Consider the following 49448-nt stretch of genomic DNA (forward strand, 5'->3'; position numbering starts at 1 on the left):
AAGAAGTACTGCTGGTTGTTGAATCGGTATCCAACGAGAAAGGTGTACCGCCAGGCGTCATTTTCGAAGCGCTGGAAGTGGCCCTGGCCACTGCAACCAAAAAACGTTTTGAGGACGAAGTCGACCTGCGTGTGGAAATCAACCGCCACACCGGTAGCTACGAGACCTTCCGCCGCTGGACCGTGGTCGACGAAAACGACCTGGACGATCCGGCGATCGAGACCTGGCTGGAAAAGATCCAGGACACGCACCCGGATGCCAAGATCGGTGACGTGATCGAAGAGAAGATCGAGTCGATCGAGTTCGGTCGCATCGCCGCGCAGACCGCCAAGCAGGTCATCGTGCAGAAGGTCCGTGAGGCCGAGCGCGCCCAGGTGGTCGATGCCTACCGCGAGCGCGTGGGCGAGATCATCTCCGGTACCGTCAAGAAGGTCACCCGCGACAACGTCATCGTCGACCTGGGCAACAATGCCGAGGCGCTGCTGGCGCGCGAAGACATCATTCCCCGTGAGACCTTCCGTGTCGGCGTGCGCCTGCGTGCGCTGCTCAAGGAAATCCGCACCGAGAACCGCGGCCCACAGCTGATCCTGTCGCGCACTGCGCCGCAGATGCTGATCGAGCTGTTCCGCATCGAAGTGCCGGAAATCGCCGAAGGCCTCATCGAAGTCATGGCCGCGTCCCGTGATCCGGGTTCGCGTGCCAAGATCGCCGTCCGCTCCAAGGACAAGCGCATCGACCCGCAGGGTGCCTGTATCGGCATGCGTGGTTCGCGCGTCCAGGCCGTATCCGGCGAGTTGGGTGGCGAGCGTGTGGATATCGTCCTCTGGGACGAGAACCCGGCGCAGTTCGTCATCAACGCCATGTCGCCGGCAGAGGTTGCCGCGATCATCGTTGACGAGGACGCCCATGCGATGGATATCGCCGTTGCCGAGGACAACCTGGCCCAGGCGATTGGCCGTGGTGGCCAGAACGTCCGCCTGGCCAGCCAGCTGACCGCCTGGACCCTGAACGTGATGACCGAGAAGGACATCCAGGCCAAGCAGCAAGCTGAAACCGGCGACATCCTGCGTAATTTTGTCGAGGAACTGGAAGTCGACGAGGAGCTGGCGCAAGTGCTGGTCGACGAAGGCTTTACCAGTCTCGAAGAAATTGCCTACGTACCGTTGGAAGAAATGCTCAACATCGATGGCTTTGACGAGGAAATCGTCAATGAGCTCCGCGCTCGAGCCAAGGACCGTTTGTTGACCAAGGCCATCGCTACCGAAGAAAAACTGGCAGACGCCCATCCGGCCGAAGACCTGCTCTCCCTCGAGGGCATGGACAAGGACCTGGCGGCGGAACTGGCGGTGCGCGGCGTGGTTAACCGCGAAGACCTGGCCGAGCAGTCGATCGACGACCTGCTCGACATCGACGGCATCGACGAAGAGCGTGCCGGCAAGTTGATCATGGCCGCCCGAGCCCACTGGTTCGAGTAATTAGGCGCGGCCTGAGGAGAGAAGTGCATGACGCAAGTCACGGTGAAAGAACTGGCCCAAGAGGTCGAGGCACCGGTAGAGCGCCTGCTGCAGCAGATGCGTGAGGCAGGTCTGCCGCACACCGACGCCGGTCAGGTAGTGACCGACAATGAGAAGCAGACCCTGCTGACTCATTTGAAGAGCAGCCACAAGAGCAAGGCGGAAGAGCCGCGCAAGATTACCTTGCAGCGCAAGACCACCAGCACTCTGCGTGTCGCCGGTAGCAAGAGCATCAGCGTAGAAGTACGCAAGAAGAAAGTATTCGTGCAGCGCAGCCCGGAAGAGATCCAGGCTGAGCAGAAGCGCGAACAGGAAGAGCGCCGTGCGGCTGAGAACGCAGCCCGCGAGAAAGTCGAAGCCGAAGTCCGCCAGCGCAACGAGGAGCAGGCACGCCGTCAGGCCGCTGAAGCTCCGACCGCCGCGCCAGCGGCCAAGGCTGAGCCTGTTGCCGTTGCCGCTCCGGTAGTGGCCAACGCGCCGGTATCCGAAGACGCCGCTGCGCGTGCTGCCGAACGCAAGAAAGACGAGACTCGTCGCAACGAGAGCCGTAGCCGTGATGACGATCGTCGCGGTGGTGGCCAGGCTACCGCCGGCCGCGGCGAAGCGCCGCGCATGTCGGTCAAGGTCAAGGTCAAGGAGAAGGAAAAGGCTCCGACTCCGCGCGCCGCGCCGCGTACCACCGATGAAGAAAGCGATGGCTTCCGTCGCCGCGGTGGCAAGGGTAAAGGCAAGAAGCGCAATGCCCATGGCTTCCAGAGCCCGACTGGCCCGGTTATCCGTGACGTGGCGATTGGCGAGACCATCACTGTGTCCGATCTGGCCAACCAGATGTCCGTCAAGGGCGCTGAAGTGGTCAAGTTCATGTTCAAGATGGGTACTCCGGTCACCATCAACCAGGTGCTCGACCAGGAAACCGCTCAGCTGGTAGCAGAAGAGCTGGGCCACAAGGTCACCCTGATCAGCGACACCGCCCTGGAAGATTCCCTGGCCGAATCGCTGAAGTTCGAAGGCGAAACCACTTCGCGTGCGCCGGTCGTGACCGTCATGGGCCACGTCGACCACGGCAAGACCTCGCTGCTCGACTACATCCGTCGTGCCAAGGTTGCTGCTGGCGAGGCCGGTGGTATCACCCAGCACATTGGTGCCTATCACGTCGAAACCGACCGTGGCATGGTTACTTTCCTCGACACCCCTGGCCACGCTGCGTTCACGCAGATGCGCGCCCGTGGTGCCAAGGCGACCGACATCGTCATCCTGGTGGTGGCGGCGGACGACGGCGTGATGCCGCAGACCCGCGAAGCCGTGCAGCATGCCAAGGCAGCTGGCGTACCGCTGGTCGTTGCAGTGAACAAGATCGACAAGCCAGGCGCAGACCTCGACCGCATTCGCAACGAGCTGTCCGTCGAAGGCGTGACCTCCGAGGAATGGGGTGGTGACACGCCGTTCGTCAAGGTTTCGGCGAAGATGGGTACCGGCGTCGACGAACTGCTCGAAGCGGTACTGCTGCAGGCCGAGATCCTCGAACTCAAGGCCACCCCGACCGCACCTGGTCGTGGTGTCGTGGTCGAGTCGCGTCTGGACAAGGGCCGTGGCCCGGTGGCGACCATCCTGGTTCAGGACGGTACCCTGCGTCAGGGCGACATGGTCCTGGTCGGCTCCAACTATGGCCGCGTGCGTGCCATGCTCGACGAGAACGGCAAGCCTGTGAAGGAAGCCGGCCCGTCGATCCCGGTCGAGATCCTCGGCCTGGATGGTACGCCGGACGCCGGTGAAGAGATGTCGGTGGTTGCCGACGAGAAGAAAGCGCGTGAAGTTGCGCTGTTCCGTCAAGGCAAGTTCCGCGAGGTCAAGCTGGCCCGTGCTCACGCCGGCAAGCTGGAAAACATCTTCGAGACCATGGGTCAGGAAGAGAAGAAGACCCTCAACATCGTCCTCAAGACCGACGTGCGCGGTTCCCTCGAGGCGCTGCAAGGTTCGCTCGGCGGCCTGGGCAACGACGAGGTTCAGGTTCGCGTCATCGGTGGCGGCGTCGGTGGTATCACCGAAAGCGATGCCAACCTGGCGCTGGCGTCCAACGCTGTACTGTTCGGCTTCAACGTGCGTGCCGATGCCGGCGCGCGCAAGATCGTCGAGCAGGAAGGTCTGGATATGCGTTACTACAACGTGATCTACGACATCATCGAAGACGTCAAGAAGGCCCTGACCGGCATGCTCGGCAGCGATGTTCGCGAGAACATCCTGGGTGTCGCCGAAGTCCGTGACGTGTTCCGTTCGCCGAAGTTCGGCGCCATCGCTGGCTGTATGGTCATCGAGGGTACCGTGTACCGCAACCGTCCGATCCGCGTTCTGCGCGACGACGTGGTGATCTTCGAAGGCGAGCTGGAATCGCTGCGTCGCTTCAAGGACGATGCGTCCGAAGTACGCAACGGCATGGAGTGCGGTATTGGCGTCAAGAGCTACAACGACGTCAAGGTCGGCGACAAGATCGAAGTGTTCGAGAAAGTCCAGGTGGCTCGTACCCTGTAAGGGCCGAGCGTGGTGCAGGCCCCGCCCCAGGGCGGTTGCCTGAACCTCTGAAGGTAGCGCCCGGTCAGGCTTCGAGCTTGACCGGGCGTTTGCCGCTTTAAGATACAGGTAGCAAGAATGGCAAAAGAATATAGCCGTACCCAACGTATCGGTGATCAGATGCAGCGTGAGCTGGCAGAGCTGATCCGCCGTGAAGTCAAAGACCCGCGTGTCGGCCTGGTGACCATCACCGCCGTCGACGTCAGCCGTGACCTGGGCCATGCCAAGGTTTTCATCACTGTCATGGGTGAAGAAACCCCGGACGCTGTCAAGCAGTCGCTCAAGGCCTTGAACAGCGCCGCCAGCTTCCTGCGACTGCACCTGGGCCGCTCGATGCAGCTGCGCAGCGTGCCGCAGCTGCATTTCCACTTCGATGAAAGCGTGAGCCGCGGTGTGCATCTGTCAGCGCTGATCGAGCGTGCGGTGGCCGAAGACCGCCAGCACCAGGATGCCGACGCGCCGGACACCAAGGAGTAAGTGGTGGCCCAGGTCAAACGTATCCGCCGCAACGTCAGCGGCATCATCCTGCTCGACAAGCCGCTGGGGTTCACCTCCAACGCTGCCCTGCAGAAGGTCCGCTGGCTGCTCAACGCCGAGAAGGCTGGCCACACCGGCAGCCTCGACCCGCTGGCCACCGGCGTGCTGCCGTTGTGCTTCGGGGAGGCCACCAAGTTCTCGCAGTACCTGCTCGATTCCGACAAGGGCTACGAGACGGTTATGCAGATGGGCCAGACCACCACCACCGGGGACGCCGAAGGCGAAGTGCTGAAGACCCGCGACGTGACCGTTGGTCGCGCCGACATCGAAGCGGTGATCCCGCGTTTTCGCGGTGAAATCCAGCAGGTGCCGCCGATGTACTCGGCCCTCAAGCGCGATGGCCAGCCCCTGTACAAGCTGGCGCGCGCAGGAGAGGTAGTGGAGCGTGAGGCGCGTTCTGTTACTATTGGCCGGTTGGACTTGCTGGAGTGCGAAGGCACCCGGGCACGTCTGTCGGTTGGCTGTAGCAAGGGCACCTATATCCGCACCCTGGTGGAGGATATGGGCGAGGCGTTGGGCTGTGGTGCCTACGTCGCCGAGTTGCGCCGCACCCAGGCCGGCCCTTTCGAGCTGGCCCAGACCGTCACGCTCGAAGAGCTGGAACAGGCTCACGCCGAAGGTGGCAACGAAGCGCTCGATCGCTTCCTGATGCCCTCGGACAGCGGCTTGCAGGACTGGCCATTGGTGGTATTGTCCGAGCACAGCGCGTTCTATTGGCTGCATGGCCAGGCAGTACGTGCGCCGGACGCACCGCAATTCGGCATGGTCCGCGTACAGGATCACAATGCCCGCTTCATCGGTATCGGTGAGGTGAGCGAAGACGGGCGCATTGCGCCGCGTCGACTGATTCGGTCGGAATGACCGATACCACAGGGCGAGGTCAACGCTTTGCCCTGCGGATTCGAGGATGGCTGTCAGTAGGCACGGTCATTACTCTTTTTATTAATACAGGGATCCAGTCCCTGGCCTATTGGACCCCGCTTGCGGGATCCGTTTATCAGGAGAAGCCAAATGGCCCTCAGCGTCGAAGAAAAAGCGCAGATCGTTGCAGACTATCAGCAAGCCGCCGGCGACACCGGTAGCCCGGAAGTACAGGTTGCCCTGCTGACCTTCAACATCAACAAGCTGCAAGGCCACTTCAAGGCCAACGAAAAAGACCACCACTCCCGTCGTGGTCTGATCCGTATGGTCAACCAGCGTCGTAAGCTGCTGGATTACCTGAAGGGTAAAGACACCACTCGTTACAGCGCCCTGATCGGTCGCCTGGGCCTGCGTCGCTAATAGCGGCCTGGCCAGTGGTGTTGCATGGTGTGTCGCATTCTTCGGCAACGCTGTCTATCAGCGCTGCCGTTGGACACGCCGCGCGATCTGCGAGGTTGGCAGCCTGGTGTGCCGAGCGGTTTATCCGCCCGGCGCCAGGCTCCCAGCCTCGTGTTGTATCTGGACGGTCAATGGGGCCGATTCCCCGTTCTGCCCAAGAATTCGCAAGAACCAGTTCCCCCAAGAGCCACTGAAAAAGGTAGGAAACCGTGAACCCGGTAATCAAGCAATTCCAGTTCGGTCAATCGACCGTTACCCTCGAAACGGGCCGCATTGCCCGTCAGGCCACCGGCGCCGTGCTGGTCACCGTCGACAACGATGTCACTGTGCTGGTGACCGTGGTCGGTGCCAAGCATGCCGATCCGAGCAAGGGCTTCTTCCCGCTGTCCGTGCACTACCAGGAAAAGACCTACGCCGCTGGTAAGATCCCAGGTGGTTTCTTCAAGCGTGAAGGCCGCCCATCCGAAAAAGAAACCCTGACTTCGCGCCTGATCGACCGCCCGATCCGCCCGCTGTTTCCTGAAGGTTTCATGAACGAAGTGCAGGTTGTCTGCACCGTGGTTTCCACCAGCAAGAAGACCGATCCGGACATCGCTGCGATGATCGGTACCTCGGCTGCCCTGGCCATCTCGGGCATTCCGTTCGAAGGCCCGATCGGCGCCGCCCGCGTTGCCTTCCACGAAAGCACCGGCTACCTGCTGAACCCGACCTACGAGCAGCAGGCCGCTTCGAGCCTGGACATGGTCGTTGCCGGTACCGAGTCGGCCGTACTGATGGTTGAATCGGAAGCCAAAGAGCTGACCGAAGACCAGATGCTGGGCGCCGTGCTGTTCGCCCACGATGAATTCCAGGCCGTGATCAAGGCTGTCAAAGAGCTGGCTGCCGAAGCCGCCAAGCCGACCTGGGACTGGAAACCTGCCGTTGCCAACACCGAACTGTTCAACGCCATCCGCGCCGAGTTCGGCGAAGCGGTGTCGCAAGGCTACACCATCACCGTCAAGGCCGACCGCTACGCGCGCCTGGGCGAGCTGCGCGATCAGGCGATCGCCAAGTTCTCCGGTGAAGAAGGCCAGCCATCGGCCGGTGAAGTCAAAGACATCTTCGGCGAGATCGAATACCGTACCGTTCGCGAAAACATCGTCAACGGCAAGCCACGTATCGACGGTCGCGACACCAAGACCGTGCGCCCGCTGAACATCGAAGTCGGCGTTCTGCCGAAGACCCACGGTTCGGCCCTGTTCACCCGTGGCGAAACCCAGGCCCTGGTCGTCGCGACCCTGGGTACCGCCCGTGACGCCCAGCTGCTGGACACCCTCGAAGGCGAGAAGAAAGACCCCTTCATGCTGCACTACAACTTCCCGCCGTTCTCGGTAGGTGAGTGTGGTCGCATGGGCGGTGCTGGCCGTCGTGAAATCGGCCACGGCCGTTTGGCCCGTCGTTCGGTACAGGCCATGCTGCCGGCCGCTGACGTGTTCCCGTACACTATCCGCGTAGTATCGGAAATCACCGAGTCCAACGGCTCCAGCTCCATGGCTTCGGTCTGCGGTGCCTCCCTGGCGCTGATGGACGCGGGCGTGCCGATGAAGGCGCCGGTTGCCGGTATCGCCATGGGCCTGGTCAAGGAAGGCGAGAAGTTCGCCGTACTGACCGACATCCTGGGTGACGAAGACCACCTCGGCGACATGGACTTCAAGGTAGCCGGTACCGCCAAAGGCGTCACCGCGCTGCAGATGGACATCAAGATCAACGGCATCACCGAAGAGATTATGGAAATCGCCCTGGGCCAGGCCCTGGAAGCGCGCCTGAACATCCTCGGCCAGATGAACCAGATCATCGGCGAGTCGCGTACCGAGCTGTCGGCCAACGCGCCGACCATGATCGCGATGAAGATCGACACCGACAAGATCCGTGACGTCATCGGTAAAGGCGGCGCCACCATTCGCGCCATCTGCGAAGAGACCAAGGCTTCGATCGACATCGAAGACGACGGCTCGATCAAGATCTTCGGCGAAACCAAGGAAGCCGCGGACGCTGCCAAGCAGCGCATCCTGGGCATCACCGCCGAGGCCGAGATCGGCAAGATCTACGTCGGCAAGGTCGAGCGCATCGTCGACTTCGGTGCCTTCGTCAACATCCTGCCGGGCAAGGACGGCCTGGTGCACATCTCCATGCTGAGCGATGCTCGCGTCGAGAAGGTCACCGACGTGCTGAAGGAAGGCCAGGAAGTCGAAGTACTGGTACTGGACGTGGACAACCGCGGCCGTATCAAGCTGTCGATCAAGGACGTTGCCGCTGCCAAGGCATCGGGCGTCTAAGCCTTTCAAGGCTAAAGGAAGGACCCTCCGGGGTCCTTTTTTTATGCCCGCCGCAAAATAGTTGAGAGCATGCATCTTGCACGTGGCTTTTTTACCGGGATTGCAAAATGCACGGTAACGGCTTCCTCTATCTTTGCTTAACTCATTGATTTCAAAGGTTTTATAGGGCGTGCAAAAACTGGCACAGCCCCTGCAACTACCTTACTACCTGACGCCAGGACCCAAGGCGCAGACCTTTCGAAAAAACAGGAGTGACCCATATGAAGAAGTTCGCCATTGCTGCCGCTACTGCTACCGCTCTGACCCTGACCATGGCTAACGCGGCATTTGCTGCCCAGTCCACCCAGGCCCCGATGACGCTTGCGGCCGGTGAGGTGACCAAAGCCAAGGAAGCCACTTCCGACACCTGGATCACCACCAAGGTGAAGGCTGACCTGATGACCGAGAAAGGCGTGCCAGGCAGTGACATCAAGGTCGAAACCAACAAAGGCGTAGTGTCCCTGTCTTCGGACGTGGCCATTACCGATGCACAGAAAGACATGGCGGTTGCCATCGCCAAGAAGATCAAGGGCGTACAGGCCGTCTCGGCTGATGGCCTGAAAGCCGAATAAGGATTGTCCCGTCGGCCAAAAGGATTTGGCCACCCCTTCAAGCAAAAGCCCCGGCCATCGCCGGGGCTTTCTATTGGCATTCAGGAAGGCCGCTTCAGCTCACCGGGTTGCGGGCGATCACATCGCTCTCGAAGCACACCTGCTCTTCGATCAGCGGCTCCACCAGGGGGCGGCTGTCGCGAAAATGTGCGGTCCGGGTATGCGCCTCGTACGCCTCATCGTCCTGGTAGATCTCGTACAGGTAGATGACTTCGGCATCATCCCGGTCCTGCGAGACATCGAATACCAGGCAACCCGGCTCGGTGGCGACCGACGCCGCTGCGTTGGCATTGATGGCTGCCAGGAAGGCATCGGCGGTACCGGGTTTCACCCGCGTCTTGATAAATAGGCAGTACACATGACGCTCCTTTTGTTTTAAATTCTATTATAAATAGTATACAAAAAAGGAGCCGCGCTCATGTCCGATCTACCTGCCCGCCCAGGCCGTCTCAATGGCCTGCGGCACATCGCCCTGCTGGTGCCCAACCTGGAGGAGTGCGAGCGCTTCTACGTGGATGTGCTGGGCATGGAGGTGCTCAACCGTGCCAACGAAGACCTGGTCTACCTCACTTGCGGCAACGACAACCTGTCGCTCGGGCGCGGCGCAGGCGCGGCCAACGGCCTACAGACCTTGGATCACTATGGTTTCATCGTCGACAGCGTGGAGGAACTGGAAGCCTGGTACCAGTACTTCAAGGCCCATGGCGTGACGCTGCTGGACCGCCCGTTCAATCACGGCGATGGCGCGCGCAGCTTCCATTTGCTGGACCCGGCGGGGAACAAGGTGCAGCCGCTGTATCACCCGGCGGTGTCGGGACAACGGCTGGCCTGACCGTATCTATCACTTGCGCTGCCCTTATCGCCGGCAAGCCGGCTCCCACAGAGGTACAGTGTGTATCTGTGGGAGCCGGCTTGCCGGCGATAAGGGCTACTCGGTCGAGAGCTACTCGGCATCCAGGTGCATCGGCGTCACCACGCGGCCATCGCTCTCGGCCTGGCCGAGGTTGGTGTCGATGAAGTACACGCGGTCATCTTCCAGCTGGCCCTTGTCCACCAGGTAGTCCTTGATGCTGCTGGCCCGCTCCTGGCCCAGGTTGCGCAGCAACACGGCGCTTTCCGCCCAGGACTTGATGACCGCTTCACGCAGCTTGGCGCTGCGCTCGTCACGGCCCAGGTTCTGCCAATCAGCTGGAGGCTGCTGTTTCAGGCGTGCACGATAGATGCCCTCGAGCATCGCCGGTTTGTCGCTGTCGTCCACCACCAGCAACGAGGCATTGGCTGGGACCTTGTCGCCCCGACGCTGTAGGATTTTGTACCAGGTGGCCTGGTACTCGCGCTCCAGGCGCTGCTGGGCGATCAGCGGGCCGTCACTGCTCTGGGCCGCCGTGCCTTCGATTTCCAGGCGCAATTCAGGGCGTTCCTTGAGGGCAGAGGCGAGCTTGTCCAGAGAGGCTTGCACATCCGGCGTGAGGTCGCTCGAGCCTGCGGCGAAAGACACGTTGCCGAGATCTTCCGCGCCACCCCCCGAGACCAACCCGCCAAGCAGTTTGAACGGCGCCTGCGCCGCGCGCAGCACCAGGTTGCGCAGGGTCTGCCAGACGATCGGCATCACGCTGAACTGAGGGTTGTTCAGGTCGCCCGAAACCGGCAGTTCGATGGAAATCTTGCCTTCGGTATCCTTGAGCAAGGCCACCGCCAGGCGGATGGGCAGATCCACCGCGTCAGGGCTGTCGACTTTCTCACCCAGCTGCAGTTGCTCGACCACCACTTTGTTTTCGGCCTTGAGCTGGCCATTGGTGATCAGGTAGTGAAGGTCCAGGTTCAACCGCCCCTTGCGGATGCGAAACCCTGCGAACTTGCCCGAGTAGGGCGTCAGGGTGGTCAGCTCGACGCGTTTGAAGCTGGTGGCGATATCGAGACTGGCCAGCGGGCTGAACGGGTTTAGTGCCCCCTTGATGGTCACAGGCGCGTAACGGTCGACCTTGCCCTTGATGTCCACCTTGGCGGGCGTGGGCTTGCGGTTGTCGATGGTTCCGATCTGGCCGTTGAGCTGCTGTACCGCAGTGGCGAAGTTAGGCGTCAGGGTCAGGTCGGCGAAGTTGGCCGAGCCATCGTTGATGCCGATCTGGCCGATGCGGATGCCCAGCTCCTTGCCGCTACCGGCAGCAGCGGGCTTGCTCGGGGCCGAGGCAGGCTTGTCGGCGGGTTGCGGGATCAGCAGGTCGTCGACGTTGGTGGTGCGGTCTTCGTTGATGATGAAGCGCGCGTAGGGTTGCAGCAGGGTGACCTTGTCGATCGACAGGGCATCGCCATGCACGTACGACAGGCCATCGACGTTGACCTGTTGCCATTTGACGAAGTCGCGGTTCTTGATGGTGTCCAGGGTGTGCAGTTGGTTGGCCTGGGCCTTGCCGGTGATGGTGAAGGCCAGCGGGTCGGTGCTCTTGAGGTCGACCTTGAGGTCGCTGGAGAGCATGCCACTGCGCAGCTCCAGGCGGATGAACGGGCTGATGTAGGCCTGGGCCACCCGTAGGTCGATATCGCGGGTGGCAACGTCGAGCTTGGCCGAGACCGGGGCCAGGTTGACCTGGCCTGCGGCCTGTAGCTTGCCCTGCCTGCCCACGCCGGTGTCGAGCTTGAGGGTGAAGGGCGACTGGTTGAGGCTGTCGAAATTCTGCACGTCGAGGTTGAGCGGGCCGACATCCAGGGCCACGGGCTCTTTCTGGCTGCGATCGGCCAGATGGACCATGTAGTTGCGCGCCTGCACGTCCTTGAGCAGGACCTGCCAGGGCTTGCTCGGCTCTTTGGCAGCCTGTTCTTGCGGGGTGGGTTCGGCGGCGGCGGGCTCGGCCTTTTCCTTTGGCGTGGCCTTGGCCGGCTGGCTGGCGAACAGCTTCTGCCAGTCGAGCTGGCCGTCCTTCTCCAGGGCTGCCCAGGTTTCCAGCTTGTCGCTGCGGATCTTGCCGACGGTGACCAACTGCTTGGCCAGGTCGATGGAGGTTTCACTGACCTCCAGGCTGGCCAGGCGCGCCAGTGGGCGGCCATCCGGTGCCTTGATGGCAAAGGGCGCGACCCGCACCGAGGTGTTGTCGAGCAGCAGCTCGGTTTCCTTGGAAAGGTTGAGCTTGTAGTGGGTGTCGAGGCTGACCATTCCGTCTTCCAGCACCAGCGGCACGGCGTCGCGCACGTAAGGCCAGAACAGCTTCATCTTGCCGTCGGTGACTTTCAGCGTGCCCTCGGAAGCGATCGGCGTCAGGCTGAGCGTGCCGCTCCAGTCGATACGCCCACCCGCCGGGCCGTTGGCCACCAGGGTCATGTCGGCGTTGTCGTCGGGGAGGGTGCTGAGGTTCTTCAGCTCCAGGTTCATCGAGTCGTAGAGAAACTCGATCGGCTCGCTCGGGCGTAGGTCCTGGAAGTGCAGGTAACCCTCGCTCAGCTTGATGCTGGCAATGCGCAGCGGGAACGGGTCGCTTGGCGGTTCCTCGGCCTTGGGCTCGCTGGGCGGGAGCTTGAACAGCTGGGCCAGGTTGAGGCTGCCGTCCTTGGCGAACAGCAACTCGGTACGCGGCTTGTCCAGCTCCACCGCGTCGAGGCGCAGGGCCTTGGTCCACAGGCTGTCGAGGGACAGGTTGGCGTAGAGACGCTCGAAGCCGACCTGCTCCTTGCCGGGCTCGCCGATCTGCAGGCCCCACAGGGTCAGTTCGAGGCTGAACGGATTGAGTTCGATGCGCTGCAGATGCGCCGGCACCGTGGCGTACTGCGCCAGTTGCTGGTTGGCGATGCGCAGGGCGATGCCGGGGAGAATGAAAAAGCCGAGCAGGCTGTACAGGGCCACGAGGGCCACGAGTGCGCCGAGGGCGCGGGTCAATCCTTTGGGCATGTGTCGCTTCGTCTGTATCAGGCTGGAGTGCTTGGAGTATGGCACGTTAAATCGGTTCCGATGAACGGACCAAAATACCTCATTCGACGCCCATGCGCCGCCTGGCGCGCTGCGCCGAGCCATTGCGCATGGCCCAGCGCAGCACTGGCGCGGTATTGCTCAGGCCCAGGCGGATCATGCGCCGCTCGACCGCGCCCTGGTGCAGGCCGAGCATTGCGCTGGCCCAGTCCGGCAGCAGGTCGATGCCGGCCTTGAGCATCAGCTTGCCCACCGGCTCGGCGAGGCGGCTGGGGGCCGGGGCCTTGAGCAGGATATCGACCACCTCGAGGCTGCGCGCATCGCACTGCAACTGCGGGCGCATGCGCTGCAGGTAGGCATCCACCTCGGCACAGGAGCGGGGCACGTCGCGCGCGCCCAGGCGCTCGGCGATCAGGGCGATCTCGTGGTAGTAGGCGTCCTGCGCGCTACGCGGCAGACCAGGATTGCGGTAGCGCAGGTGGGCGGCAAGGAAGCTGCTGACTTCGGCCACATGCACCCAGGTCAGCAGGTCGGGGTCGCTGGCGGCGTAGGGGCGGCCATCGGCCGCGGTGCCGACCACCTTGAGGTGGATGGTGCGAACCTTGTCGATCAGCCACTCGGCGTCACGGGTCGAACCGAAGGTGGTGCCGGAAATGAACTGGCTGGTGCGGCGCAGGCGGCCGAGCAGGTCCTGGCGAAAGTTCGAATGGTCCCAGACCCCGGCCAGGGCCAGCGGATGCAGTAGTTGCAGCATCAGCGCACTGATCCCGCCCACCAGCATGCTGGGGAAGTCGCCGTGTACCTGCCAGCTGATGCTCTGCGGGCCGAACAGGCCGGGATCGCCCTTGGGCGACTCCAGGTCGAGCTGGCCGAGGGCCAGCCCGGTGAGGCTCATGACTTGGGTTTCGATGCGGCGACGCAAGGCTTCCATGGCGACCTGTGCTGGCCGCCATGGCGGCCGTCTAGGGGATTGGGCGATTGTCGTCCAGTCGGGCACCGCCCGGGCTGGTGGGCGCGTGCGTTTCGAACGCGCTGCCCTGCACATGATAAACCGTGGGCTCCTCGGAAAAATATGGTGTCAGGTGGGCCATGAAGACCTGGTGGTCTTCACTGGCCTCGAAATCCGGCGCGTGGTCCTCGAGTGTTTGCCATTGCACGATCAGGTTGAATTGATGGGGGCTCTCGATCCCTTGCGCGAGCACATGGCTGACGTGACCCTTGGCTCGGCTGAGCAACGGGGCGACCTCGGCGAATGCGTGCGTGAAGGTATCGACGTGGGTCGGACGAATGGGAAGCAGGGCAATTTCGTAGATCATGGCGGTCCTTGAAGTCGAAAAGGGTGGCAGGTGCTTCAAGCGCTGGCGGGGTCGGCCAAGGGCACGACCGCAATGGCGATCTTCCCCTGCAGGCCATTGTTGGCGCTTTGCAGCCGGGCATGGGCGAGGGGAACCTCAGCGAGGGAGTAGACGGCGCCCACGTGTGGCTTCAGTTGCCCGCGTTCGACCAGCGCGCTCAACTCGTCGAGCTTGCCGCGGTGCTGCCGGGTGAAGACGAAGTGGTAACTCGCGTTGCGGCCCCAGGCCTGGATCAGGTTCTGCGGTTGCGCGATGTCCACGATCGACACCACGCGCCCCAGTTGCGCCAGGACGTCCGGGCTGCGTGCCAGGGTATCGCCACCGATGGTGTCGAAGACCACGTCGACGCCTTGGCCCCCGGTTTCCCGCTGGACGACATCGACATAATCCTGATGCTCATAGTCGATGACCACGTCCGCGCCCATTTGCCGCACGAATTCGGCATTGGCCTCGCGCACGGTGGTGAACACCCTTGCGCCCATGGCCTTGGCCAGCTGGATCGCCACGTGGCCGACACCACCTGCGCCGCCGTGAATCAGGATGCGCTCGCCCACCCTGAGCGCCGCACGCACTACCAGGGCCTCCCAGGCCGTGCCGCCGACCAGGCTCAGGCTGGCTGCCTCCAGGTGGCTCAGCGAAGGCGGCTTCAGGCCGATGATGTCTTCGGCGGCGACGTGGTACTCGGCATAGCTGCCCGCCCCGTCGAAGATCTGCGGCGTGTACCACACCTCGTCGCCCGGCCTGAACGCGGTCACACCCGGCCCGACGGCTTCGACGACGCCGGAAACGTCGTGCCCGGTAATGGCCGGGAGGGGCACCAGGTCGGGGTAGTCGCCACGCCGAACCTGGTAATCCAGGGGGTTGATGGAGGTGGCGTGCACCCGGACCAGCACCTGTCCGGCCTGCGGCACCGGTTTGGCGACATCGCGATAGGCGAATGCGTCCGGGCCGCCAAAGGAATCCAGTATCAACGCTTTCATGGTGTTTCCTCGCTTCGATAAAAAGGGATATCGGGAAATATCGATGTATAAAGTAGAGTGAAGTTGCTGTTCTATGCCTTGGCACCTGCCAGGTGCCGCAGTTGTTGCCTCCTTGGGTTAGATAAAAGGGTTCGATAAAACGGGATATCGGGAAAAGTCGATGTATAGAGATAAAAGTAAAACCTACAACTCACTCCCGATCAGCTCGGCGAGGGCGCTGATGGCTGCTTCGTTACGCTTGTAATAGGTCCACTGGCCAATGCGCCGGACTTCGACCAGGCCTGCGCGCTGCAGGGTGGCCAGGTAGTCGGACACCGTCGACTGCGACAGCCCGACGCCTTCCTGGATGCTGCTCACACAGACGCCCACCGTATGAACGTCACCTTCGTCCTGGGGAGGAAAGTGTTTCACCGGGTCTTTCAGGCCTTTGAGGATCTCGAGACGGGTACGGTTCGAGAGTGCCTTGAATATGTCGAGTAGTTCCATGGCGCGATAATATCGGGATTTACCGATATGTCAATGCGGTAAAGGATGATCGGGGCGGCGGTGGCGGCCGCCCCAAGGGTTCTACTGGTTGAGACGTTTGTCGATCAGGCCCTGGACCACGCTGGGGTCGGCGAGGGTGGATGTATCCCCCAGGTTGTCCAGCTCGTTGCAGGCGATCTTGCGCAGGATGCGCCGCATGATCTTGCCCGAGCGGGTCTTGGGCAGGGCGGGCGCCCACTGGATCAGCTCGGGCTTGGCGAAGCTGCCGATTTCCTTGCTGACCAGGGCCAGCAGTTCGGCCTTGAGCGCATCATCCGGTTCTATACCGTTCATGGGGGTGACGAAGGCATAGACGCCCTGGCCCTTGAGGTCATGGGGATAACCGACCACCGCGGCTTCGGCGACGCTGTCGTGCACCACCAGCGCGCTCTCCACCTCGGCGGTGCCGATGCGGTGGCCGGAGACGTTGATTACGTCGTCGATGCGCCCGGTGATCCAGTAGTCGCCATCGGCGTCGCGGCGGGCGCCGTCGCCGGTGAAGTAATAGCCGGGCATGGGCTTGAAGTAGGTGTCGACCATGCGCTGGTGATCGCCGTAGACGCTGCGGATCTGCCCGGGCCAGCTGGCCCTGATCGCCAGCAGGCCGGCGCCTGGCCCCTCGATGAGCTTGCCCTTTTCATCCAGCAGCACAGGCTGCACGCCGAACATCGGTTGGGTGGCGCAACCGGGCTTGAGCCTTTGTGTGCCGGGAAGGGGCGTGAGCATGATGCCGCCGGTCTCGGTCTGCCACCAGGTGTCGACGATGGGGCAGCGTTTCTGCCCGACCGCCTCGAAGTACCATTCCCAGGCCTCCGGGTTGATCGGCTCGCCGACGCTGCCGAGCAGGCGCAGGCTCTGGCGCGAGGTGCCCTGCAGCGGGCCGGAGCCTTCACGCATCAGGGCCCGCAACGCGGTGGGCGCGGTGTAGAAGATGTTCACCTTATGCTTGTCCACCACCTCCCAGAAACGCGAGGTGTCGGGGTAGTTGGGCACGCCTTCGAACATCAGCGAGATCGCGCCGTTGGCCAGCGGACCATAGACGATATAGCTGTGGCCGGTGACCCAGCCGACGTCGGCGGTGCACCAGAACACTTCGCCGTCGCGGTAATCGAATACCACTTTGAAGGTCATCGTGGCCTGCAGCAGGTAGCCGGCGGTGCTGTGCAGCACGCCCTTGGGTTTGCCGGTGCTGCCGGAGGTGTAGAGGATGAACAGCGGGTCCTCGGCGTTCATCGGTTCGGGCGGGCAGTCGTCACCGGCCTTTGCCGTTGCCTCGTGGTACCAAAGGTCACGGCCTTCGCTCCAGCTGACGTCGCCGCCGGTGCGCTTGACCACGAGCACACTGCTGACGGCCGGGCAGCTGGCCAGCGCCTTGTCGACATTCTGCTTGAGCGGTATGCGCTTGCCGCCGCGCACCCCTTCGTCGGCAGTGATCACGGTGCGGCAATCGGCGTCGAGGATACGGTCGCGCAGGGCATCGGGGGAGAAGCCGCCAAACACCACCGAGTGAATGGCGCCGATGCGGGTGCAGGCGAGCATCGCATAGGCGGCCTCGGGGATCATCGGCATGTAGATGCACACCCGGTCGCCTTTGTTCACACCCCGGGCTTTCAGGGCATTGGCCAGCCGGCACACCTGGCGGTGCAGCTCGCGGTAGCTGATGGCCTTGCTGTCCTTGGGGTCGTCGCCCTCCCAGAGCAGCGCGGTCTGTTCGCCGCGCGTGGCCAGGTGGCGATCGATACAGTTCTGGCTGACATTCAGCTGGGCGCCATCGAACCAGCGCGCCGTGCCGGTCTTCAGGTCGCATTGCTGCACGCTCGACCAGGGCTTGATCCAGTCCAGGCGCTTGGCCTGCTCGGTCCAGAAGGTGTCGGGGTCGTCCACCGACTGGCGATAGAGGCGGCGGTAGTCGTCGTCGGAGAGTGTGGCGGCCTGGCTGACGGCCAGTGCCTCGGGATAGTCGCGGATATCGAACATGGCGGGTGGTCCTGCTCTTGTTAGGGGCGAGGGACTGCAACGGCTATTCGATGGACAGTGTAGAAGGTGGGGGTGTTCCCGGGCCGAAAGCATCGCGGGGCAAGCCGCATCGGCGCACCGATGCGATTTGCCCCGCGATTGACGGCTACAGGTCGATCAGCCGCGGTGACGGCCGCGGAAGTAGTTGATCAGGCCTTGGGTCGAGCCATCCTCGGCGCTGTCTTCCTGGGCCCCGACCAGGCGCTGGTACACGCCCTTGCCCAGTTCCTTGCCCAGCTCCACGCCCCACTGGTCGAAGGCGTTGATGCCCCAGACCACGCTCTGCACGAACACCTTGTGCTCGTACATTGCCACCAGCGCGCCAAGGCGGCGCGGGCTGATGCGCTCGACCACCAGGGTGTTGCTCGGGCGGTTGCCTGGGATCACCTTGTGCGGCGCCAGCTTGGCGATGTCGTCTTGGTTCAGGCCCTTGGCGCGCAGTTCGGCCTCGGCTTCCTCGCGGGTCTTGCCGAGCATCAGTGCCTGGCTCTGCGACAGGCAGTTGGCGTACAGCCACTGATGATGGTCGGCCACCGGGTTGAAGCTCACCACCGGCACGATGAAGTCGGCCGGGATCAGCTGGGTGCCCTGGTGCAGCAGTTGGTGGTAGGCGTGTTGGCCGTTGCAGCCGACGCCGCCCCAGATTACCGGGCCGGTTTCGGTCTGCACCGGCGTGCCATCGGTCAGCACGCTCTTGCCGTTGGACTCCATGTCCAGCTGCTGCAGGTGCTTGGTGATGTTGCGCAGGTAGTGGTCGTACGGCAGGATCGCGTGGCTGCGGGCGCCCCAGAAGTTGCCGTACCATACGCCCAGCAAGGCCAGCAGCACCGGCATGTTCTTCTCGAACGGCGCGGTCTGGAAGTGCTGGTCCATGGTGTAGGCGCCGGACAGCAGCTCCTTGAAGTTGGCGGTGCCGATGGCCAGGGCGATCGGCAGGCCGATGGCCGACCACAGCGAGTAACGCCCGCCCACCCAGTCCCACATCGGGAAGATGTTCTCTTCGCGGATGCCGAAGGCCACGGCCGCAGCCTTGTTGCTCGACACGGCGATGAAGTGGCGGTACAGCTCGGCTTCCGAGCCGCCCTGGGCCAGGTACCAGGTACGCGCGGCCATGGCGTTCTTCAGGGTCTCGAGGGTGTTGAACGACTTCGACGACACGATGAACAGGGTGGTCTCGGCGCGCAGGTTGGCCGACAGTTCATGGAACTCGCTGCCGTCGATGTTCGCCAGGTAGTGGCAGCGCACGCCGCGCTGGGCGTAGGGCAGCAGAGCCTCGGAGACCAGCTCCGGGCCCAGGAACGAGCCGCCGATGCCGATGTTGACCACGTCGGTGATCGGCTTCTCGCTGTAGCCGCGCCACAGGCCATCGTGGATGCGCCCGACCAGTTCGGTGATCTGGTTGAGCACCTTGTGCACTTCGGGCATCACGTTGACGCCGTTCACGCTGAGCTTGTCGCCGACCGGGCGGCGCAGGGCGGTGTGCAGCACCGGGCGGCCTTCGGAGGCGTTGATGATCTCGCCGCTGAACATCGACTTGATGGCTGCTTCCAGGTCGACTTCCTTGGCCAGGTTGACCAGCAGGTCTCGGGTCTGCTCGGTGATCAGGTTCTTCGAGTAGTCGAGAAACAGGCCGCAGCTGCTCAAGGAGAATTGGTCGAAGCGCTTGCCGTCGGCGGCGAAGGCTTCGCGCATGCTGAAGCCCTGCATGGCGTCGCGGTGTTGCTGGAGCGCCTGCCAGGCGGGCAGCGCCGTCACATCGTGGGGGGTACGGTAATACGCCATTGCGGGTGGTTTCCTTGTTGCATGGTCAGGCTTGGACAGCGGCAGTCATTGCCGGTTGCAAGCTGGACATTATAGGCATTGGCGCCAAGGCGGGAATGGGGGGAGGCGGGCGGCGCGGATTAAAAATTGTCACCGGCCTGATACCCAAGGTACGCGTGGGGCGGCGTTGAGCCGCTCCCACGCGTCGAGCTCAGGCGGTCTGCTCTTCCAGGTGCAGATAAAGATTGTCGATCAGCCGAGTGTTACCCAGGTAAGCTGCGGCGATCACCACCAGGTCACGGTCATCGACCTGCGCCGGGCGCAGGGTGACGGCGTGGCGCACTTCCAGGTAATCCTTACGGAACCCGGCGGCTTCGAGTTGCGCCTGGCCCTCGGCGATCAGCGCCGCGTAGTCGCGCTGGCCACGGCGCAAGGCCTCGACCATGCCGCCCAGCACACGGTACAGCGCCGGCGCGGCGGCACGCTGCTCCGGCGTCAGGTAGCCATTGCGCGAGGACAGCGCCAGGCCATCCTCGGCGCGCACGGTCGGCTCGCCGATGATCTGGATCGGCATGTTCAGGTCGCGGACCATGGCGCGGATCACCGCCAGTTGCTGGAAATCCTTCTCGCCGAACACGGCCAGGTCTGGCTGGACCATGTTGAACAGCTTGCTGACCACGGTCGCCACGCCCTCGAAGTGGCCAGGACGGCTGGCGCCGCACAGCCCTTCGGACAGTTGCGGCACGCTGACGCGGGTCTGCACGGTCATGCCGTCGGGGTACATCTCCTCGACGGTAGGGGCGAACAGCAGGTGGCAGCCGGCCTGGAGCAGTTTCTCCTGGTCGGCGGCGAGGGTGCGTGGATACTTGTCCAGGTCTTCGCCGGCGCCGAACTGCAACGGGTTGACGAAGATGCTGGCGACCACGAAGTCGGCGCGCTGTGCGGCCTTGGTCACCAGGGCGGCGTGGCCGCTGTGCAGGTTGCCCATGGTCGGCACGAAGGCGATGCGCTTGCCCTCGCCACGGGCGCGGGCCACGGCGGCGCGCAGCTCACGGACGGTCTTGACGGTATTCATGCGCTGAACCCATGTTCGCTGCCGGGGAAGCTGACGTCCTTGACCGCGCGGACATAGGCGGCCAGGGCACTCTTGATGTCCGGTTGGCCGACCATGAAGTTCTTCACGAACTTCGGCACGCGGCCGCTCAACGACAGCCCGAGCATGTCGTGCAGCACCAGCACCTGGCCATCGGTGGCGCTGCCGGCACCGATGCCGATCACCGGAATGCTCACGGCCTGGGAGATTTCTGCGGCCAGCTCGCTGGGCACGCACTCGAGCAGCAGCATGGCCGCGCCGGACTGTTCCAGGGCGATGGCGTCGGCGCGCATCTGACGCGCCTGGGCTTCCTGGCGACCCTGGACCTTGTAGCCGCCCAGCACGTTGACCGTCTGCGGGGTCAGGCCCATGTGCGCGCACACCGGCACGCCGCGTTCGGCCAGCAGGCGGATGGTTTCGCCCAGCCAGGCGGCGCCTTCGATCTTGAGCATGTGGGCGCCGGCACGCATCAGTTCGGCGGCGTTGGCGAAGGCTTGCTCGGGGGTGGCATGGGCCATGAACGGCAGGTCGGCGAGGATCAGCGCCCCCTCGTTGCCGCGCTTGACGCAGGCGGTGTGGTAGGCCATGTCGCGATTGGTGACGGGCAAGGTGCTGTCATGGCCCTGCAGGACCATGCCCAGGGAGTCGCCCACCAGCAGCACCTCCACGCCGGCCTGGCTGGCTGCCTTGGCGAAGGTCGCGTCATAGCAGGTCAGCATGGTGATTTTTTCACCCTTGGCCTTCAGGCCGTGCAGGGTAGTCAGGGTTACTTCAGGCATGTAGGGGAGTCCTCGTTCAGGCGCTGTGAACAACAACTGCGTACAACGCGTGTATTCATCTTCCGGAGCGGCACATCATCGGTCGTGATGTTCGGGCACAGATCCGTCCGAGCCTAAATGGGTGATAGCGGCACAGTGGCGCCGCGGGACGCCTATAGTCGTGAGCGAGGTGGGGGAAGTCAACCAGCCGTGTTACCGCATTGTTACGGCGTGGGTGTTACTGGCGTTACCGCCGTCTGAAACGCCCGATTTACAGGCGTTCCAGGCCGACGAACGGGCAGCCCTCGAGCAATTGCGCGAGGGGGCGGCCGTCGGCAAGGCAGAAGCTTTCGGGAACCAGCTCGGCGAGCGGGTAGAGCACGAAGGGACGGGCCTGCATATGGTAGTGCGGGACTTTCAGGCGTGGTACGTCGATGACCTGGTCGCCGAACAGCAGCATGTCCAGGTCGAGGGTGCGTGGGCCCCAGCGTTCCTTGCGTACGCGGCCCTGGTCGTTCTCGATGGCCTGCAGGGCGTCCAGCAGGTCCAGCGGTGCCAGTGCCGTGTCGATGGCCGCCACGGCGTTGGTGTAGCGTGGCTGGCCCGGCAGCAGCGAATCGCTGGTGTAGAGCGCCGAGGCCGCCGCCAGGCGGGTCTCGGCGATCAGGTCCAGCGCCTGCAGGGCGCTGCGCAGCTGCTCGGCGGGCTCATCCAGGTTGCTGCCCAGGCCGATGTACGCACGGGTGGTCATGCTCAGTCCCAGGCCTGCTCGTCGTCACGCTTGCGCTTGCCGCCACTGCGCTTGCGCTTGCGTGGGCCGGCACCGGCGCCAGCGGCGTCGTCACGGTTGCCCAGCTCGCGGATCATGTCGCGGCGCTGGCTGTCGTTGGCATCCTGGTAGTCGGTCCACCATTGGCCCAGCCCATCGGTTTCCTCGCCGGCGCTTTCACGCAGCAGCAGGAAGTCGTAGCCGGCGCGGAAACGCGGGTTGTCCAGCAGCATGTCGGCGCGCTTGCCGCTGCGCCGTGGCAGGCGCTCCTGCATGTCCCAGATCTCGCGGATCGGCAGGGTGAAGCGCTTGGGGATGGCGATGCGTGCGCACTGTTCGGCGATCAGGTCGTGGGCCGCGCCGTTCATGGCCGGAATCGGCGGCACGCCCTGGCTCTGCAGGTACAGTACGCGGCTTGGCAGGGCAGGCCAGAGCAGCGCGGCGAACAGGAAGGCGGGCGTCACCGGCTTGCCCTGCTTGACGCGCAGGTCGGTGTTGGCCAATGCCTGGCTGATCAAGCTGTGGGTGTAACTCGGGCGTTCTTCCAGGGCATGGCTGCTGGCCGGGAACAACGGCTCGAACAATTGCAGGTCGACCAGCATCTCGAAGGTGATCGCCCCCTGGCCGTTGAGGAACAGCTTGAGGCTTTCCTCGAACAGGCGCGCGGGTGGGATGTCGCGCAGCATCGGCGCCAGCTCGCGGATCGGCTGCACGGTGTGCTTCTCGATGCCGAAGTCCAGCTTGGCGGCGAAGCGCACGGCGCGCAGCATGCGTACCGGATCTTCCTGGTAACGGTGGGTCGGATCGCCGATCAGGCGCAGCAGCCGGTTACGGATGTCGTGGACACCGTTGGCGTAGTCGAGGATGCGCTCGCTGACCGGGTCGTAGTACAGGGCGTTGATGGTGAAGTCGCGGCGTTGCGCGTCTTCTTCCAACGTGCCGTACACGTTGTCGCGCAAGATGCGACCGCTGGCATTGTGCGACGAACGGTGGCTATCGGACTGGTCTTCATCGGAGTGGGGCGCACGGAAGGTGGCGACCTCGATGATGTCACGGCCGAAATGCACGTGGACCAGCTTGAAGCGCCGGCCGATGATACGGGCGTTGCGGAACTCCGCGCGGACCTGCTCGGGGGTGGCGCTGGTGGCGACGTCGAAGTCCTTGGGCGTGATGCCCAGCAGCAGGTCGCGCACGCAGCCACCGACCAGGTAGGCCTGATAGCCGGCCGCCTGCAGGCGCTCGACGATGCTCACGGCATGGCGGCTGAACTGGCTGCGCTGCAGCGAGTGCTGGCTCTTGTTGATCACTTCAGGCGTGGTACGCCTGTGGTGCTGGCCACGAACGGGCGGGCGGAACGACTGGAACAGCTTCTTCAGCATGGGATGCACTGTTTGAAGGAATGATCGGCCAAGGATAGGAGAATGGCCGCATGATGGGCGGGGATTCTAGCATTTACTGGGGGAATGGTGTAGGCGGTGTGGCAAGGGTGATGCGAAGGGGAGAAACGACATGGGGAGCCGAAGCTCCCCATCAAGTCGTTGCGTGCTCTTATTGTTCTTCTGCTGGGCTTCTTGTTTTTGTTGAGTGCCCTGTCCACAAATCTTGAAGCTTGTGGACGACCCCCAAACCGGGGGTAAAGAGCAAACGGATTGCTTTGGTCGCCGAGTTGATGCTGATCTGTCGATCCAATCAGTTCAGGTGCTGCTTTTGAGTGCAGTTTTTGTTGTTCTCTGCCTGATCGTGGGGCAAGCCCCAAACACAACGCCTCTCCAAAAGAATCAGTTAGCTGCGCCTCCGCCGTCTTGTTTTTATTGTGCGTGAGCCGTTTCGTCTTGTTCTTATTCTGAGTTGCAGTGCTTGTTATTGTTCTTGTGCCAGAGATATAGCAGGTGCCGTGCCAACTTTTGAAGATCCAATGAAATCGGGGCTTTCAGCGTTCCAGGCAGCTTTTGCCGCGGGGCAAATGTAGAAATTTCGTTACCTTACGCCTCGGGGGATGTTACGCCCGCCAGGGTAGGTAACAGATTTTTGCGGTAACTGATGTGTTACCCCAAACAACCGCGGGGCAAGCCCGGCTCCCACGGACCAGGCAAGACTGGCGTGGGAGCGGGCTTGCCCCGCGATCGGATTACACAGAATCAGTTGTCGCTGGTGGCGTTGCTCTTGCGCCGCGGGATGCCCAGGCGCTGGCGGCGTTCCCACAGGCATTTGCGGCTGACGCCCAGCTTGCGGGCCAGTTCGGTTTCGGTCATGTGGTCCTGGTGCTCGAGCACGAAGTGCTGGAAGTAATCCTCCAGCGACAGGTCCTCGGTCGGCTCATGGCTGGCGCTGTTGCTGCTGGCCAGCGCCGGCAGGTTGTCCAGCATGTCGTCGTCTTCCAGGTCGCTCAGCTCGATGTCGATGCCCAGCAGGTCGGCGGAAATTTCCGCGCTTTCGCTGAGAATCACAGCGCGCTCCACCGCGTTTTCCAGTTCGCGCACGTTGCCCGGCCAGCTGTAGTGGCGAATGGCTTGTTCGGCATCGTGGGAGAAATGCAGGTCGTCGCGGCCGATCCGTGCGCTCTGGCGGGCAAGGAAGGCATTGGCGATCTCGTTGACGTCGCTGCCACGCTCGCGCAGGGCCGGCAATTTCAGGGCGATCACATGCAGGCGGTAGTAAAGGTCTTCACGGAACTGCCCGGCCTTTGCCAGGTTCTTCAGGTCGCGGTGGGTGGCCGCGATCAGGCGCACGTCGACCTTCTGCGATTGTACCGAGCCTACCCGGCGGATCTCGCCTTCCTGCAATACGCGCAGCAGGCGGGCCTGGGCTTCCAGTGGCAGCTCGCCGATCTCGTCGAGGAACAGGGTGCCACCATCGGCGGCTTCGACTAGCCCCGCCCGGCCCGCGCTGGCGCCGGTGAAAGCGCCCTTCTCGTGGCCGAACAGTTCCGACTCGATGAGGGTTTCCGGGATCGCCGCGCAGTTCACCGAGATCATCGGTGCCTTCGCCCGGCGCGAGAGGTTGTGCAGGGCGCGGGCGACCAGCTCTTTGCCGGTGCCGGATTCGCCCTGAATCAGAACATTGGAGTCGGTTGGCGCGACCTTGCGAATCTTCACGAACATGTCCTGCATCGGCGGGCAGGAGCCAATGATGCCGATCTCGCCATTGGCGGCGGCGGGGCTGGTCTTCTCCGCGCTGGCCTTGCCATTGGCGGCCCGGGGCTCGCCGGCCGGCGCCGAGGCCGGGGCGTTCACCCGGTCGCGCAGGATACGCGCCACGGCCTGGAGCATCTCGTCGTGGTCGAAGGGCTTGGCGATGTAGTCCACCGCGCCCATTTTCATCGAGTCCACCGCCGAGCGCAGGCTGGCGTAGCTGGTCATGATCAGTACCGGCGTGCCCTGGCCGAGCTTGATCAGCTCGGTACCCGGGGCACCCGGCAGGCGCAGGTCACTGACGATCAGGTCGAAGGTGGCAATGCTGAAGCGTTCCTGGGCTTCCTGCACCGAGCCGGCTTCGCTGACCTGGTACTGGTTCCGCTCGAGCAGGCGACGCAGGGCCGAACGGATGATGGTTTCGTCTTCGACGATCAGAATATGCGGCATTGATTCAATTCTCTCGACGGTCTCGAATTTCAGGGGACGTCGCTACGACATGCCGGGGCAGGGTCACGCGGATCCGGGTACCACGTTGGCGCTCGATGTCGGCCGGGCTGTCGATGGTGATTTGCCCATAATGCTCTTCCACGATGGAATAGACCAGAGCGAGCCCGAGTCCGGTTCCTTCGCCCGGGTCCTTGGTGGTGAAGAAGGGTTCGAACAGGCGGTCCATGATGCTTTTCGGAATACCGCTGCCTTCGTCCTCGACCACCAGGTCGACGGTGTGCTCGTTGATTTCACTGCGCACGCGCACGGCGCTGCCGGGTGGCGAGGCGTCGCGGGCGTTGGAGAGCAGGTTGATCAGCACTTGGGCCAGGCGTTGCGGGTCGCCCTCGACCCAGTGTTGCGGGTCGCAGAGGTTGAAGAACTGTACTTCGAAATTGCGCCGGTTCAACGCCAGCAGACCAATGGCATCCTGCGCCACCTCGGCCAGGCACACCGGCTCTTCGCTGTTCTGCTGGCTGCCGCCGGCGTGGGCGAAACTCATCAGCGACTGGACGATGCGCGACACGCGCTTGGTCTGCTCAAGGATCTGGCTGGACAGCTCGATGATCTCGCCGTCGCCCTCGCGCTCCTCGCGCAGGTTCTGCGCCAGGCAAGCGATGCCGGTGATCGGGTTGCCGATCTCGTGGGCCACGCCCGCGGCAAGGCGGCCGATGCTCGCCAGGCGCTCGGAGTGCACCAGCTTGTCCTCCAGTGCCTGGGTCTCGGTGAGGTCCTCGACCAGCAGCACCAGGCCACTGTTGCCCGGGGCCAGCGGCTCGTCGATGGCGGCCTTGTGCAGGTTCAGCCAGCGCGGCTGGCCATCGAGGACCAGGCGCTGCTTGTGCAGGTGTTCGTCGGGCACGTTGATGAAGCCTTGCAGCAGGCCGCGCCAGGGTTCGGCGATGGTCACCAGGCGCGAGCCGACCACATGCTTGGCGGCGATGCCGGTGAGCTCCTCCATCGCCTTGTTCCACATCAGGATCTCCTGGTCCTTGGCCAGCGAGCACACGCCCATGGGCAGTTCCTGCAGGGTCTGGCGGTGGTAGCGGCGCAGGGCGTCGAGCTCGGCGGCAAGGCCGGTCAGGCGCGAGTGATAGTCCTCGAGGCGGCTCTCGATGAAGTGGATGTCCTCGGTGACGTAGTTCTCGTTGCCGGACTTGTACGGCAGGAAGGTCTCGACCATGTCCTGCGCCACGCTCGGCCCCATCAGGCCGGACAGGTTGGCCTCGATGCGGTCGCGCAGGCGCCGCAGCGCATAGGGGCGGCGTTCGTCGAAGGGCAGGTAGAGGTCGCGCAGGGCCTGCTCCACCTCTTTTTGCGCAGCCTTGGCACCCAGCGGCTTGGCCAGCTGGGTGGCGAACTCCTGGGGCGAGGCTGCGTGCAGTTCGCGGCGTTGCGGGCGGCGCACGTTATCCACCGCGCAGGCCTCGGCGGCGCTGACCTCTTCGCTGCTGGCATTGGTGAACAGCGAGATCAGGGTGAACAGCAGGACGTTGGCCGCAAGCGAGGCGATGGCCGCCATGTGCCAGCTGGTGTCGTCCAGCACGTAGATCATGTCCAGCAACGGAATGTAGAAGCCCTGCAGGTTGCCCAGCAGCGGCAGCAGCATGGTCACCATCCACACCAGCATGCCGGCCAGCAGGCCGGCGATGAACCCTCGTCGGTTGGCGGTCGGCCAGTACAGCACCGAAAGCACCCCGGGCAGGAACTGCAAGGTGGCGACGAAGGCGACGATGCCCAGGTTGGCCAGGCTCTGGTGGTTGTTCTGGGTGAGGTAGAAGACGAAACCGGCGGTGATGATGGCGACGATCAGCGCCCGGCGGGTCCACTTCAGCCAGCGGTAGATGTTGCCTTCGGCCGGCGGCTGGTACAGCGGCAGCACCAGGTGGTTCAGCGCCATGCCCGACAGCGCCAGGGTGGTGACGATGATCAGTCCGCTGGCGGCCGACAAGCCACCGACATAGGCCAGCAGCGCCAGCGCTTCGTTGTTGGCGGCGATGCCCAGGCCCAGGGTGAAGTACTCGGGGTTGGTGCTGGCGCCCAGGCGCAGGCCTGCCCACAGCACCAGCGGCACCGCCAGGCTCATCAGCAGCAGGAACAGCGGCAGGCCCCAGCTGGCGCTGACCAGCGAGCGCGGGCTGAGGTTTTCGGTGAAGGCCATGTGGTACATGTGCGGCATGACGATCGCCGAGGCGAAGAACACCAGCAGCAGGGTGCGCCAGGGGCCTTCCTGCAACGGCGTGTGCAAGGCGGCGAGGGCGGTCTGGTTCTGCAGCAGCCAGACTTCCAGCCCATGCGGGCCACCGAACACGCCGTACAGCGCATAAAGGCCGATACCTCCCAGCGCCAGCAGCTTGATCACCGATTCGAAGGCGATGGCGAACACCAGGCCTTCGTGCTTTTCGCGGGTGGCGATATGGCGTGAGCCGAAGAAGATGGTGAACAGGATGATCAGCACGCAGAAGGCGAACGCCACCCGCGCCTTGACCGGCTCGCCGGTGAGGATGCTGATCGAGTCGGCCACCGCCTGGATCTGCAGGGCCAGCAGGGGCAGCACGCCGATCAGCATGAAGATGGTGGTCAGCGCGCCGGCCCAGGTGCTGCGAAAGCGAAACGCCAGCAGGTCGGCCAGTGACGACAGCTGGTAGGTGCGGGTGATCTTGAGGATCGGATAGAGCAGCACCGGGGCCAGCAAGAAGGCCCCGGACACCCCCAGGTAACAGGCAAGGAAGCCGTAGCCATATTGATAGGCCAGCCCGACCGAGCCATAGAAGGCCCAGGCACTGGCGTAGACGCCCAGCGACAAGGTGTAGGTCAGGGGGTGGCGAATGATCGCCCGCGGGATCAGCCCGCGCTCGCTGATCCAGGCCACGCTGAACAGCACCAGCAGGTAGGCGGCGCTGATCATGATCATCTGGGTCAGGCTAAAGCTCATCGGCATCTCGTTGGCTCTGCAGGATGAAGGTGACGACGATGAGGATCAGCCAGAGCAGGTAGGGGCGGTACCAGGCACCGGTCGGCTCGATCCACCAGTCCATGATGGCGGGGGAGAACAGGTAGATCCCCACCACCAGAAGCAGGACCAAACGATAGATGTACATGCTGGCCTCGAAGGGTTGGGCGCTGCGGTTTGGACTTATTATTGGCGCAAATGGCTGGGGCGATGCTAGCGGGAATCGGGGCTGTTAGCCAAGGGTTTGAATTTGTTAGGCTTTTGAGCCCGGTTTTGCTTGTTCTTGCCCATCGCGAGCCTGCGCATAGCCAGGCATCGTGGGCGCGGGCTTGCTCCGCGATAGGGCCGCTACTGCCTCAGCGCAAATCAGCCTCGGGCACCGTCATCTGCCGTGCAATGTGCTCCGGCCGCCACTGCTGGCGTGCCACCGCCAAAACCTCGGCCGGACTGGCTCCTGTCAGTGCCGGATCGATCTGCTGCCCCAATGCCCGCAACGCTCGCAGCAGCAAGGGCGTGGCCTGGTCCGCCTCAAGCGGCGGCGATCGATACGACTTGCCCAGCTTGTGCCCGTCAGGCTGCACGATCAATGGAATGTGCAGGTAACGCGGCTGCGAAAAGCCCAGCAACTCCTGCAGGTACAGCTGGCGGGGCGTGTTGTCCAGCAGGTCGGCGCCGCGCACGATGTCGGTGACGCCCTGCCAGGCATCGTCCAGCACCACCGCCAACTGGTAGGCATAGAGCCCGTCGCGGCGCTGGATGACGAAGTCGCCCACCTCGCGCCCGAGGTGCTGTTCGAACGTACCCTGGACGCGATCCGTGAAGCGGTAGATCAATTCCGGCACGCGCAGGCGAATGGCCGCGTCTTGCCGGGGATGCCCGGCGTTACGGCAAAAGCCTGGGTAGATACCGTCGTACCCTTCCAGTTGCTTGCGCGAACAGGTGCAGGCATAGGCCAGGCCCATGCTGAACAAACGGTCGACCACGGCGGCATAGGCCTCATGGCGCTGGCTCTGGAACACTACCTCGCCGTCCCACTCCAGGCCGTAGCGCTCCAAGGTCTGCAGGATCGCATCGCGTGCCCCGGGCATTTCCCGGGGCGGGTCGGTGTCTTCCATGCGCAGTAACCAACGGCCATCGACCGCGCGGGCGTCGAGCCAGGAGGCGAGGGCGGCCACCAGCGAGCCGAAGTGCAGAAAGCCGCTGGGGGTGGGGGCGAAGCGGCCGATGTAGCGGGAGTCGTTCATGGATTGCACAGCTATATAAATGAATACGGGGCGTACCGATTGCAGGAGCGGGCAAGCCCGCCTCCACAACCAGTACGCCCCGTCTGCGAGGTTCTGGAATCAGCCTTTACCGACAGTCTTTTCCTTCTTCTCGGCAATTTCCTTGCAGTCGAAGCACAGGTCGGCGGTCGGGCGGGCTTCGAGGCGGCGCAGGCCGATCTCGATGCCACAGGAGTCGCACCAGCCGTACTCGTCGGCCTTGATCTTGTCGAGGGTCTTGTCGATCTTCTTGATCAGTTTGCGCTCGCGATCGCGGTTGCGCAGTTCCAGGGCGAACTCCTCTTCCTGGCTGGCACGGTCGGCCGGGTCGGGGAAGTTGGCTGCTTCGTCCTTCATGTGGTCCACGGTACGATCCACACTGACCATCAGCTCGCCTTTCCAAGCGCTGAGCAGCTTGATGAAGTGCTTCTTCATGGGCTCGCCCATGTACTCCTCACCCTTTGTCTCTACGTAGGGTTCGACACCGTACATGGTCTGGACTTTTTGCTTTTCTACGGTGGACATGAATAGACCGCCTCTCACTCATCTGATCCAATGCGCAGGCTTGCTTCCATCGCCGGCACCCGCCGGCCCTGCGACTGCGAGCCGCCGAACTTACCAGATAGATCCGGGGTGCGCTACCCCGCCCTATGCCTGCTATTGACAGCAGGGCGGGCGGCACGTTCGCTGCGGTGCACAGGTAGAATCACCAGTTTAGACCCAATTGAGAGAAGGCCCATGGCTCAGCCACACAGTGCGCGCAGTCGCGCCATCGAACCCTTCCACGTGATGGCCCTGCTGGCGCGCGCCAACGAGCTGCAGGCTGCGGGCCACGACGTGATCCACCTGGAGATCGGCGAGCCGGACTTCACCACCGCCGCGCCCATCGTCGCGGCGGGCCAGGCTGCCTTGGCCGCCGGGCACACCCGTTACACCGCTGCCCGCGGCTTGCCGCAACTGCGTGAGGCAATCGCCGGGTTCTATGGCCAACGCTACGGTGTGGACCTCGACCCGGAGCGCGTGCTCATCACCCCGGGCGGTTCCGGCGCGCTGCTGCTGGCCAGCAGCCTGCTGGTCGATCCGGGCAAGCACTGGCTGCTGGCCGACCCGGGCTACCCGTGCAACCGCCACTTCCTGCGCCTGGTCGAAGGCGGTGCGCAGCTGGTGCCGGTGGGGCCGGAGGTCAATTACCAGCTGACCGCCGATCTGGTCGAGCGTCACTGGGACAAGGACACGGTCGGTGCCCTGGTGGCGTCGCCAGCCAACCCGACGGGCACGGTGCTCGATCGCGACGAGCTGGCCAGCCTTTCCAAGGCTACCCGCGAACGCCATGGGCATCTGGTGGTGGACGAGATCTACCACGGCCTCACCTACGGCATGGATGCGCCGAGCGTGCTGGAAGTCGACGATGAGGCCTTCGTCCTTAACAGTTTTTCCAAATATTTCGGCATGACCGGCTGGCGCCTGGGCTGGCTGGTGGCGCCGCCGTCGGCGGTAGCGGACCTGGAAAAGCTGGCGCAGAACCTCTACATCAGTGCTCCGAGCATGGCCCAGCATGCCGCGCTGGCCTGCTTCGAGCCGCAAACACTGGCCATCCTCGAGGAGCGCCGCGCCGAGTTCGCCCGCCGCCGCGACTACTTGTTGCCGGCATTGCGTGAGTTGGGCTTCGGTATCGCCGTGGAGCCGCAAGGCGCCTTCTATCTGTATGCCGATATCAGCGCGTTCGGCGGCGATGCCTTCGCGTTCTGCCGGCACTTCCTCGAAACCGAGCACCTGGCATTCACCCCGGGGTTGGACTTCGGTCGTCACCAGGCCGGCCACCATGTGCGTTTTGCCTACACCCAGAGCCTGCCGCGCCTGGAGGAGGCGGTGCAGCGCATCGCCCGTGGCCTGAAAAGCTGGCAGGGCTGACGGATGCTGTTTCCGCAACTGGAGCAGGCGCGCCTGCTGCGCCGCTATAAACGCTTCCTGGCCGACATCGAACTGGCCACCGGCGAGCAGCTGACCATTCACTGCCCCAACACTGGCTCCATGCTCAATTGCATGCGCGAAGGCGGGCAGGTGTGGTTCAGCCGCTCCAACGACCCCAAGCGCAAGCTGCCCGGTACCTGGGAGATCAGCGAAACGCCCCAGGGGCGGCTGGCCTGCATCAATACCGGGCGCGCCAATGCGGTGGTGGAGGAAGCGCTGCGGGCCGGAGTGATCACGGAGCTGGCCGGGTTCACCACGCTCAAGCGTGAAGTGGCGTATGGCGAGGAACGTAGCCGTATCGACTTCCACCTGGAGTTCGCCAATGGCGACAAGGCCTACGTCGAGGTCAAGAGCGTGACCCTCGGTTACCCCGATACTCCCGTGGCGGCGTTCCCCGACGCCGTCACCCAGCGTGGGGCCAAACACCTGCGAGAGCTGGCCGCCCTGGCACGCCAGGGCATCCGTGCGGTGCAGCTGTATTGCGTGAACCTGACCGGCATCGAGGCCGTGCGCCCGGCCCAGGAGATCGACGCCGCCTACGCCCAGGCACTGCGCGCCGCGGTGGCGGAAGGGGTCGAGGTGCTGGCCTACGGCACGCGCCTGGATGCCCAGCAACTGGTCATCGACCGGCCGCTGCCGGTATTGCTCAATCCGTAAGCCAGATGCCCTGGCTGTCTTCCCGGCAGTCCAGGGCTTCCAGCCATTCGCCCGCGCAGGGGCCAGTAATGCATTCGCCGCTTTCTATCAGGAACTGGGCCCCGTGATGGGCGCACTGGATCAGGCTCGCGCTGTCATCGAGAAAGCTGTCCGCCGCCCAGTTCAGCGGGATGCCCCGGTGCGGGCAGCGGTTGCGATAGAGGTGGACCGTGCCCTGGCGGCGCACGCCGAACAGCGCTATGCCGGCTACGCTGAAGGCGCGGCTGTGGCCCTCGGCGAGGTCGTTGGAGGCGCAGAGAAAATGCATCGCAGCGGAGTCTTCCGGTTAAGCCGTGTGACAAAGGGATGGCTTGACGCTTCAATGCGAATAATTATCAAATTGCCCGCATTCGTCGCGCCAGGCTGTCTATGGTGCGCACTTGTGCCGCCCGCCACAAGGTGTGCTGCCCGCCCTCTGCAAAGGAATCCGATGATGCGCCGTCCCGCTGCCTTGATTGCCCTGTGCGCCGGTCTTGCCCTGTCTACCCACACCATGGCCGCCGAGCTGCCACAGCGCTGGGTGAGCGCCGGTGGTGCCTTGAGCGAGTGGATCAGCGCCCTGGGCGGTGAGCAGCGCCTGGTCGGCGTCGACACCACCAGCCAGCACCCCGAGTCGCTCAAGGCGCTGCCCAGCATCGGTTACCAGCGCCAGTTGTCGGCCGAAGGCATCCTCAGCCTGCGCCCTGACGTGCTGGTGGGCACTGAGGAAATGGGGCCACCGCCGGTGCTGGCGCAGATCCGCAAGGCCGGGGTGCGGGTCGAGCTGTTCTCCAGCAAGGCCGAAGTGGGCGCGGTTGACGAGAATCTCAAGCACTTGGGGGCATTGCTCGGCGACGAGCACAAGGCCAAGACGTTGGCTGCCGATTACCGCCAGCAGCTGGAGGCGTTGCACAAACAGGTCGAGCAGGCCCAGGCCGGGCAGAAGGCGCCTGGCGTGTTGCTGCTGGTCGGGCATGCCGGCGCCAAGCCGATGATCGCCGGGCAGGGCACTGCCGGGGACTGGGTGCTGCGTCAGGCGGGAGGGCGCAATCTTGCCGACCACCAGGGCTACAAGAACTTCTCGGTGGAGGCCCTCGCCGCGCTTAACCCGGACGTGGTGGTGTTCTCCGACCGGGCCCTCAGTGGCGAACAGGCCTTGCAGGCACTGATCAAGGAAAACCCGGCCCTGGCGACGTCCCGTGCGGTGCGCGACAAGCGCCTGCTGTCGCTCGACCCGACGTTGCTGGTCGGCGGCCTCGGCCCGCGCCTGCCGGCCACCCTGCATGAGCTGGCCGCCAGCTTCTATCCCGCCGCCAAGGCCAGCCTCAATCCATGATGCCGCGGGTTCGACCACGTACGTTGTTCATTACCCTGGCCTTGCTGTGCCTGCTGGCGGTGTGGTTGTCGCTGGCGCTGGGGCCGGTCAGCCTGCCGCTGTTCGATACCCTGCGCGCCGGCCTGCGCCTGGTCGGGTTGCCGGTCAGCGGCGAGGGCCTGGAGCAGGCCGAGATGATCCTCGGCCAGATCCGCCTGCCGCGTACCCTGCTGGGGCTGGCGGTCGGCGCGGTGCTGGCATTGTCCGGCGTGGCGATGCAGGGGTTGTTCCGCAACCCGCTGGCCGATCCGGGGCTGGTCGGTGTCGCCAGTGGCGCCGCCCTGGGGGCCGCGGTGGCGATCGTCGGCGGCAGCTGGCTGGGCGGCATTCCTGACTGGTTCGCGCCTTATCTGTTGTCGTTGTGTGCCTTCGTCGGTGGCCTGGGCGTGACAGCGATGGTCTATCGCCTGGGGCGCCGCGACGGCCAGACCAACGTGGCGACCATGCTCCTGGCCGGTATCGCGATGACCGCGCTGGGCGGCTCGGCGGTGGGCCTGTTCACTTACCTGGCCGACGACGCCACCCTGCGTACCTTGACCTTCTGGAACCTGGGCAGCCTCAACGGCGCCAGCTACGAGCGGCTGTGGCCCTTGCTGCTGGTGGCGGCGGCCGTGGCCTTGTGGCTGCCGCGCCGGGCGCAGGCGCTCAACGCCTTGCTGCTAGGCGAGTCGGAGGCCCGGCACCTGGGTATCGAGGTAGAAAAGCTCAAGCGCGAGCTGGTGTTCTGCACCGCGCTCGGCGTGGGGGCGGCGGTCGCCGCGGCCGGCCTGATCGGCTTCATCGGCCTGGTGGTGCCGCACCTGGTGCGGCTGGTGGCGGGGCCGGATCATCGGGTGCTGCTGCCGGCTTCGTTGCTGGCGGGCGGTACCTTGCTGCTGTTCGCCGACCTGGTCGCGCGCCTGGCCCTGGCCCCGGCAGAGTTGCCGATCGGCATCGTCACCGCCTTTATCGGGGCGCCATTCTTCCTGTTCCTGCTGGTGAAGGTGCGCAACTGATGCTCGACGTCCAAGGGCTGTCTCTCAAACGTGGTGGGAGCCAGGTGCTGCACGACATCAACCTCACGTTGCGGCCAGGGCAGGTGCTAGGTGTGCTCGGGCCCAATGGCGCCGGCAAGAGCAGCCTGCTCGGCGTGCTGTGTGGCGAACTGGCGCCCACTGCCGGGCGCGTGCACCTCGAGGGCCTCGGGTTGGACGATTGGCCGGGCCAGGAGCGTGCCCGGCGCCTGGCGGTACTGCCGCAGGCGTCCAGCCTTGGCTTTGCCTTCAGTGTCGCGGAAGTGGTCGGTCTCGGCCGCCTGCCCCATGCCAGCGGCCGTCAGCGCGACCGGGAAATCGTCGAGGCGGCGCTGGCGGCGGCGGATGCTCAGCACCTGGTCGAGCGCAGCTACCTGGCGCTGTCCGGGGGGGAGCGCCAGCGCGTGCACCTGGCGCGGGTGCTGGCCCAGCTGTGGCCGGGCGAGCCCGGCACCACGCTGTTGCTGGATGAACCCACTTCTGCGCTGGACCCCCTGCATCAGCACACCACGCTGCAGGCGGTACGCAGTTTCGCCGACCGTGGCGCGTCGGTGCTGGTGATCCTGCATGACCTGAACCTGGCGGCGCGCTACTGTGACCATATTCTTTTGCTGGAGCAGGGCCGCGGCCATGCGCTGGGCACACCGCAACAAGTGCTGACTCCGACGGCGCTGCGGGCGGTGTTCGGCATCGACGTCCTGGTGCAACCTCACCCGGAGCGCGGCCATCCGCTGATCATCACTCGCTAGGAGGCATTCGCCATGCGCCATCCCTTGCTGTCCGGCTTGTCCATCTGTTTGGCGCTGGCGCTCGGCGGTTGCCAGGCGAGCCTGCCGCCCGTGCCGGCCTGGCAGGGTACCGAAGGCCGCGACAACGTCCAGCTGGGGCAGATCATCGAGTTGTCCAGCGGCCAGGTATTGAGCCCCGGGCAACTGGTCCAGCGCCTGGCCAATGCGCCACGGGTGCTGGTGGGTGAAAAGCACGACAATCCCGACCACCACCGCTTGCAGCTGTGGTTGCTGCGCGCCCTGGAGAGCCGCCGCGCGCAGGGCAGCCTGCTGCTGGAAATGCTCGAGCCGCAACAGCAGGCGCTGGTCGATGCGCAGAAGGGCAAGGCATCGCCTGCAGCCGACCTGCCGAAGGCGCTGGCCTGGCAGCCTGGCTGGGATTGGACGCTGTACGGGCCTATCGTGCGCGAGGCCCTTGGCCAGCCATACCCGCTACTGGCGGCGAACCTGTCGCCCGATGAAATCCGCCAGGCCTATCGCCAGCCGGCGACACCACCTGGCGACCGCTCCAATGCGCCGGCAGTGGTGCAGGCGCTGCTGGCTCAGGTGCGTGCCGGCCACTGCAACCTGCTGCCGGAAAGCCAGCTACCGGCGATGCTGGCGGTGCAGCAGCAGCGTGACCGGCGCATCGCCGAGCGCTTGCTGGCCGCGCCGCAGCCGGCGCTGTTGCTCACCGGCAGCTACCATGCGCGCAAGGATCTCGGCGTGCCGCTGCACCTGGCCGACCTCGACGCCAAGTCTGAAGACAAAGTGCTGTTGCTGGCGGAAGTGGGGGAAACGGTCGAGCCGGCCATGGCTGACTTCGTCTGGTACACCCCGGCGACACCGGAGCAGGACTACTGCGCCCAGCTGCGCAAGGGCCACTGAATCGCAGGCAAAAAAAGACCCGGCAAAAAGCCGGGTCAATAACCGTGATTAGCCTGATGAGGAGATAATCTGAGCGTCCGAACCAGGGAGCATTCAGGTTACCCAACCGGTCTCGCGACCAGTTGTGATAATCATAACGATTCTCATTTCGTAGTCAATGCCTTTCCGAGATTAATTTTCGTTCTTCTGGGATGGGGGTTGGCACTTGGCATCGAGCTGCTGGTTCAACGCCTGTTTGCGTTCGACCGGCAGGTCATTCCAGTGCATGTCTAGCAGGGCGCCCTCGATGGCATACAACAACACCTTCGAAGCCCGGAAACCTCGCGTTCTCACAGCCTGATAGGCACCCACCGCGCCGAGCCGGCGCAGGTCCGATGCACTGTGGATGCCGACAGCATGCAGCCATTGCGCGGAGGTTTTGCCAAGGTTTTTCAGATGCTGCAATTCATCGTTCATCGAGCCTCCTTGCGATGGCTGAACGGGTCGTGGGGATAAATCGCGAGCAGGTCAATGAGGAGTGTAGCGGGGGTTATGGATTACGCGGCCTTTTGCCATCGGCGCCGACGGGATGTAGCGCTCTGGCTGAACGGGAGCGGGCAAGCCCGCTCCCACGTGTGTCCGATCCACAAGGTTCGTGGCCACCGCCTTGTGCAGGCCGGACGCTTACCCTTGGCGTGGGCTGCGATAACGCATCCGCGTCCCGAACTTCACCGACATCAGGATCTCGTCGGCGCTCAGCTCGGCCGGGAAATACGTCCCGGAGATCTGCGCATGGGCCAGGCTCGCCCCTTCCAGGCCGTTTTCCCGCAGGTCCAGCCCGCGCAGGTCAGCGGCACGGAAGTAGGCGTCGGAAAAGTCGATGCCGCGTACATCCAGATCGCGCAGGTCGAGGCCGCGGAAGTCACCGCCGCGAAAGTCGATCGGCGAATCGCTGGGCTTCTCGCGGTTGAACGCCGCGATCTTCTCGTCGCGGATCATCGAGTACAGGACGTTGTCCAGCTGACGGGGCTGATTCATGGCGGCGCCTCCTCCGTGGGGTGTGATGATATTGTAATGACATCACTGGAGGGGCGCCGGACTTCAGGCGTGAACTGTCGACTGCTTCACGCCTGAAGGCTCAAAAACCGGGGAAATGCTGGCGGATCTGTTCGATCAACTGGTCCATGCTGGCGCTTTCCTGGGTGTTCACTCGCTTGCTGTGCTTTTGCTCTTCGGCATCGAGCGGATCGCGCGTCGCTTGCTGCGCCTTGACCACCTCCAGGGTGGCGTCCGACGGGTCGATGGCCTCGGCCTGGCGTTGCGCCAGCCAGCTGGCGATCACTGCGTCCGGGGCATGGCAGTCGAGGATCAGGAACGGCACGCCGGTCTCGCTGGCGACCTCGGCCGCGTCCTTGCGCTGCTCATGCTTGAGGTAGGTGGCGTCGAGCACCACCGGGAACCCGGCGTGCAGGATGATCTCTGCAAGTTCGTGCAGACGCTGGTAGGTGGCAACGCTGGCCTGCGTGTCGTAGATGCCTGCCTCCAGATGACCGGCATCGGCCGCCGATTGCTTGCCGAACAGGCGCTTGCGCTCCACATCCGAGCGCACGCGCACTGCGCCGAGCGCCTCGACCAGGCGCATTGCCACGTGGCTCTTGCCCACTGCCGATACGCCCTGGGTGATGGCCAGCAGGCGCGAAGGGATGGCGCTGTAGCTTTCGGCCAGGTTGGCATAGTTGCGGTAGGTGCGCAGGGTGGTGGCGCGCTGCACGCCGTCGGCCTCGGCCGGCATGCTGAACAGCGCGACCTTGGCTCGCACCAGGGCGCGGTAGGCCTTGTAGAAGTTCAGCAGTTCCAGGCCCTGGTAGTCGCCGGTCAACTCCAGGTACTGGCTGACGAAGCGGCGCGACAGGCACTTCAGGCCGCGGTCCTCGAGGTCCATGGCCAGGAAGCCGACGTCGGCGTAGACGTCGGTCAGGCGGAAGGGTTCGTTGAACTCGATGCAGTCGAAGATCACCACCTTGCCGTCGATCAGGGTGGCGTTGCCCAGGTGGATGTCACCGTGGCATTCGCGAATGAAACCATTGGCCTTGCGCGCTTCCAGCAGACCGTGCAGGCGCTTGAAGCTGTCCTGGGCCCAGGCTTGCAGTGCGTCGAGCTGCTGCAGGTCGGCCTTGTCGCTGAGGAACGGACGGATCTGTTCGAAGTTCTGCTCCACCGGCGCCATCACCGCGTCCGGCGTGCCCAGCGGGTGCTCGACCGGCACCTTGGGCGCCTGCAGGTGGAACTCGGCGATCTGCCGCGCCATCTGGTCGATATGCCCGGCATTCAGCTCGCCGTTGGCCTGAAGGGTGCTGAGCATTTGGCCCTGGGGGAACTGGCGCATTTTCAGCGCGTACTCGATCGCCGGGCCTTCGCCGCCGATCTGCGGCGCTTCGACGCTACCGGTGATCGGCAGCACTTCCAGGTACAGACCTTCGGTCAGGCGCTGGTTCAGGCGCAGCTCTTCGTTACAAAAATGCCCGCGCTGGTCGAGGCCGGTGAAGTCGAGGAAGCCGAAGTTCATCGGCTTCTTGATCTTGTAGGCAAACTCGCCGGTGAGCAGGACCCAGGAGATATGCGTCTCGATGAGCTCGAAGCCCGCAACCGGGTGCGGATAGAGGGCGGGGTTCTGCAGCGCGCTGATCAGGGCTTGGCTCACGGATCATCCTTTAAGGGGGTCAGGGAATTCGAATCGAACATTATGGTCAATGGTGCCGTCCCTGCAAACCGCCGAGGGGCGCCTGCCTCCCTTTTCCAATGTGCGTATAATCCGCCGCCATGACTCGTACCCGAAATTCCCGCACCCCAAAAAAACGCCCGACCGGCCGCGCCCGTGCCTGGCTGGGCTGGGCGCTCAAGCTCAGCCTGGTCGGCCTGGTACTGATAGCCGGCTTCGCGGTCTACCTCGACGCCACTGTCCAGGAGAAGTTCTCCGGCAAGCGCTGGACCATCCCGGCCAAGGTGTATGCCCGGCCGCTGGAGCTGTTCGTCGGCCAGAAACTGAGCCGCAACGACTTCCTCACCGAGCTCGATGCCCTCGGCTACCGTCGGGAAAGCGCGGCCAACGGCCCGGGCGCGGCGTCGGTCAATGGCAACACCGTCGACCTCAATACCCGTGGCTTCCAGTTCTACGAGGGCATGGAACCGGCGCAGTTCGTGCGCGTGCGCTTCTCCGGCGATTATGTCGCGGGCCTCAGCGGCGCCAATGGCGGCAAGCTCGACGTGGTGCGCCTTGAGCCGCTGATGATCGGCGGCATCTACCCGAAGAATCTCGAAGACCGCATCCTGATCAAGATCGATCAGGTGCCGCCGTATCTGGTGGAAACCCTGATCGCCACCGAGGACCGCGACTTCTACAGCCACTTCGGTGTGTCGCCCAAGTCCATCGCCCGCGCGGTGTGGGTCAACACTTCGTCCGGCGCCATGCGCCAGGGCGGCAGTACCCTGACCCAGCAGTTGGTGAAGAACTTCTTCCTCACCAACGAGCGCAGTCTCAGCCGCAAGCTGACCGAAGCGATGATGTCGCTGCTCCTGGAAGTGCACTACGACAAGCACGAGATCCTCGAGGCCTACCTGAACGAAGTGTTCATCGGACAGGACGGCCAGCGCGCCGTGCACGGCTTCGGTCTGGCCAGCCAGTTCTTCTTCAGCCAGCCGCTACAGGAGCTCAAGCTGCACCAGATCGCCCTGCTGGTGGGCATGGTCAAGGGCCCGTCATACTACAACCCGCGCCGCCACCCCGAGCGCGCCCTGCAGCGGCGCAACCTGGTGCTCGACCTGCTCGCCGAGCAAGGCGTGGCCACTCAGGACGTGGTCGACGCGGCGAAGAAGATGCCCCTGGGCGTGACCAAGCGCGGCAGCCTGGCCGACAGCTCGTTCCCGGCCTTCCTCGACCTGGTCAAGCGTCAGCTGCGCCAGGACTACCGCGACGAAGACTTGACCGAAGAAGGCCTGCGCATCTTCACCAGTTTCGACCCGATCCTGCAGATGAAGGCCGAAACCGCCATGAGCGAGACCTTCAAACGCCTGGCCGGGCGCAAGGGCGCCGACGAAGTCGAGTCGGCGATGGTCGTCACCAACCCGGAAACCGGTGAGGTGCAGGCGCTGATCGGCAGCCGCCAGTCGGGCTTCGCCGGTTTCAACCGCGCCATCGATGCAGTGCGGCCGATCGGTTCACTGGTCAAGCCGGCGGTCTACCTGACAGCGCTGGAACAGCCGAGCAAGTTCACCCTCACCAGCTGGGTGCAGGACGAGCCGTTCTCGGTCAAGGGCGCCGATGGCCAGGTATGGCGGCCGCAGAACTACGACCGCCGGCCCCATGGCACCATCTACCTGTACCAGGGCCTGGCCAACTCCTACAACCTGTCCACCGCCAAGCTGGGCCTTGAAGTGGGCGTGCCCAACGTGATCAAGACCATCGCCCGGCTCGGCGTGCAGGTCGACTGGCAGGCGTTCCCGTCGATGCTGCTGGGCGCCGGCGGCATGTCGCCGATGCAGGTGGCGACCATGTACCAGACCATCGCCAACGGCGGCTTCAATACGCCGATGCGCGGTATCCGCAGCGTGCTCACCGCCGAAGGCGAGCCGCTCAAGCGCTACCCGTTCCAGATCCAGCAGACCTTCGACCCGGGTTCGATCTACCTGGTGCAGAACGCCATGCAGCGGGTGATGCGTGAAGGTACCGGGCGCTCGGTGTACAGCACGCTGCCGAGCTCGCTGACCCTGGCTGGCAAGACCGGCACCAGCAACGACTCGCGCGACAGCTGGTTCTCCGGTTTCAGCCAGGACCTGCTGGCGGTGGTCTGGCTGGGCCGCGACGACAACGGCAAGACGCCGTTCACCGGTGCCACCGGCGCGTTGCAGGTGTGGACCAGCTTCATGAAGAAGGCCGACCCGCTGCCGCTGGACATGCCGCAGCCGGACAACGTGGTGCAGGCCTGGATCGACCCTTACAGCGGCCAGGGTTCCGACGGCAGCTGTCCGGGAGCGGTGCAGATGCCGTATATTCGCGGCAGTGAACCGCCCGCAGGCGCCGCCTGTGGCGGCGAGCAAAACCCGGCCGAACAGGTGATGGACTGGGTCAAGGGCTGGATGAATTGAGCGCGAGCTTCTGAAGAGGGTGTGAAGTGAACAAGTGGTGGATTCCTGCCGTGGCGGCAGTGACCGTTCTGCACGGCTGTGCCAGCGTCCCGCGTGGCAACATTCCGGTGGTCGATTCGAGCACCCGGGTCTCCAACAGCGAGCGCGTCTCGGCCAACCGCACGTCGGCCTATCCGACCAGCGGCGGCAGCAGCCAGGCCCAGTCATTGCCGGAAGACTCCGGCGTCACCGTGATGATCCCGCAGGGGACAGGCGGCGCGCCGATCCAGTCGTTCCCGGCAGGCACCGGGCCTGCGCCGATCAGCACCGGCCCGATCACCCCGGGCCCGGTCAGCAGCGGGCCGATCACGACCAATCCCAACCCGATTGCCGACGAACCGTTCGACATCGCCTCGATGAGCAACCCGGCGCCGGTGACCAGTGCCCCGACTGGTATCCCGCGTGGCAACGCCTCCAGTGGCGGCCTGTCGGCCGACGAGCAGCTCGACGGCCCGGTGCTGGCCTTGCTCACCACTGCCCAGCAGCAGCAGGGTAGCGGCGACTTCAACGGCGCCGCGTCGAGCCTGGAGCGTGCCCAGCGCATTGCCCCGCGTGAGCCGCAGGTGCTGTTCCGCCTGGCCCAGGTGCGCCTGTCCCAGGGCGATGCGGCGCAGTCCGAGCAACTGGCGCGCCGTGCCCTGACCTACGCCAACGGTCGCCCAGACCTGCAGGCCCAGCTGTGGAACACCATCGCCCAGGCCCGTGAAAAGCAGGGTGACAGTGCAGGGGCGGCCCTGGCGCGGCAGAAGGCGCGGGTCAACCTGTGATGGAACAGCGCATTCTCGATATCGCCGACCAACTGCTGCTGATCGAGCAGGAGCTCAAGGTCCAGGGCTGGTGGAGCGACGCCACCCCCAGTGCCGAGGCGTTGGCCAGCGTGGAGCCGTTCGCGGTGGACCGCATGAGCTTCGAGCAGTGGCTGCAGTGGATCTTCCTGCCGCGCATGAAGCTGATCCTCGAGCACGGGCATCCGTTGCCCAACGCCTCGGGCATCCTGGTGATGGCCGAGACGGTGTTCGTCGACCGCCCGGAACAAAGCCGCGAGCTACGGCGTTTGCTCGCAACTTTCGACCAATTGATCGCGCCTTGCGCCTGATTTCTACCGTTTTTCCTTCAAGGGCCGCAGATTGTGGCCCTTTTTTATGGAAATCTTATTTTTCCTGCTGCTGCTCGCGCCATTAGTGGTGGTGAGAATTCATCTTGAAGAAAAATTGGCAATAATTTCTCTTGACTTGTGAGCGCCGAATCACAAGAATCCAGATTCCGCTGTAGAGGGACTGCCAGAAGCAGACCCGCTAAGCAGATCATGAGGCGCACACCCGCGCCGACTTGTAACACCCCGCAACGCGTTACCTCGCGCTGGGTGGGAAGGCCCGCAACACACCAGGGTATTCCCAATACTTGCTCAGTCAGTGCTGACGTTCGCTCATGCTCTGCTTGGCAGTAAACCTAATAAGACCCGCTCAGTGAGGGCGGTATTCTGGCGTTTTAGAGGTGAACAACGTGGAGCTCTTATCCGGCGCTGAAATGGTCGTCCGCTTTTTGCGCGACGAAGGCGTTAAGCACATCTACGGGTACCCTGGCGGTGCTCTCCTTCATGTTTACGATGCCTTGTTCAAGGAACCGGAAGTCCAGCACATCCTGGTTCGTCACGAGCAGGCTGCCACCCATATGGCGGACGGTTACGCCCGTGCCACCGGCAAGGCCGGCGTGGTGCTGGTGACTTCCGGCCCAGGCGCGACCAATGCCATCACCGGCATTGCCACCGCCTACATGGATTCCATCCCGATGGTCATCCTGTCTGGCCAGGTGCCCAGCACCATGGTCGGCACCGATGCGTTCCAGGAAACCGACATGATCGGTATCTCCCGGCCGATCGTGAAGCATAGCTTCATGGTCAAGCACGCCTCGGAAATCCCCGAAGTCCTGAAAAAAGCCTTCTATCTGGCGCAGTCCGGCCGTCCCGGCCCGGTCGTGGTCGACATTCCAAAAGATATGACCAACCCGGCCGAGAAGTTCGAGTACATCTACCCGAAAAAGGTCAAGCTGCGTTCCTATAGTCCGGCCCTGCGCGGCCATTCCGGGCAGATCCGCAAGGCAGCCGAAATGCTCCTCGCGGCCAAGCGCCCGGTGGTCTACTCCGGTGGCGGCGTGATTCTCGGCGGTGGCTCCGAAGCCCTGACCGAAATCGCCAAGTCGTTGAACCTGCCGGTCACCAACACCCTCATGGGCCTTGGTGGCTTCCCAGGCACCGACCGCCAGTTCCTCGGCATGCTCGGCATGCACGGCAGCTACACCGCCAACCTGGCCATGCACAACGCCGACGTGATCTTCGCTGTCGGTGTGCGTTTCGACGACCGCGTGGTCAACGGCCCGGCCAAGTTCTGCCCGAACGCCAAGATCATTCACATCGACATCGACCCGGCGTCGATCTCGAAGATGATCAAGGCCGACGTGCCGATCGTCGGTCCGGTCGAGAGCGTGTTGAGCGAAATGCTCGGCATCCTCAAGGAAATCGGCGAGCAGCCCGACAAGGCGGCGCTCGATGCCTGGTGGAAGCAGATCGACGAATGGCGTGGCGACGGCGAGCTGTTCCCCTACGACAAGGGCGACGGCAACATCATCAAGCCGCAACAGGTCATCGAGACCCTGTGCGAAGTGACCAAGGGCGATGCCTTCGTCACCTCCGACGTGGGCCAGCACCAGATGTTCGCGGCGCAGTACTACCGCTTCAACAAACCCAACCGCTGGATCAACTCCGGTGGCCTGGGCACCATGGGCTTCGGTTTCCCGGCGGCCATGGGCATCAAGCTCAACTTCCCCGACCAGGACGTGGCCTGCGTTACCGGTGAAGGCAGCATCCAGATGAACATCCAGGAGCTGTCCACCTGCATGCAGTACGGCCTGCCGGTGAAGATCGTCAACCTGAACAACGGTGTGCTGGGCATGGTTCGCCAATGGCAGGACATGTCCTACAACGGTCGCCACTCGCATTCCTATGTCGAGTCGCTGCCGGACTTCGTCAAGCTGGCCGAGGCCTATGGCCATGTGGGCATGCGCATCACCAGCCTGAAAGACCTCAAGCCGAAACTGGAAGAGGCTTTCGCGATGAAGGACCGCCTGGTGTTCATCGACATCGCGGTCGACCGGACCGAGCACGTCTATCCGATGCAGATCAAGGACGGCTCGATGCGTGACATGTGGCTGAGCAAGACGGAGCGTACCTGACATGCGGCACATCATCTCCCTGCTGCTGGAAAACGAACCCGGTGCCTTGTCTCGCGTGGTCGGCCTGTTCTCCCAGCGCAACTACAACATTGAAAGCCTGACCGTGGCGCCGACCGAAGACCCGACCCTGTCGCGTCTGACGCTGACCACCGTTGGCCATGACGAAGTGATCGAACAGATCACCAAGAACCTCAACAAGCTGGTCGAAGTGGTCAAGCTTGTCGACCTGTCGGAAAGCGCCCACATCGAGCGCGAACTGATGCTGGTCAAGGTCAAGGCCACGGGTGCCCAGCGCGCCGAGATCAAGCGCACCACGGATATCTTCCGTGGCCAGATCGTCGACGTGACCGCCAGCGTGTACACCGTGCAGCTGAGCGGCACCAGCGACAAACTGGACAGCTTCATCCAGGCCATCGGCACCGCATCGATTCTCGAAACCGTGCGCAGTGGCGTCACCGGCATTGCCCGTGGCGACAAAGTGCTCAGCATCTAACTTCAAAAATAGCGATGGCTCCGCAGGGGCCGAGATATAACCAGGGGTATTTTCATGAAAGTTTTCTACGACAAAGACTGCGACCTCTCCATCATCCAGGGCAAGAAAGTCGCCATCATCGGCTACGGCTCCCAGGGTCACGCCCAGGCGTGCAACCTGAAGGACTCCGGTGTGGACGTTACCGTCGGTCTGCGTAAAGGTTCGGCCACCGTTGCCAAGGCTGAAGCCCACGGCCTGAAAGTGGCCGACGTGGCCAGCGCCGTCGCTGCCGCCGACCTGGTCATGATCCTGACCCCGGACGAGTTCCAGGGCCAGCTGTACAAGAACGAGATCGAGCCGAACATCAAGAAGGGCGCCACCCTGGCCTTCTCCCACGGCTTCTCGATCCACTACAACCAGGTCGTGCCGCGTGCCGACCTCGACGTGATCATGATCGCGCCGAAGGCCCCGGGCCACACCGTGCGTTCCGAGTTCGTCAAAGGCGGCGGCATCCCTGACCTGATCGCCATCTACCAGGACGCTTCGGGCAACGCCAAGAATGTCGCCCTGTCCTACGCCGCTGGCGTCGGTGGCGGCCGTACCGGCATCATCGAAACCACCTTCAAGGACGAGACCGAAACCGACCTGTTCGGTGAGCAGGCCGTTCTCTGCGGCGGTACCGTCGAGCTGGTCAAGGCCGGTTTCGAAACCCTGGTCGAAGCGGGCTACGCCCCGGAAATGGCCTACTTCGAGTGCCTGCACGAGCTGAAGCTGATCGTTGACCTCATGTACGAAGGCGGCATCGCCAACATGAACTACTCGATCTCCAACAACGCCGAGTACGGTGAGTACGTCACCGGCCCTGAAGTCATCAACGAAGAATCCCGCAAGGCCATGCGCAACGCTCTGAAGCGCATCCAGGACGGCGAGTACGCGAAGATGTTCATCAGCGAAGGCGCCACCAACTATCCTTCGATGACCGCCAAGCGCCGCAACAACGCCGCCCACGGCATCGAGATCATCGGCGAGCAGCTGCGTTCGATGATGCCGTGGATCTCGGCCAACAAGATCGTCGACAAGACCAAGAACTGAGTCTTGCGTCGATAATGAAAAACGCGGCTTCGGCCGCGTTTTTTCGTTTGCGCGGTCAGCTTCTGGTATAAAGCGACCAGTGGCTCGCTGTCAGAACCGTTTTGCAGAGCCCATGTCGAACATATTCCACCCTGTTGCAAGGTACTTTTCATGAGCGAACGTCCCGAAGAGCCGAACAAGCCCTCCGACGCCGAAAGCCTGCTACCTGTCGATGAGCACGTTGAAGAAGGCCACGACGCCGAAGGGCGCAAGGTGCGTCACCGCGGTATCTATCTGCTGCCCAACCTGTTCACCACCGCGAACCTGTTCGCCGGCTTCTATTCCATCATCAGCTCGATGAGCGCGCAGAGCGCCCTGAGCGCGGGTGATCCACGCGAGGCGAGCAAGTACTTCGCCTTCGCCGCCATCGCCATCTTCGTCGCCATGGTCCTCGACGGCCTCGACGGCCGCGTGGCGCGCATGACCAATACGCAAAGCGCCTTCGGTGCCGAGTACGACTCGCTGTCGGACATGGTCGCCTTCGGTGTGGCCCCGGCGCTGCTGGCGTTCGGCTGGGCCCTGGGCGACATGGGCAAGGTCGGCTGGATGGTCGCCTTCATCTATGTGGCCGGCGCTGCGCTGCGCCTGGCGCGCTTCAACACCCAGGTCGGCACCGCCGACAAACGTTACTTCATCGGCCTGGCCAGCCCGGCGGCGGCCGGCGTGGTGGCCGGTACCGTCTGGGCGTTCAGCGACTACGGCATCCAGGGTTCCAAGCTGTCGTTCCTGGTGGCGCTGCTGGTGGCGGCCGCCGGCATGCTGATGGTCAGCAACATCAAGTACAACAGCTTCAAGGAGCTCGACCTCAAGGGCCGCGTGCCCTTTGTCGCGATCCTCGCCGTGGTGCTGGTGTTTGCCGTGGTGTTCAGCGATCCGCCGCGCATCCTGCTGCTGATCTTCCTCGCCTATGCTGCTTCGGGGCCGATCCAGTTCCTGTTGCGGGCGCGCCGTCGCAAATCCTGACAAGGATTTAATCGCGGAATAACCTGCCGGCTCCATAGTCTTACGTGTACATCAGTTACCCGTACTGTGGAGCCGCCATGCTCATCAAGCTTCCCCGATCCAGCGACTGCAAGTCGTCCGAGATCACCCCCGAAAGTTTCTACCTCTCCCGTCGCAAGCTGCTGGGCGCCAGCCTTGCAGGTGCAGCCCTGGGCGCCTTGCCTCGGTTGGGCGCCGCGGCGGAGGTTTCCCGTTATGCCGATGTCGAGGCGGGCAGCGCGCCTCGCTGGTTCAGCGACAAGCTCGGCGCCACGCGCTGGCAGGCGGTCACCGTCAGCGGCGAAGCCATCACGCCGTTCAAGGACGCGACCCACTACAACAACTTCTATGAGTTCGGGCCCGACAAGGGCGACCCGGCGGCCAATGCCGGCAGCCTGAAGACCGAGCCGTGGAGCCTGGTGGTCGATGGCGAAGTGGCCAAGCCCGGGCGTTATGCGCTGGAGGACTTCGTCAAACCGTACCAGCTCGAGGAGCGCATCTATCGCCTGCGCTGTGTGGAGGCCTGGTCGATGGTGATTCCCTGGCTGGGCTTCCCGTTGGCCGAGGTACTCAAGCAGGTCGAGCCAACCTCAAAGGCGCGCTATATCCGTTTCGAAACCCTGGAAGACCCCAAGCGCATGCCTGGGCAGCGCTCCGGCTTCGCCCTGATCGACTGGCCCTATGTGGAAGGGCTGCGTCTGGATGAGGCGATGAACCCGCTGGCGATCCTGGCGGTGGGCATGTATGGCCGTGAACTGGCCAACCAAAACGGCGCGCCGCTGCGCCTGGTAGTGCCCTGGAAGTACGGCTTCAAGAGCATCAAGTCGATCGTGCGCATCAGCCTGGTGGCAGAACAACCTGCGACTACCTGGCAGGGGTTGGCGCCGGACGAGTACGGCTTCTATGCCAACGTCAACCCGACGGTGGACCACCCGCGCTGGACCCAGGCCCGCGAGCGGCGCCTGCCCAGCGGGCTGTTCAGCCCCAATGTGCGCGATACGCTGATGTTCAACGGCTATGCCGATGAAGTGGCGTCGCTGTATACCGGCCTCGACCTGCGGAAGAACTATTGATGCGCTATCCGTGGCTGCGCCTGGCGATCTTCGTGATCGGGTGCCTGTTTCCCGTGTGGTGGTTGTATGAGGCAGCCATGGGGCTGCTCGGCCCGGATCCGGGAAAGATCATGGTGGATCGCCTTGGCCTGGGGGCACTGGTGTTCCTGTTGATTACCCTGAGCATGACACCGCTGCAGCGGTTGACGGGGTGGGCGGGGTGGATCGTCGTGCGGCGCCAGCTGGGGCTGTGGTGCTTTGCTTATATAGTGCTGCACCTGACGGCGTACCTGGTGTTCATCCTGGGGCTGGACTGGGGGCAGTTCGGCGTTGAGCTGCGCAAGCGGCCCTACATCATTGTCGGTGCATTGGGTTTTCTTGGCTTGCTGGCGCTGGCGGTCACGTCCAACCGGTATAGCCAGCGGCGCCTTGGGGCGCGGTGGAAGAAGCTGCACCGGCTGGTCTATGTGATTCTCGGGCTTGGGCTGCTGCACTTCCTGTGGATCGTACGCTCGGACCTGAAGGAGTGGGCGGTGTATGCCGCTATCGGGGTGTTTTTGCTGGTGTTGCGTATACCCCCGGTGTGGCGGCGTGTTCCACGGCTGGTGGGGCGGGGGAGGGCGGCCTGAAATCTTTCTTTAATAAAAGGTTGACGCCCTCTCAGATCCCCTTATAATGCGCCCCACTTCCAGCGACATCGGAACGAAAAATTCCTTGAATATCAATGAGTTGATCGATCAAGAGGGTTGCGGAGGTGCTTCGATCACCAGATCGGCAGCGGTGAAAAAGGCAGTTGACAGCAGGTTGTAACGCTGTATGATTCGCCTCCCGCTACGAGAGATCG

44 protein-coding genes (1 of these 44 cut by a window edge) are annotated in these 49448 nt (G+C 63.8%); 23 read left to right on the plus strand and 21 right to left on the minus strand.

Translation table 11 applies throughout. From position 1 onward, the window contains the following. From nusA to OH705_RS13900, 7 genes are all read left to right on the plus strand, one after another. A protein-coding gene (gene nusA, locus OH705_RS13870) for a transcription termination factor NusA (protein ID WP_038706865.1) crosses the window boundary here: on the plus strand, nucleotides 1-1475 show its 3' portion. The gene continues 7 nt to the left of window position 1, outside the view; 1475 of the gene's 1482 nt are visible here — the last part of the coding sequence; its start codon lies off the left edge, out of view; it ends in the stop codon at nucleotides 1473-1475. Between the two features lie 27 nt (nucleotides 1476-1502). Further along, nucleotides 1503-4040 (plus strand): translation initiation factor IF-2, encoded by a 2538-nt coding sequence (gene infB / locus OH705_RS13875; protein WP_023629338.1) that lies wholly within the window; start codon nucleotides 1503-1505, stop codon nucleotides 4038-4040. Between the two features lie 117 nt (nucleotides 4041-4157). After that, the gene (gene rbfA, locus OH705_RS13880; protein ID WP_023629337.1) at nucleotides 4158-4556 is read left to right on the plus strand and encodes a 30S ribosome-binding factor RbfA; all 399 of its coding nucleotides are present in this window, start codon (nucleotides 4158-4160) and stop codon (nucleotides 4554-4556) included. Nucleotides 4557-4559: 3 nt separating this feature from the next. Further along, nucleotides 4560-5477: a tRNA pseudouridine(55) synthase TruB gene (gene truB, locus OH705_RS13885; protein ID WP_046854068.1), complete on the plus strand. Its 918-nt coding sequence runs from the start codon at nucleotides 4560-4562 to the stop codon at nucleotides 5475-5477. Between the two features lie 150 nt (nucleotides 5478-5627). Then, nucleotides 5628-5897: a 30S ribosomal protein S15 gene (gene rpsO, locus OH705_RS13890; RefSeq protein WP_023629335.1), complete on the plus strand. Its 270-nt coding sequence runs from the start codon at nucleotides 5628-5630 to the stop codon at nucleotides 5895-5897. Between the two features lie 248 nt (nucleotides 5898-6145). Then, nucleotides 6146-8251 (plus strand): polyribonucleotide nucleotidyltransferase, encoded by a 2106-nt coding sequence (pnp, locus tag OH705_RS13895; protein WP_023629334.1) that lies wholly within the window; start codon nucleotides 6146-6148, stop codon nucleotides 8249-8251. A gap of 260 nt (nucleotides 8252-8511) precedes the next feature. Beyond that, on the plus strand, nucleotides 8512-8862 hold the full coding sequence (locus OH705_RS13900; RefSeq protein ID WP_046854069.1) for a BON domain-containing protein: 351 nt from the start codon (nucleotides 8512-8514) through the stop codon (nucleotides 8860-8862). Nucleotides 8863-8956: 94 nt separating this feature from the next. Here the strand turns inward: OH705_RS13900 and OH705_RS13905 are convergent, their stop codons facing one another. After that, nucleotides 8957-9259 (minus strand): putative quinol monooxygenase, encoded by a 303-nt coding sequence (locus OH705_RS13905; protein WP_023629332.1) that lies wholly within the window; start codon nucleotides 9257-9259, stop codon nucleotides 8957-8959. A gap of 60 nt (nucleotides 9260-9319) precedes the next feature. Here OH705_RS13905 and OH705_RS13910 point away from each other — a divergent pair, with 60 nt between their 5' ends. After that, nucleotides 9320-9733, plus strand: a complete 414-nt coding sequence (locus tag OH705_RS13910) for a VOC family protein (RefSeq protein ID WP_046854071.1) — start codon at nucleotides 9320-9322, stop codon at nucleotides 9731-9733. 111 nt (nucleotides 9734-9844) lie between these two features. Here OH705_RS13910 and OH705_RS13915 read toward each other — a convergent pair whose 3' ends face one another. The 16 genes from OH705_RS13915 to dksA form a co-directional block, all read right to left on the minus strand. Further along, nucleotides 9845-12781: a DUF748 domain-containing protein gene (locus OH705_RS13915; protein WP_267302372.1), complete on the minus strand. Its 2937-nt coding sequence runs from the start codon at nucleotides 12779-12781 to the stop codon at nucleotides 9845-9847. Nucleotides 12782-12860: 79 nt separating this feature from the next. Then, nucleotides 12861-13730: an oxygenase MpaB family protein gene (locus tag OH705_RS13920; protein WP_267302373.1), complete on the minus strand. Its 870-nt coding sequence runs from the start codon at nucleotides 13728-13730 to the stop codon at nucleotides 12861-12863. Nucleotides 13731-13761: 31 nt separating this feature from the next. Next, nucleotides 13762-14115: an antibiotic biosynthesis monooxygenase family protein gene (locus OH705_RS13925; protein ID WP_267302374.1), complete on the minus strand. Its 354-nt coding sequence runs from the start codon at nucleotides 14113-14115 to the stop codon at nucleotides 13762-13764. A gap of 35 nt (nucleotides 14116-14150) precedes the next feature. Continuing rightward, nucleotides 14151-15134 carry a zinc-dependent alcohol dehydrogenase family protein gene (locus OH705_RS13930; protein WP_267302375.1) on the minus strand — a complete coding sequence of 328 codons (984 nt, stop codon included), beginning with the start codon at nucleotides 15132-15134 and terminating at the stop codon, nucleotides 14151-14153. 183 nt (nucleotides 15135-15317) lie between these two features. Continuing rightward, the gene (locus tag OH705_RS13935) at nucleotides 15318-15620 is read right to left on the minus strand and encodes an ArsR/SmtB family transcription factor (RefSeq protein ID WP_023631021.1); all 303 of its coding nucleotides are present in this window, start codon (nucleotides 15618-15620) and stop codon (nucleotides 15318-15320) included. Nucleotides 15621-15701: 81 nt separating this feature from the next. Then, nucleotides 15702-17636 (minus strand): acetate--CoA ligase, encoded by a 1935-nt coding sequence (acs, locus tag OH705_RS13940; RefSeq protein WP_267302376.1) that lies wholly within the window; start codon nucleotides 17634-17636, stop codon nucleotides 15702-15704. A 156-nt stretch (nucleotides 17637-17792) separates the two neighbouring features. Next, nucleotides 17793-19457, minus strand: coding sequence for a glucose-6-phosphate isomerase (gene pgi, locus OH705_RS13945; RefSeq protein WP_038706862.1), 1665 nt, complete (start codon nucleotides 19455-19457; stop codon nucleotides 17793-17795). A gap of 190 nt (nucleotides 19458-19647) precedes the next feature. Further along, a complete protein-coding gene (gene panC / locus OH705_RS13950) occupies nucleotides 19648-20511 on the minus strand; it encodes a pantoate--beta-alanine ligase (RefSeq protein WP_038706861.1) in 864 nt (287 codons plus the stop codon). Continuing rightward, the gene (gene panB / locus OH705_RS13955) at nucleotides 20508-21308 is read right to left on the minus strand and encodes a 3-methyl-2-oxobutanoate hydroxymethyltransferase (RefSeq protein ID WP_267302377.1); all 801 of its coding nucleotides are present in this window, start codon (nucleotides 21306-21308) and stop codon (nucleotides 20508-20510) included. The genes panC and panB overlap by 4 nt, the downstream gene beginning before the upstream one ends. A 250-nt stretch (nucleotides 21309-21558) precedes the next feature. Then, a complete protein-coding gene (gene folK / locus OH705_RS13960) occupies nucleotides 21559-22038 on the minus strand; it encodes a 2-amino-4-hydroxy-6-hydroxymethyldihydropteridine diphosphokinase (protein ID WP_023632696.1) in 480 nt (159 codons plus the stop codon). A gap of 2 nt (nucleotides 22039-22040) precedes the next feature. Then, nucleotides 22041-23435 (minus strand): polynucleotide adenylyltransferase PcnB, encoded by a 1395-nt coding sequence (locus tag OH705_RS13965; RefSeq protein WP_094012257.1) that lies wholly within the window; start codon nucleotides 23433-23435, stop codon nucleotides 22041-22043. Between the two features lie 759 nt (nucleotides 23436-24194). Next, the gene (locus OH705_RS13970; protein ID WP_038706859.1) at nucleotides 24195-25637 is read right to left on the minus strand and encodes a sigma-54-dependent transcriptional regulator; all 1443 of its coding nucleotides are present in this window, start codon (nucleotides 25635-25637) and stop codon (nucleotides 24195-24197) included. A 4-nt stretch (nucleotides 25638-25641) separates the two neighbouring features. After that, nucleotides 25642-28617 carry a sensor histidine kinase gene (locus OH705_RS13975; RefSeq protein ID WP_181425907.1) on the minus strand — a complete coding sequence of 992 codons (2976 nt, stop codon included), beginning with the start codon at nucleotides 28615-28617 and terminating at the stop codon, nucleotides 25642-25644. Beyond that, nucleotides 28601-28777: a hypothetical protein gene (locus OH705_RS13980; protein ID WP_003250005.1), complete on the minus strand. Its 177-nt coding sequence runs from the start codon at nucleotides 28775-28777 to the stop codon at nucleotides 28601-28603. The genes OH705_RS13975 and OH705_RS13980 overlap by 17 nt, the downstream gene beginning before the upstream one ends. 208 nt (nucleotides 28778-28985) lie before the next feature. Continuing rightward, entirely contained in the window at nucleotides 28986-29873 is an 888-nt protein-coding gene (gene gluQRS / locus OH705_RS13985) for a tRNA glutamyl-Q(34) synthetase GluQRS (RefSeq protein ID WP_023631562.1), read from the minus strand. Nucleotides 29874-29972: 99 nt separating this feature from the next. After that, nucleotides 29973-30416 carry an RNA polymerase-binding protein DksA gene (gene dksA, locus OH705_RS13990; RefSeq protein WP_023631563.1) on the minus strand — a complete coding sequence of 148 codons (444 nt, stop codon included), beginning with the start codon at nucleotides 30414-30416 and terminating at the stop codon, nucleotides 29973-29975. A 213-nt stretch (nucleotides 30417-30629) separates the two neighbouring features. Here dksA and OH705_RS13995 point away from each other — a divergent pair, with 213 nt between their 5' ends. Both OH705_RS13995 and sfsA read left to right on the plus strand, forming a co-directional pair. After that, on the plus strand, nucleotides 30630-31802 hold the full coding sequence (locus OH705_RS13995; protein ID WP_038706857.1) for a pyridoxal phosphate-dependent aminotransferase: 1173 nt from the start codon (nucleotides 30630-30632) through the stop codon (nucleotides 31800-31802). Between the two features lie 3 nt (nucleotides 31803-31805). Then, entirely contained in the window at nucleotides 31806-32519 is a 714-nt protein-coding gene (gene sfsA, locus OH705_RS14000; RefSeq protein WP_267302378.1) for a DNA/RNA nuclease SfsA, read from the plus strand. Here the strand turns inward: sfsA and OH705_RS14005 are convergent. Next, nucleotides 32509-32826: a Rieske (2Fe-2S) protein gene (locus OH705_RS14005; protein WP_023631907.1), complete on the minus strand. Its 318-nt coding sequence runs from the start codon at nucleotides 32824-32826 to the stop codon at nucleotides 32509-32511. The two genes, sfsA and OH705_RS14005, sit on opposite strands and share 11 nt — an antisense overlap. Nucleotides 32827-32988: 162 nt before the next feature. Here OH705_RS14005 and OH705_RS14010 point away from each other — a divergent pair, with 162 nt between their 5' ends. The 4 genes from OH705_RS14010 to OH705_RS14025 are packed head-to-tail and all read left to right on the plus strand — an operon-like array spanning nucleotide 32989 to nucleotide 36580. After that, complete coding sequence (locus OH705_RS14010; protein ID WP_267302379.1) at nucleotides 32989-33873, plus strand: heme/hemin ABC transporter substrate-binding protein; 885 nt, start codon at nucleotides 32989-32991, stop codon at nucleotides 33871-33873. Nucleotides 33874-33923: 50 nt separating this feature from the next. Beyond that, nucleotides 33924-34907 carry a FecCD family ABC transporter permease gene (locus OH705_RS14015; protein ID WP_172670917.1) on the plus strand — a complete coding sequence of 328 codons (984 nt, stop codon included), beginning with the start codon at nucleotides 33924-33926 and terminating at the stop codon, nucleotides 34905-34907. Then, entirely contained in the window at nucleotides 34907-35674 is a 768-nt protein-coding gene (locus tag OH705_RS14020) for a heme ABC transporter ATP-binding protein (RefSeq protein ID WP_038706854.1), read from the plus strand. Before OH705_RS14015 ends, OH705_RS14020 begins: the two co-directional genes overlap by 1 nt. Before the next feature lie 12 nt (nucleotides 35675-35686). Then, nucleotides 35687-36580, plus strand: coding sequence for a ChaN family lipoprotein (locus OH705_RS14025; RefSeq protein WP_094012262.1), 894 nt, complete (start codon nucleotides 35687-35689; stop codon nucleotides 36578-36580). A gap of 171 nt (nucleotides 36581-36751) precedes the next feature. Here the strand turns inward: OH705_RS14025 and OH705_RS14030 are convergent, their stop codons facing one another. From OH705_RS14030 to OH705_RS14040, 3 genes are all read right to left on the minus strand, one after another. Continuing rightward, a complete protein-coding gene (locus OH705_RS14030) occupies nucleotides 36752-37036 on the minus strand; it encodes a TfoX/Sxy family protein (RefSeq protein WP_023631425.1) in 285 nt (94 codons plus the stop codon). Nucleotides 37037-37243: 207 nt separating this feature from the next. Further along, nucleotides 37244-37597 (minus strand): pentapeptide repeat-containing protein, encoded by a 354-nt coding sequence (locus OH705_RS14035; RefSeq protein ID WP_046854092.1) that lies wholly within the window; start codon nucleotides 37595-37597, stop codon nucleotides 37244-37246. A 100-nt stretch (nucleotides 37598-37697) separates the two neighbouring features. Continuing rightward, on the minus strand, nucleotides 37698-39260 hold the full coding sequence (locus tag OH705_RS14040; RefSeq protein WP_267302380.1) for an AAA family ATPase: 1563 nt from the start codon (nucleotides 39258-39260) through the stop codon (nucleotides 37698-37700). Nucleotides 39261-39379: 119 nt separating this feature from the next. Here OH705_RS14040 and mrcB point away from each other — a divergent pair, with 119 nt between their 5' ends. From mrcB to msrQ, 9 genes are all read left to right on the plus strand, one after another. Beyond that, the gene (gene mrcB / locus OH705_RS14045) at nucleotides 39380-41701 is read left to right on the plus strand and encodes a penicillin-binding protein 1B (RefSeq protein WP_038706852.1); all 2322 of its coding nucleotides are present in this window, start codon (nucleotides 39380-39382) and stop codon (nucleotides 41699-41701) included. Nucleotides 41702-41727: 26 nt separating this feature from the next. Beyond that, complete coding sequence (locus tag OH705_RS14050; RefSeq protein ID WP_046854095.1) at nucleotides 41728-42507, plus strand: tetratricopeptide repeat protein; 780 nt, start codon at nucleotides 41728-41730, stop codon at nucleotides 42505-42507. Further along, nucleotides 42504-42836, plus strand: a complete 333-nt coding sequence (locus OH705_RS14055; protein ID WP_038706850.1) for a YqcC family protein — start codon at nucleotides 42504-42506, stop codon at nucleotides 42834-42836. The genes OH705_RS14050 and OH705_RS14055 overlap by 4 nt, the downstream gene beginning before the upstream one ends. A 407-nt stretch (nucleotides 42837-43243) precedes the next feature. Next, entirely contained in the window at nucleotides 43244-44968 is a 1725-nt protein-coding gene (locus OH705_RS14060; protein ID WP_094012269.1) for an acetolactate synthase 3 large subunit, read from the plus strand. Between the two features lies 1 nt (nucleotide 44969). Beyond that, entirely contained in the window at nucleotides 44970-45461 is a 492-nt protein-coding gene (gene ilvN, locus OH705_RS14065) for an acetolactate synthase small subunit (protein ID WP_003250040.1), read from the plus strand. Between the two features lie 54 nt (nucleotides 45462-45515). After that, on the plus strand, nucleotides 45516-46532 hold the full coding sequence (gene ilvC / locus OH705_RS14070; RefSeq protein WP_038706849.1) for a ketol-acid reductoisomerase: 1017 nt from the start codon (nucleotides 45516-45518) through the stop codon (nucleotides 46530-46532). Between the two features lie 150 nt (nucleotides 46533-46682). Further along, on the plus strand, nucleotides 46683-47534 hold the full coding sequence (gene pssA, locus OH705_RS14075; protein ID WP_028691215.1) for a CDP-diacylglycerol--serine O-phosphatidyltransferase: 852 nt from the start codon (nucleotides 46683-46685) through the stop codon (nucleotides 47532-47534). Nucleotides 47535-47611: 77 nt separating this feature from the next. After that, nucleotides 47612-48625 carry a protein-methionine-sulfoxide reductase catalytic subunit MsrP gene (gene msrP / locus OH705_RS14080; protein WP_267302381.1) on the plus strand — a complete coding sequence of 338 codons (1014 nt, stop codon included), beginning with the start codon at nucleotides 47612-47614 and terminating at the stop codon, nucleotides 48623-48625. Beyond that, entirely contained in the window at nucleotides 48625-49233 is a 609-nt protein-coding gene (gene msrQ, locus OH705_RS14085; protein WP_094012267.1) for a protein-methionine-sulfoxide reductase heme-binding subunit MsrQ, read from the plus strand. The genes msrP and msrQ overlap by 1 nt, the downstream gene beginning before the upstream one ends. Nucleotides 49234-49448 lie beyond the last annotated feature (215 nt).

Source organism: Pseudomonas sp. BJa3, from assembly GCF_026343815.1.
GTDB classification, from domain to species: domain Bacteria; phylum Pseudomonadota; class Gammaproteobacteria; order Pseudomonadales; family Pseudomonadaceae; genus Aquipseudomonas; species Aquipseudomonas soli.

Excerpts from the sequence above, each read along its gene's own strand:
- infB (WP_023629338.1), top strand. The coding sequence starts at position 1,503 with ATGACGCAAGTCACGGTGAAAGAACTGGCCCAAGAGGTCGAGGCACCG.
- rbfA (WP_023629337.1), top strand. The coding sequence starts at position 4,158 with ATGGCAAAAGAATATAGCCGTACCCAACGTATCGGTGATCAGATGCAG.
- rpsO (WP_023629335.1), top strand. The coding sequence starts at position 5,628 with ATGGCCCTCAGCGTCGAAGAAAAAGCGCAGATCGTTGCAGACTATCAG.
- OH705_RS13900 (WP_046854069.1), top strand. The coding sequence starts at position 8,512 with ATGAAGAAGTTCGCCATTGCTGCCGCTACTGCTACCGCTCTGACCCTG.
- OH705_RS13910 (WP_046854071.1), top strand. The coding sequence starts at position 9,320 with ATGTCCGATCTACCTGCCCGCCCAGGCCGTCTCAATGGCCTGCGGCAC.
- OH705_RS13915 (WP_267302372.1), bottom strand. The coding sequence starts at position 12,781 with ATGCCCAAAGGATTGACCCGCGCCCTCGGCGCACTCGTGGCCCTCGTG.
- OH705_RS13920 (WP_267302373.1), bottom strand. The coding sequence starts at position 13,730 with ATGGAAGCCTTGCGTCGCCGCATCGAAACCCAAGTCATGAGCCTCACC.
- OH705_RS13925 (WP_267302374.1), bottom strand. The coding sequence starts at position 14,115 with ATGATCTACGAAATTGCCCTGCTTCCCATTCGTCCGACCCACGTCGAT.
- OH705_RS13930 (WP_267302375.1), bottom strand. The coding sequence starts at position 15,134 with ATGAAAGCGTTGATACTGGATTCCTTTGGCGGCCCGGACGCATTCGCC.
- OH705_RS13935 (WP_023631021.1), bottom strand. The coding sequence starts at position 15,620 with ATGGAACTACTCGACATATTCAAGGCACTCTCGAACCGTACCCGTCTC.
- acs (WP_267302376.1), bottom strand. The coding sequence starts at position 17,636 with ATGTTCGATATCCGCGACTATCCCGAGGCACTGGCCGTCAGCCAGGCC.
- pgi (WP_038706862.1), bottom strand. The coding sequence starts at position 19,457 with ATGGCGTATTACCGTACCCCCCACGATGTGACGGCGCTGCCCGCCTGG.
- panC (WP_038706861.1), bottom strand. The coding sequence starts at position 20,511 with ATGAATACCGTCAAGACCGTCCGTGAGCTGCGCGCCGCCGTGGCCCGC.
- panB (WP_267302377.1), bottom strand. The coding sequence starts at position 21,308 with ATGCCTGAAGTAACCCTGACTACCCTGCACGGCCTGAAGGCCAAGGGT.
- folK (WP_023632696.1), bottom strand. The coding sequence starts at position 22,038 with ATGACCACCCGTGCGTACATCGGCCTGGGCAGCAACCTGGATGAGCCC.
- OH705_RS13965 (WP_094012257.1), bottom strand. The coding sequence starts at position 23,435 with ATGCTGAAGAAGCTGTTCCAGTCGTTCCGCCCGCCCGTTCGTGGCCAG.
- OH705_RS13970 (WP_038706859.1), bottom strand. The coding sequence starts at position 25,637 with ATGCCGCATATTCTGATCGTCGAAGACGAAACCATCATCCGTTCGGCC.
- OH705_RS13975 (WP_181425907.1), bottom strand. The coding sequence starts at position 28,617 with ATGCCGATGAGCTTTAGCCTGACCCAGATGATCATGATCAGCGCCGCC.
- OH705_RS13980 (WP_003250005.1), bottom strand. The coding sequence starts at position 28,777 with ATGTACATCTATCGTTTGGTCCTGCTTCTGGTGGTGGGGATCTACCTG.
- gluQRS (WP_023631562.1), bottom strand. The coding sequence starts at position 29,873 with ATGAACGACTCCCGCTACATCGGCCGCTTCGCCCCCACCCCCAGCGGC.
- dksA (WP_023631563.1), bottom strand. The coding sequence starts at position 30,416 with ATGTCCACCGTAGAAAAGCAAAAAGTCCAGACCATGTACGGTGTCGAA.
- OH705_RS13995 (WP_038706857.1), top strand. The coding sequence starts at position 30,630 with ATGGCTCAGCCACACAGTGCGCGCAGTCGCGCCATCGAACCCTTCCAC.
- sfsA (WP_267302378.1), top strand. The coding sequence starts at position 31,806 with ATGCTGTTTCCGCAACTGGAGCAGGCGCGCCTGCTGCGCCGCTATAAA.
- OH705_RS14005 (WP_023631907.1), bottom strand. The coding sequence starts at position 32,826 with ATGCATTTTCTCTGCGCCTCCAACGACCTCGCCGAGGGCCACAGCCGC.
- OH705_RS14010 (WP_267302379.1), top strand. The coding sequence starts at position 32,989 with ATGATGCGCCGTCCCGCTGCCTTGATTGCCCTGTGCGCCGGTCTTGCC.
- OH705_RS14020 (WP_038706854.1), top strand. The coding sequence starts at position 34,907 with ATGCTCGACGTCCAAGGGCTGTCTCTCAAACGTGGTGGGAGCCAGGTG.
- OH705_RS14025 (WP_094012262.1), top strand. The coding sequence starts at position 35,687 with ATGCGCCATCCCTTGCTGTCCGGCTTGTCCATCTGTTTGGCGCTGGCG.
- OH705_RS14030 (WP_023631425.1), bottom strand. The coding sequence starts at position 37,036 with ATGAACGATGAATTGCAGCATCTGAAAAACCTTGGCAAAACCTCCGCG.
- OH705_RS14035 (WP_046854092.1), bottom strand. The coding sequence starts at position 37,597 with ATGAATCAGCCCCGTCAGCTGGACAACGTCCTGTACTCGATGATCCGC.
- mrcB (WP_038706852.1), top strand. The coding sequence starts at position 39,380 with ATGACTCGTACCCGAAATTCCCGCACCCCAAAAAAACGCCCGACCGGC.
- ilvN (WP_003250040.1), top strand. The coding sequence starts at position 44,970 with ATGCGGCACATCATCTCCCTGCTGCTGGAAAACGAACCCGGTGCCTTG.
- ilvC (WP_038706849.1), top strand. The coding sequence starts at position 45,516 with ATGAAAGTTTTCTACGACAAAGACTGCGACCTCTCCATCATCCAGGGC.
- pssA (WP_028691215.1), top strand. The coding sequence starts at position 46,683 with ATGAGCGAACGTCCCGAAGAGCCGAACAAGCCCTCCGACGCCGAAAGC.
- msrP (WP_267302381.1), top strand. The coding sequence starts at position 47,612 with ATGCTCATCAAGCTTCCCCGATCCAGCGACTGCAAGTCGTCCGAGATC.
- msrQ (WP_094012267.1), top strand. The coding sequence starts at position 48,625 with ATGCGCTATCCGTGGCTGCGCCTGGCGATCTTCGTGATCGGGTGCCTG.